The sequence below is a fragment of the Micromonospora sp. NPDC048170 genome, assembly GCF_040652795.1.
Taxonomy (GTDB): Bacteria; Actinomycetota; Actinomycetes; order Mycobacteriales; family Micromonosporaceae; genus Micromonospora.
Window position 1 is genome coordinate 113137 of the sequence record NZ_JBEZMR010000003.1, and the last position, 57671, is coordinate 170807.

Annotated in this window: 47 protein-coding genes (2 of these 47 only partly in view); 24 read left to right on the forward strand and 23 right to left on the reverse strand. The window is 72.5% G+C overall.

What is annotated here, in order from left to right:
- The 8 genes from dnaE to AB0D32_RS07155 form a co-directional block, all read left to right on the forward strand.
- Positions 1-3364, forward strand: partial view of a DNA polymerase III subunit alpha gene (dnaE, locus tag AB0D32_RS07120; RefSeq protein ID WP_357085942.1) — the 3' portion only. The gene continues 179 nt to the left of window position 1, outside the view; only the last 3364 of its 3543 coding nucleotides appear in the window; its start codon lies beyond the left edge, outside the window; its stop codon occupies positions 3362-3364.
- A complete protein-coding gene (locus AB0D32_RS07125; protein ID WP_357085945.1) occupies positions 3361-3681 on the forward strand; it encodes a DUF6300 family protein in 321 nt (106 codons plus the stop codon). Before dnaE ends, AB0D32_RS07125 begins: the two co-directional genes overlap by 4 nt.
- A 156-nt stretch (positions 3682-3837) precedes the next feature.
- A complete protein-coding gene (locus AB0D32_RS07130) occupies positions 3838-5442 on the forward strand; it encodes a phosphotransferase (RefSeq protein ID WP_357085947.1) in 1605 nt (534 codons plus the stop codon).
- Between the two features lie 37 nt (positions 5443-5479).
- A complete protein-coding gene (locus tag AB0D32_RS07135) occupies positions 5480-5977 on the forward strand; it encodes a DinB family protein (protein ID WP_357085949.1) in 498 nt (165 codons plus the stop codon).
- A 107-nt stretch (positions 5978-6084) separates the two neighbouring features.
- Positions 6085-6582, forward strand: coding sequence for a YcxB family protein (locus AB0D32_RS07140; protein ID WP_357085952.1), 498 nt, complete (start codon positions 6085-6087; stop codon positions 6580-6582).
- 123 nt (positions 6583-6705) lie between these two features.
- Entirely contained in the window at positions 6706-7233 is a 528-nt protein-coding gene (locus AB0D32_RS07145) for a hypothetical protein (RefSeq protein WP_357085954.1), read from the forward strand.
- A gap of 50 nt (positions 7234-7283) precedes the next feature.
- On the forward strand, positions 7284-7718 hold the full coding sequence (locus AB0D32_RS07150; protein WP_357085956.1) for a VOC family protein: 435 nt from the start codon (positions 7284-7286) through the stop codon (positions 7716-7718).
- A gap of 176 nt (positions 7719-7894) precedes the next feature.
- Positions 7895-8641, forward strand: a complete 747-nt coding sequence (locus tag AB0D32_RS07155) for a hypothetical protein (RefSeq protein WP_357085959.1) — start codon at positions 7895-7897, stop codon at positions 8639-8641.
- Positions 8642-8736: 95 nt separating this feature from the next.
- On the opposite strand, the gene AB0D32_RS07160 is transcribed toward AB0D32_RS07155, so the two are convergent.
- Complete coding sequence (locus AB0D32_RS07160) at positions 8737-9387, reverse strand: response regulator transcription factor (protein ID WP_357085960.1); 651 nt, start codon at positions 9385-9387, stop codon at positions 8737-8739.
- Complete coding sequence (eccB, locus tag AB0D32_RS07165) at positions 9384-10826, reverse strand: type VII secretion protein EccB (protein ID WP_357085961.1); 1443 nt, start codon at positions 10824-10826, stop codon at positions 9384-9386. Before eccB ends, AB0D32_RS07160 begins: the two co-directional genes overlap by 4 nt.
- Positions 10827-10924: 98 nt before the next feature.
- Between eccB and AB0D32_RS07170 the strand changes: the two genes are divergently transcribed.
- Positions 10925-12031: a type VII secretion protein EccE gene (locus tag AB0D32_RS07170; protein ID WP_357085962.1), complete on the forward strand. Its 1107-nt coding sequence runs from the start codon at positions 10925-10927 to the stop codon at positions 12029-12031.
- Here the strand turns inward: AB0D32_RS07170 and eccD are convergent.
- From eccD to AB0D32_RS07195, 5 genes are read right to left on the reverse strand one after another with little or no spacing between them, the layout of a single operon-like run.
- The gene (gene eccD, locus AB0D32_RS07175) at positions 12028-13398 is read right to left on the reverse strand and encodes a type VII secretion integral membrane protein EccD (RefSeq protein WP_357085965.1); all 1371 of its coding nucleotides are present in this window, start codon (positions 13396-13398) and stop codon (positions 12028-12030) included. The two genes, AB0D32_RS07170 and eccD, sit on opposite strands and share 4 nt — an antisense overlap.
- Positions 13395-13697 (reverse strand): YbaB/EbfC family nucleoid-associated protein, encoded by a 303-nt coding sequence (locus AB0D32_RS07180; RefSeq protein WP_357085968.1) that lies wholly within the window; start codon positions 13695-13697, stop codon positions 13395-13397. The genes eccD and AB0D32_RS07180 overlap by 4 nt, the downstream gene beginning before the upstream one ends.
- Positions 13698-13752: 55 nt before the next feature.
- The gene (locus tag AB0D32_RS07185) at positions 13753-16161 is read right to left on the reverse strand and encodes a WXG100 family type VII secretion target (RefSeq protein WP_357085971.1); all 2409 of its coding nucleotides are present in this window, start codon (positions 16159-16161) and stop codon (positions 13753-13755) included.
- 3 nt (positions 16162-16164) lie between these two features.
- The gene (locus AB0D32_RS07190; protein WP_357085974.1) at positions 16165-17274 is read right to left on the reverse strand and encodes a hypothetical protein; all 1110 of its coding nucleotides are present in this window, start codon (positions 17272-17274) and stop codon (positions 16165-16167) included.
- Positions 17275-17307: 33 nt separating this feature from the next.
- On the reverse strand, positions 17308-18072 hold the full coding sequence (locus tag AB0D32_RS07195) for a WXG100 family type VII secretion target (RefSeq protein ID WP_357085977.1): 765 nt from the start codon (positions 18070-18072) through the stop codon (positions 17308-17310).
- Positions 18073-18274: 202 nt separating this feature from the next.
- On the opposite strand from AB0D32_RS07195, the gene eccCa reads away from it, so the two are divergent.
- From eccCa to AB0D32_RS07230, 7 genes are all read left to right on the forward strand, one after another.
- The gene (eccCa, locus tag AB0D32_RS07200; RefSeq protein ID WP_357085979.1) at positions 18275-22222 is read left to right on the forward strand and encodes a type VII secretion protein EccCa; all 3948 of its coding nucleotides are present in this window, start codon (positions 18275-18277) and stop codon (positions 22220-22222) included.
- A gap of 193 nt (positions 22223-22415) precedes the next feature.
- Positions 22416-22766: a hypothetical protein gene (locus AB0D32_RS07205; protein WP_357085981.1), complete on the forward strand. Its 351-nt coding sequence runs from the start codon at positions 22416-22418 to the stop codon at positions 22764-22766.
- Between the two features lie 26 nt (positions 22767-22792).
- Positions 22793-23095 carry a WXG100 family type VII secretion target gene (locus AB0D32_RS07210; protein ID WP_357085983.1) on the forward strand — a complete coding sequence of 101 codons (303 nt, stop codon included), beginning with the start codon at positions 22793-22795 and terminating at the stop codon, positions 23093-23095.
- 121 nt (positions 23096-23216) lie between these two features.
- Positions 23217-23540: a hypothetical protein gene (locus AB0D32_RS07215; RefSeq protein ID WP_357085986.1), complete on the forward strand. Its 324-nt coding sequence runs from the start codon at positions 23217-23219 to the stop codon at positions 23538-23540.
- A gap of 4 nt (positions 23541-23544) precedes the next feature.
- Positions 23545-24834, forward strand: coding sequence for a WXG100 family type VII secretion target (locus AB0D32_RS07220; protein WP_357085988.1), 1290 nt, complete (start codon positions 23545-23547; stop codon positions 24832-24834).
- Positions 24825-26141 (forward strand): alpha/beta hydrolase, encoded by a 1317-nt coding sequence (locus AB0D32_RS07225; protein ID WP_357085991.1) that lies wholly within the window; start codon positions 24825-24827, stop codon positions 26139-26141. Before AB0D32_RS07220 ends, AB0D32_RS07225 begins: the two co-directional genes overlap by 10 nt.
- Positions 26138-26542: a hypothetical protein gene (locus AB0D32_RS07230; RefSeq protein WP_357085993.1), complete on the forward strand. Its 405-nt coding sequence runs from the start codon at positions 26138-26140 to the stop codon at positions 26540-26542. The genes AB0D32_RS07225 and AB0D32_RS07230 overlap by 4 nt, the downstream gene beginning before the upstream one ends.
- A 26-nt stretch (positions 26543-26568) precedes the next feature.
- On the opposite strand, the gene AB0D32_RS07235 is transcribed toward AB0D32_RS07230, so the two are convergent.
- The 4 genes from AB0D32_RS07235 to AB0D32_RS07250 form a co-directional block, all read right to left on the reverse strand.
- Positions 26569-27819 carry a S8 family serine peptidase gene (locus AB0D32_RS07235; protein ID WP_357085996.1) on the reverse strand — a complete coding sequence of 417 codons (1251 nt, stop codon included), beginning with the start codon at positions 27817-27819 and terminating at the stop codon, positions 26569-26571.
- Positions 27816-29078 carry an ATP-binding protein gene (locus tag AB0D32_RS07240; protein ID WP_357085998.1) on the reverse strand — a complete coding sequence of 421 codons (1263 nt, stop codon included), beginning with the start codon at positions 29076-29078 and terminating at the stop codon, positions 27816-27818. The genes AB0D32_RS07235 and AB0D32_RS07240 overlap by 4 nt, the downstream gene beginning before the upstream one ends.
- A 213-nt stretch (positions 29079-29291) precedes the next feature.
- A complete protein-coding gene (locus AB0D32_RS07245) occupies positions 29292-30491 on the reverse strand; it encodes a Cmx/CmrA family chloramphenicol efflux MFS transporter (protein WP_357086000.1) in 1200 nt (399 codons plus the stop codon).
- A 263-nt stretch (positions 30492-30754) separates the two neighbouring features.
- On the reverse strand, positions 30755-32017 hold the full coding sequence (locus AB0D32_RS07250) for a serine hydrolase domain-containing protein (protein WP_357086003.1): 1263 nt from the start codon (positions 32015-32017) through the stop codon (positions 30755-30757).
- Positions 32018-32232: 215 nt separating this feature from the next.
- Here AB0D32_RS07250 and AB0D32_RS07255 point away from each other — a divergent pair, with 215 nt between their 5' ends.
- The 3 genes from AB0D32_RS07255 (at position 32233) to AB0D32_RS07265 (ending at position 35090) form a co-directional block, all read left to right on the forward strand.
- On the forward strand, positions 32233-32679 hold the full coding sequence (locus AB0D32_RS07255; RefSeq protein ID WP_357086006.1) for a hypothetical protein: 447 nt from the start codon (positions 32233-32235) through the stop codon (positions 32677-32679).
- A gap of 210 nt (positions 32680-32889) precedes the next feature.
- Positions 32890-33465 carry a TetR/AcrR family transcriptional regulator gene (locus AB0D32_RS07260; RefSeq protein ID WP_357086009.1) on the forward strand — a complete coding sequence of 192 codons (576 nt, stop codon included), beginning with the start codon at positions 32890-32892 and terminating at the stop codon, positions 33463-33465.
- Positions 33462-35090, forward strand: a complete 1629-nt coding sequence (locus tag AB0D32_RS07265; RefSeq protein WP_357086013.1) for an isovaleryl-CoA dehydrogenase — start codon at positions 33462-33464, stop codon at positions 35088-35090. The genes AB0D32_RS07260 and AB0D32_RS07265 overlap by 4 nt, the downstream gene beginning before the upstream one ends.
- 44 nt (positions 35091-35134) lie before the next feature.
- Here AB0D32_RS07265 and AB0D32_RS07270 read toward each other — a convergent pair whose 3' ends face one another.
- The 5 genes from AB0D32_RS07270 to AB0D32_RS07290 all read right to left on the reverse strand — a co-directional run bounded on the left by AB0D32_RS07270 (position 35135) and on the right by AB0D32_RS07290 (position 41870).
- Positions 35135-35773, reverse strand: coding sequence for a DUF3105 domain-containing protein (locus tag AB0D32_RS07270; protein WP_357086015.1), 639 nt, complete (start codon positions 35771-35773; stop codon positions 35135-35137).
- Entirely contained in the window at positions 35766-36362 is a 597-nt protein-coding gene (locus AB0D32_RS07275) for a flavoprotein (RefSeq protein ID WP_357086018.1), read from the reverse strand. The genes AB0D32_RS07270 and AB0D32_RS07275 overlap by 8 nt, the downstream gene beginning before the upstream one ends.
- Positions 36359-38563 carry a peptidase domain-containing ABC transporter gene (locus tag AB0D32_RS07280; RefSeq protein WP_357086021.1) on the reverse strand — a complete coding sequence of 735 codons (2205 nt, stop codon included), beginning with the start codon at positions 38561-38563 and terminating at the stop codon, positions 36359-36361. Before AB0D32_RS07280 ends, AB0D32_RS07275 begins: the two co-directional genes overlap by 4 nt.
- A 14-nt stretch (positions 38564-38577) precedes the next feature.
- Entirely contained in the window at positions 38578-41607 is a 3030-nt protein-coding gene (locus AB0D32_RS07285; RefSeq protein WP_357086024.1) for a type 2 lanthipeptide synthetase LanM family protein, read from the reverse strand.
- 83 nt (positions 41608-41690) lie between these two features.
- Complete coding sequence (locus AB0D32_RS07290) at positions 41691-41870, reverse strand: mersacidin/lichenicidin family type 2 lantibiotic (RefSeq protein WP_357086027.1); 180 nt, start codon at positions 41868-41870, stop codon at positions 41691-41693.
- Between the two features lie 364 nt (positions 41871-42234).
- Here AB0D32_RS07290 and AB0D32_RS07295 point away from each other — a divergent pair, with 364 nt between their 5' ends.
- Both AB0D32_RS07295 and AB0D32_RS07300 read left to right on the forward strand, forming a co-directional pair.
- The gene (locus tag AB0D32_RS07295; protein ID WP_357086030.1) at positions 42235-44832 is read left to right on the forward strand and encodes an AAA family ATPase; all 2598 of its coding nucleotides are present in this window, start codon (positions 42235-42237) and stop codon (positions 44830-44832) included.
- 181 nt (positions 44833-45013) lie between these two features.
- Entirely contained in the window at positions 45014-46597 is a 1584-nt protein-coding gene (locus AB0D32_RS07300; protein ID WP_357086034.1) for a DHA2 family efflux MFS transporter permease subunit, read from the forward strand.
- 109 nt (positions 46598-46706) lie between these two features.
- On the opposite strand, the gene AB0D32_RS07305 is transcribed toward AB0D32_RS07300, so the two are convergent.
- The 3 genes from AB0D32_RS07305 to AB0D32_RS07315 form a co-directional block, all read right to left on the reverse strand.
- Entirely contained in the window at positions 46707-48617 is a 1911-nt protein-coding gene (locus AB0D32_RS07305) for an ATP-binding cassette domain-containing protein (protein ID WP_357086533.1), read from the reverse strand.
- Positions 48618-48872: 255 nt separating this feature from the next.
- The gene (locus tag AB0D32_RS07310; RefSeq protein WP_357086037.1) at positions 48873-49772 is read right to left on the reverse strand and encodes a bile acid:sodium symporter family protein; all 900 of its coding nucleotides are present in this window, start codon (positions 49770-49772) and stop codon (positions 48873-48875) included.
- A gap of 162 nt (positions 49773-49934) precedes the next feature.
- A complete protein-coding gene (locus tag AB0D32_RS07315; protein ID WP_357086039.1) occupies positions 49935-50363 on the reverse strand; it encodes a hypothetical protein in 429 nt (142 codons plus the stop codon).
- Between the two features lie 516 nt (positions 50364-50879).
- Here AB0D32_RS07315 and AB0D32_RS07320 point away from each other — a divergent pair.
- Positions 50880-51821, forward strand: coding sequence for a phosphotransferase (locus tag AB0D32_RS07320; RefSeq protein WP_357086042.1), 942 nt, complete (start codon positions 50880-50882; stop codon positions 51819-51821).
- A 221-nt stretch (positions 51822-52042) separates the two neighbouring features.
- Here AB0D32_RS07320 and AB0D32_RS07325 read toward each other — a convergent pair whose 3' ends face one another.
- Both AB0D32_RS07325 and AB0D32_RS07330 read right to left on the reverse strand, forming a co-directional pair.
- Positions 52043-53305: a family 16 glycosylhydrolase gene (locus AB0D32_RS07325; RefSeq protein WP_357086045.1), complete on the reverse strand. Its 1263-nt coding sequence runs from the start codon at positions 53303-53305 to the stop codon at positions 52043-52045.
- Positions 53306-53515: 210 nt separating this feature from the next.
- A complete protein-coding gene (locus AB0D32_RS07330) occupies positions 53516-54292 on the reverse strand; it encodes an IclR family transcriptional regulator (protein WP_357086048.1) in 777 nt (258 codons plus the stop codon).
- A gap of 54 nt (positions 54293-54346) precedes the next feature.
- On the opposite strand from AB0D32_RS07330, the gene eda reads away from it, so the two are divergent.
- Together eda and AB0D32_RS07340 are read left to right on the forward strand one after the other, a co-directional pair.
- Positions 54347-55012, forward strand: coding sequence for a bifunctional 4-hydroxy-2-oxoglutarate aldolase/2-dehydro-3-deoxy-phosphogluconate aldolase (eda, locus tag AB0D32_RS07335; protein ID WP_357086051.1), 666 nt, complete (start codon positions 54347-54349; stop codon positions 55010-55012).
- Positions 55013-55015: 3 nt separating this feature from the next.
- The gene (locus AB0D32_RS07340) at positions 55016-56110 is read left to right on the forward strand and encodes a sugar kinase (RefSeq protein WP_357086053.1); all 1095 of its coding nucleotides are present in this window, start codon (positions 55016-55018) and stop codon (positions 56108-56110) included.
- A gap of 61 nt (positions 56111-56171) precedes the next feature.
- Here the strand turns inward: AB0D32_RS07340 and AB0D32_RS07345 are convergent, their stop codons facing one another.
- A complete protein-coding gene (locus AB0D32_RS07345) occupies positions 56172-57197 on the reverse strand; it encodes an acyl-CoA dehydrogenase family protein (RefSeq protein WP_357086056.1) in 1026 nt (341 codons plus the stop codon).
- On the reverse strand, positions 57194-57671 hold the end of the coding sequence (locus AB0D32_RS07350) for an acyl-CoA dehydrogenase family protein (protein WP_357086058.1). The gene runs 674 nt beyond the window's last position; only the last 478 of its 1152 coding nucleotides appear in the window; the start codon falls outside the window, past its right edge; it ends in the stop codon at positions 57194-57196. The genes AB0D32_RS07345 and AB0D32_RS07350 overlap by 4 nt, the downstream gene beginning before the upstream one ends.

The following is a 57671-nucleotide window of genomic DNA, read 5'->3' on the forward strand; positions in this document are numbered from 1 at the left end:
CAAACCGGTCATCGGCATCGAGGCCTACGTCGCTCCCGCCTCACGTCATCATCGGCAGCCCGTCTACTACAGCGACAACCTCGCGTTGCGCCGGTCCGACGACGAAACCGGCAAGGGCGGTGACGTCTCCGGGCGGGGCCTGTATACGCACATGACGATGTGGGCAGGCGACGCCCAGGGCCTGCGGAACCTGTTTCGACTCCAGTCGCGGGCCTGGTTGGAAGGCCACGTCCAGAAGTACCCGCGGATGGACGACGACCTGCTCGCCGCGCACGGCCAAGGCCTCATCGCCACCACCGGCTGCCCGTCCGGTGAGGTGCAGACCAGGCTGCGCCTCGGCCAGTACGACCAAGCCGTCGAGGCTGCCGCGCGGTACCGCGACATCTTCGGCAGGGACAACTACTTCCTGGAGTTGATGGACCACGGCCTGGCCATCGAGCGCCGGGTCCGCAGCGAACTGCTCAAGCTCGGCAAGGAACTCGACCTCCCGCCGCTGGCCACCAATGACTCGCACTACGTCACTGAGAGCCAGGCCCAGGCACACGACGCGCTGCTGTGCGTCGGCACCGGGAAGCGGCTCGCCGACGTCGACCGTTTCCGGTTCGGCGGCAGCGGCTACTACCTCAAGTCCGCCGGACAGATGCGCGCGTTGTGGGACGGTGAGGTACCGGGTGCCTGCGACAACACGCTGCTGATCGCCGAGCGGATCGGCGACTACGGAGAGGTGTTCGCCCACCGGGACCTGACCCCTCGCTTTCCCGTCCCCGAGGGCGAGAACGAGTCCAGTTGGCTGCGCAAGGAGACCCTGAAGGGGGCATGCCGTCGCTACGGCGAGCACCCGCCGCAGGAGGTGCTGGACCGCATCGACTACGAGTTGTCGGTCATTGGCGCCATGGGCTTTCCCGGCTACTTCCTGGTGGTCGCCGACATCTGCCGGTACGCCCGCGAGCACGGCATCGGCCTGGGTCCCGGCCGCGGCTCGGCCACCGGTTCGATCGTCGCCTACTGCACCGGGATCACCCAGCTCGACCCGATCGAGCACAAGCTGATCTTCGAACGGTTCCTCAACCCCGAGCGCGTCACCATGCCGGACGTCGACCTCGACTTCGACGACCGGCGACGCGACGAAATGATCGACTACGTCTCCCGCAGGTACGGCGAGGACCGGGTCTGCCAGATCGTCACGTTCAGCACCATCAAAGCCAAGGCCGCCGTCAAGGACGCGTGCCGGGTGCTCGGCCTGCCGTACGCCCTGGGGGACCGGATCACCAAGGCGTTCCCGGCGGCGGACGGCGGCAAGGAGATCCCGCTGGCCGCCATGCACGACGAGCACCACCCCCGGCACGGTGAAGCGGCCGAGCTGCGCCAGATGTACGAGCAGGACCCGGACGTCAAACGGGTGATCGACACCGCGGTCGGCCTGGAGGGTCTCACCCGGGGCACCGGCGTCCACGCCGCTGGCGTGATCCTCTCCAGCGAGCCCCTGATCGACGTGATCCCGCTGGTCAAGCCGAAGGCCGGTGGGCCGGTGATCACCGGCTTCCCCTTCACCCAGGCTGAGGACATGGGCCTGTTGAAGATGGACTTCCTCGGCCTGCGCAACCTCACCGTGATCGGCGACGCGATCGTCAACGTCCGCGCCAACAAGGGCATCGAGATCGACATCCTCGACGTCCCGCTCGACGACGCCAGGACCTACGAACTGCTGGCCCGCGGCGACACCCTCGGGGTCTTCCAGTTGGACAGCGGCGGCATGCGGGTCCTGCTGAAGCTCATGCAGCCCACCACATTTACCGACATCGCCGCGGTGAACGCGCTGTACCGACCCGGCCCGATGGAGATGAACGCCCACACCAACTACGCCCTGCGCAAGACCGGCAAGCAGTCGGTCGAACCGATTCATCCCGAACTGGAGAAGGTGCTCGAGCCCATCCTCGGCGACACCTACCACCTGGTCGTCTTCCAGGAACAGGTCATGGCCATCGCACAGCAGCTCGCCGGGTACTCCCTCGGCGCCGCCGACCTGCTGCGCCGCGCCATGGGCAAGAAGAAGAAAGAGGTCCTGGACGCTGAATGGGATCGCTTCTCCGCGGGGATGCGCACGCGTGGCTTCTCCGACAAGGCGATCAAGGCGGTCTGGGACGTGCTGGTCCCGTTCAGCGGCTACGGCTTCAACAAGTCGCACACCGCGGGGTACGGCCTGGTCTCCTACTGGACCGCGTACCTCAAGGCCAACCACCCGCAGGAGTACCTCGCCGCGCTGCTCACCTCGGTCGGCGACGACAAGGACAAGATGGCCGTCTACCTGTCGGACTGTCGGCGCCTGGGGATCAAGGTGCTGCCGCCTGACGTCAACGCCAGCCGGTTGGACTTCGCCGCCGTCGGCTCCGACATCCGGTTCGGCCTGGGCGCCGTACGCAACGTCGGAGCCGGCGTCGTGGACGCCATCATCACCACACGCGAGACCGCGGGCCCGTACACGGACTTCAACGACTTCCTCGCCAAGGTCCCATCCACCGTCTGCAACAAGCGGGTCATCGAGTCGCTGGCGAAGGGGGGCGCGTTCGACAGCCTGGGGCACCACCGCAAAGCCCTGGTCAGCGTGCACGAGCAGGCCGTCGACGCGGTCGTCGACGTCAAGCGCAACGAAGCCCACGGCCAGCACTCGCTGTTCGGCGAGACCGCCCAGAGCGCCACGTTCTCGATCACGATCCCACCGGGAGAGTGGGAGAGGGCCACCCTCCTCGCCTTCGAACGCGAGATGCTCGGCCTGTACGTCTCCAGCCACCCGCTCGACGGCGCCGAGCACGTACTGCGTGCCAACCGCGACACCACCATCGCCGACCTGCTCACCGCTGGCCGGCCGGACCGGGCGACCCGGGTCAGCGGCATCATCTCCGGCCTGCAACGCAAGGTCACCAAGCAGGGCAACCCGTGGGCGATCGTCACCCTCGAAGACCGCGACGCCGCCGTGGAGTGCCTGATCTTCCCCAAGACCTACGCCCTGTACGGAGACACGCTGACCCAGGACCGGGTCGTCTCCGTACGGGGCCGGATCAACGTACGCGACGAGACGACAAGCCTCTACGGCGAGGAGATCACGCTGCTCGACGTCTCCCGGGCGAACAGCGAGCCACCCGTGGTGATCGCCCTCCAGGCGAACCAGGTGAACCCGCGACTTGTGCAAGATCTCAAACACATCCTGACCACCCATCCAGGCCGGGCACCCGTACACGTGCGCCTGGACGGGCACGGCGCCCGAAGCCTGCTGTGGAACCTCAAGCCCTTCCGGGTCGCTCCGGAACCGGCGTTCTACGGGGACGTCAAGGCGCTGCTCGGCCCGGACGCGATCGGACGCGCGTGACCCGCGACTTCCCGTGCCACCGATGCGGCACCGACAACGTCCTGGCCGTCCTGCGCCTTCCCGGCACCTGGACGAACGCGTCAGGGAACCGGTACCCGGTCGTCCATGAGTGTCACCTGTGCGTCCGCTGCGACGCGGACGATCCCCTCGCCGGCCCTGTCGTCGGGTACCTCACCGCCGACGAGGCCAGACAGACGGAGAACGTAGCTCCGCTCGCGCGGGATCTGCTCCGCTGGATCGATCAGGCCCGACCAGCGAAACCGGACGAGGACGCACTTCAAGCCGAGGTCGACGCCTGGTACCGAGGCGAACTGTGACCGGTCGCCTCGGTAACGTCGTCCGGATCGGTGAGTCGTCAACGAGGCATCCCAACTCGCCGACAAGATTCCGACGAAAGAGTGGTGCCTGTGGGCAGTGCGACCGAGGTTGGGATTCGCTGGGTTGAGTCGACTTGGCAGCGTCGGATCACCAGGGTGCGGCGTCTCACGGGTGGTTGGACGTCCACCATGCTTGGCCTGACCGGACACGACGGCGAACAGGCTGTACTTCGGCTGATGACAAAAGAGCCGTGGCGCCGGCACGCTGCCGGACTGCTTTCCAGAGAGGCGGCTGTCCAGCAGCAACTACAAAGGTCATCGATCCCAGTGCCTCGAAGTGTCGCCCTCGACCTGTCCGGGGACACCGCCGGGGCACCGGCACACCTCATGTCCTGGCTGCCCGGACGTCTGTGCCTGACCTCCGCCGCGGACAGCATCCTGGAGGAAATGGCGCAGGTTCTCGTAGGCATCCATCAATTCGCGCCTGGACATGACAGGCCACGGCAGTACCAGTCGTGGGCGGCGCCTGGCAAACGAGTCATGCCGCCGTGGGCGCAGCGGCGACAGCTGTGGAATCAGGCATTCGAACTGCTGGAACAACCCGTGCCGACCTATGCCGGTACGTTCCTGCACCGAGACTTTCATCTGGGAAATCTGCTGTGGTCGCAGGGCCGTATCAGCGGCGTAGTGGACTGGGTCGAGACATCGTGGGGACCGGCGGCCCTGGACGTTGCACATGCCGCGACCTATCTGGCCATGTTGCACGGCGTTGAGGCTGGGGCAAGATTCACGAATGCGTATCGCCGCCGGGCCGATGGCGATCACGACGAGGACGAGTTCCGGTACTGGAACGTCATGGACATCGTCGGCTACCTGCCGGACCCAGCGAAAGTCGTCCAGCCATGGCGCGACTCCGGGCTGGAAATCACTGACGACCTCGCTCGCAGCCGACTCGAACAGCGGCTTGAGCACGTTCTACGAACTCACCGACGACCCGGCCGTGGTCTTGACCATGTGCTTGCTGTTCATCTGGTTCACCCGGGCTTTCCTCGTAGGCTGAATCCCGTACGCGACGGGCAGGAGGCTGAGGTGAGTGAGACGACGGTGGCCGAGGTGGTGGCCGAGCTGGCCGCGCTCGAGGACCCGAAGGCACGCGAGGTGAACGAGAGACACGGCGACGATCACGGTGTGAACCTCAGCAAGCTGCGCGCGCTCGCGAACCGGCTCAAGACGCAGCAGGAACTCGCGTGCCAGCTCTGGGAGACGGATGACACCGCAGCGAGACTGCTGGCGATCCTGATCTGCCGCCCGAAGGCGTTCGAGCGTGACGAGTTGGACGTCATGCTGCGCGAGGCGCGCACACCCAAGGTGCACGACTGGCTCGTGAACTACGTGGTGAAGAAGAACCCGCACTCCGAAGAACTGCGCCTGGCCTGGTACGCCGATCCGGATTCAGTGGTCGCGAGTGCCGGCTGGGCGCTGACCACCGAACGCGTGAGGAAGAAGCCCGAGGGCCTCGACCTCGCAGGGTTGCTCGACGTCATCGAGGCGGAGATGAGAGACGCCCCGGATCGCCTGCAGTGGGCGATGAACGAGTGCCTGGGGCACATCGGGATCGAGCACGCCGAGCACCGCGCCCGCGCAATCGAGATCGGTGAGCGCCTGGAGGTGCTCAAGGACTACCCGACCTCCCCGGGCTGCACCTCTCCGTTCGCGCCCACCTGGATCACCGAGATGGTGCGCCGACAGCACGGCACGTAAGAAGGTGCGTCCGGTGGCGCTCTGGAATGCTTCAGACATGCCTTCCTACCCGTCCACCTTCGCCGACCAGGTCGTCGCACAGCCAGCCCGTGCCCAGTTCGAGGCGTTCCTCGACGAGCACCGCAGCGCGCTCAACGGCTGCCTGGACGGGCTGACAGAGGAACAGGTGCGCCGATCCTTGGTGGCCTCCCGGACCACGCTGTTGGGTCTTGTGAAGCACGCGACCTTCGTCGAGAAGGTCTGGTTCGACCAGGCCGTCACGTGCCGGTCGCGCGCTGAGATCGGCATCCCTGAGACCCCGGACGAGTCGTTCATCCTCGATGACGACGACACGATCGCCACCGTCCAGCACGCACACCGCGAAGCCTGCGAAGCGTCACGCCGGGCGACGTCAGCCCTCGGGCTGGACGACATCCTGCACGGGCACCGGCGGGGCCCGCTTCCGCTGCGGTGGGTGTATCTCCACGTGCTGCGCGAGCTCGCCCAGCACTGCGGGCACGCGGACATTCTCCGAGAGCAGCTCATCAACGAGTAGCGCATGCACGTCTGCTCACGCCGCTGACAACGAGTGGTCCCCGACGATCCGGCCGGCGGGGCGAGCCAGCGCTGCCCGAGGGCGGGTGGGGGCACTATCGTTCTGGCGTGCACATCCGTTTCGACGTCCCCGCCGATCCCGCCTACCCGGGCCGCGTGGCTGCCGCGCTCAGCAGCGTCCGGCTGCGCAGGTACGGCTACATCGGCGCGGTGCTGGCGGCGGTCGGGGCGATCGGTTTCGCCGTCTCGCGGGGGTTCGCGTGGGGCGACCAGGTCTCGTCGCTGTGCATGGCGATGGTCGTGGGTGGCCTGCTGTCGATGCTGTACTCGCCGTGGGTGCGGTTGCGCGCCCGGCGCCGCTCCGGTCGCTACGCCGTCGAGGGCGCCTACGACATCACCGACGACAACATCATGATGCGCAGCGGCTCGGAGTCCGGCGGCATCGCCTGGGACGGGGTCACCCAGGTGAGGGACACTCCCGAGTTCTGGATCCTGTACGTCGGGCGGATGCCGGCGACCGTGATCCCACGCCGCTTGATGTCCGCCGAGGACGCCGAGACGTTGCGAGCCCACATGGCCGAACGCGGGCTGCTCCAGCCTCGGTGAACTCACCTGCTACGCGTCCGGCCGCCATGATCAGGGCCGGGTGGAGGAGTCTGCCGCCGCCCTGGTGTTCCAGCTTCTTCTGCCGTACGTGGCGACGAGCGTGCGCACCCTATGGTGTTGACCATGATCGAGACCGCTGCCCCGGCGACCCGTGATCGGCGCAGCAACAGCGTGGTCGTACTTGCGTGCATCAGCATGGTGCTGTCGCTGATCGCGTGCGGTGTGGCCGGGCTGGTCTTCGGTGGCGAAGAACTGGATCCGCTCCCGGTGCAGTCCGGGCCACAGGTCGCCAGTGGGGCTCAGGTGGAAGCCGTCGCTCACGTGACCCTGCCTCCCGGAACCGTGCTGCTGTCCGCCGCTTACCGCAATGGCCTGGAAACCCTGTTTTCGGCGAAGTTCCGCATGCCCCGTACTGCGTTCGACGCCTTCATCGCCGAGGCGAAGTTCACGACGACTCCCACACCAGGGCTTCGGGCAGTCGACGCGAAACACAACGTCGGCGGCGGCAACCTGTGGGACCCCGAAACCGCCGTGACCGTGTCCGGCATCGTCGAGGAGCAACCCACCGCCGACGGCACGCGCCGATCGGTCCTGTTCATCCTCGACGCGCCTGAAGTGGTCACCGTGTACCTGTACGCCATCCGCGGCTGACCCGATGGCCCAGCGGAGACGGCGGACGGCCCTGCCTCTATGGTGGACGGATGGCACCGGTCAGGCAGGTCCAGGTCACGTTCGACTGCGCAGAGCCTGAGCGCGTCGCTCGGTTCTGGTGCGAGGTGTTGGGGTACGTCGTACCGCCGTCGCTGGAGGAGTCTGCCACTCCGGACGGTTCCGGTCAGACGCCGCCGTCTGAACAGCAGGTCTCAGCGTTCGCCTGCATCGATCCCACAGGTGTGGGGCCGCGACTGTACTTCCAGCGCGTTCCCGAAGGCAAGGTCGCCAAGAACCGGGTGCATCTCGACGTGCGGGTCGGCACCGGGCTCGTGGGTGAGGAGCGCCTGGCCGTACTTGAGGCCGAATGCGCACAACTGGTCGCGCTCGGCGCGGTACGCGTGCGACTACTGCTTGCCGACGAGGAAAACGAGTCGTGCCTCGTGATGCAGGACGTCGAGGGCAACGAGTTCTGTCTCGACTGAGTGGCCGTGAACGCGGCACCTCCGCGGGCTGGTGCAGTTCGCCGTCACGGCGATCGCCGTCGCGCAACGCGTCAACGGTCCTGGTCCAGAGCCAGCCTTCGGTGTCCCGGGTGCGCTCGGCGAAGGCAGCCGACCCGGTCTGACGGCGTGCCACGTCGACAGGCGATGATCATGGCATGAGCCTTCCAGCACCTCTGCGCGAATCTCTGCACGATCCGGCCTTCTGGGCGCGGTACACCTTCGCCGCGGAGGACGGCCCCGGCGCCGATCGACTGGGCGCGCTCGAAGAGTTGCTCGACGAAGACGAAGACGAAGACGACGAGGCCGATGACGACGACGAGGACACGGCGCTCACCGTCACCTTCGACGTTGGCGGCGGCCATCTCATCCTGCTCGACGTCGACACCGAGTTGGGCCTGCACGAACTGGGCATCACCGGGCCCGGGTCAGCCGAGCCCGCAGGGCTGGGCTGGGACGATCTGGCGCACTGGCACCCGTACGCGCTGCGCTGGTCGGAACTCGAGTTGATCTGCCGCGCAGTCGCCGTGCGGGATCCGCTGCTGTCGCACCCCGGGGCGCCGATGGCCCTGCTGTGCCGGTTCGCCGCGGTCTTCGAGGACGACGACGTCCAAGCCGCCGTCGCCAGCCTGGACGCGGCGTACGCCGCACTGCGGCCTTCGGGCTGGGACGGCTACTGGCCCAGGGCCGCCGACTGGCTCGATCGTGCCGACTTCCGCGGCGAGAAGGTGGCGTGGCACCGCGACGAGGCAGGCAACCTGTGGGCCGAGCAGGACGACGACCACGAGGCCGCCTTCTACAGCACACGGGTGACACCGCCGGCGGAGGCGGAGGAGGGGTTCCCGCACGACCTGCTCAGGAATCTGCTGGCCGCCGCCGCGAGGACGGTAGCGACCGGAGCCTGACCGTAGCCCCGGAAACGGGGGACCTCGTGGGCGGCCGGATCGGACGACTCCGGACGCATGCCCGAGCCGCCCAGCCATGAACGGCATCCGGCTCGTCAGTGGTTCTGCGCCGGTGCGACGATGCCCTCCTCGATCGCCAGCCGGGTCAACTCCGGCCGTCGGCGGCGTCCCGTCTTCTCCCGGATCCGGTCCAGGTGGGAGCGCACCGTGCGGACGCTGATCGCCAGCGCCTCCGCGATGTCCTGGTCCCGTTCACCGGCAGCCAGCAGCGACAGCACCTGACGCTCCCGGTCGGACAGCGGCACCCGGTACGACGGCTGCCGGCCACGGGACGAGTCCAGCAGGATCGATGCCAGGGTCGGCGACACGTAGGTGTTGCCGGCGGCGATCTCCCGTACCGCCCGGAGGATCTCGTCGGCGTCAGCGTCCTTGGTCAGGTATCCGCGAGCCCCGGCGGCGATCGCACCGAGCACATCGGACTGGTCGCCGTGCGCGGACACCACCAGCACCCGGTGGCCCATCCCGGCGACCGCGACCACCGCCGCCGCGTCGCGTACGCCGGGCAGCCTCAGGTCGAGGATCACCACCCCGCCCCCGGGCTGCCGGTACGCCGCGAACTCCTCCACCGACCTGGCGGTGGTGCTGACCAGGACGTCCGGCGCGTCCCCGAGCGCGCGGACCAGCGCGGCCCGGTAGAGGGGGTGGTCCTCCACCACCGACACCTCGATCGCCGTCACCCCGGTCACCGCGTCTCCTCCGTGCCGGCGGCCGGTCGAACCGCGACCGGCGCCGCGGGCCGCTGGGCGGCGGCCGGCTCCAGCACCGGGCCCGTGGGGAACAGGGCCAGCACGCTCGGCGGCACCGGAGTGGGCCGGACCGCCCCGTAGCCGAGTGCCTTCAACGCGTCGCCGTCCGGGACCGGATGGCGTACGCCCTGGTCGGTGAGGAGGAAGACGGTGCCGAGAGCGGCCTGCGGTGTCGGCCGCTCGCGTAACACGGCGGCCCGGCCGGCCGGCACGAACACCACGTCGGCCCGGGATCCGCCACCCGCCGCGACCGGCGCCGCCCCCGCCGGCACACCGGTCGAGGAACCCAGTCTGACCACCGCCCGGTCACCGTCCGGCGTCGCGCACACGGCGACCCCTTCGCCGGAGACCTCGACCGGCGGGGCGAGCCGGGCCGGATAGTCGGCGGTCGTACCGGTCGCCGGCCGTGACTGCGCCACGTCGGCCGCGGTCACCCCGATCTCGCGCGCCGCACCACCCGGGTACGCCGCCCGGTTGGCCGGATTGCCGAGCACCAGCGCCGCCTCGGTCTGCCCGATCGCCAGCAGCCCGTCGGCGCGGACCAGGTAGTAGCGAGGCTCGGTGCCGACGTTCGTGGCGGCGAGCACCTGGCCGACCCGGGTGGCCCGGTCACCGACCCGGGGCCCGGCGGAGCCCACCCCGGCCACCGTGATCAGCCGCAGGTCCGGGCCGGCGACCACCGCGTTCAGCCAGGCCGCGCTGACCGGCAGCGGGCGTACCGCGTCGTAGCCGAGGGCCACGGCGGTGGCCGGGTCGGCGATCCGGTGCCGGCGCCCGGCCACCACCGCGTGCCCGGCCCCGTCCGGGCTGGAGACCAACAGGGCCGTCGCCGCGCCCACCTCGGTACCCACGGGCGACACCCCCGCCAGCGCCGTGGTGAGGGGCGGGGTGCCCGCCGGCCGTCCCTCGGCGCTCTGCGCGCAGACGGTGAACGGCGCCGTCAGCAGCCGGTCCCGGGCCGGCAACGACGACGGTGCGCCCGGAATCCCGAGCGGTACGCCACGCGGCGCAGCCGCCAGGGACTTGCTCGACACCCTGCTGGTCGCGGTGCCGTTGCCGCCGGCGAGCAGCCGCGCCGAGGCGTAGTTGAGCATCGGGTGCAGCAACCCGTCGGAGCCCATCACGTACGCCGCGCCGGTGTCCTTCTCGATCACCACCTGGCCGGGCTTGCGCCAGTCGGTGTTCGCGCCGGGCCGCAGGAACCCGTACACCCCGAAGCCGGCGGTGACCAGCAGGGCCGCCGCGGCGCCGAGCGCACACCCGATGACCAGGCGGCGGCTCGGCGACACCGGATGGTTGGCGTCACCGACCTGTAGCGCCGAGACGAGGCGGCGGCGCAGGAACTGGTACGCCTGTAGTTGGTCCCGCTGTGTCCACATCAGTTCATCCCCGCCATGGTGCGGTGCACACCCGGTGCACTAGAACTACGGATGCAAGGTACGGATCGACGACGAGTTCGAGCCCAGGGAGCCGCGCCATGCCACCAGCCGCACCCGCCACCGCGCCGCCGTTCGGTTCCGCGCGGCACCGGAACGTGCCACCGATGCCCGTACCGCCGGTGGGACGGCGTCACCGGCTCGGGCTCGGCGCCGGCCGGTTGGTGCTCTGGCAGTCCGCGGTGCTGGGCGCGGTGGCCGCCGGTGGCCCCTTCGACGCGGTCGGCGGCGCCGCCACCGGGGCGGCCGCGGTCGTGGTGCTCGGTACCGGGGTGCGGTGGCGCGGCCGGTGGCTCTCCGACTGGGTGCTCGTCCGGCACCGCTTCCAGCACCGCGCCCGACGTGCGTTGCCGGCGCTGCCCACCCTGCGGATCCGCACCGACGCGGACCGGGCGGGCAACCGGGTCGGGCTTGCCGGCGACGGCAACTCGTGGACCGCGCTGCTGCGCGCCGAACCCGACGGCGACCTCGACGACCTGCTGCGCCGGCTGGTGGCCCGCTACGACGACCCCGACCTGCCGCTGGCCGGCGCGCAACTGGTTGACTGGCGCTCCCCGGGCACCGACAACGCGGCCCGGTGGATCGCCATCCGGCTCGACCCCGCGACGGCCGCCCGGGCGGTGCGGGCCCGCGGCGGCGGCCAGCCCGGCGCGGTACGTGCCGCCGGCACCGCCGCGCTGCGGCTCGCCGCCGACCTGCGCGCCGCCGGGCACCAGGTCACCGCGCTCAACGGCGGTCAACTGCGCGACGCGTGGGCCAGCGTGCTCGGCGTCGATCCGCGACGCGGCGACGAACCGGGCACCGAGACGTGGCAGCACTGGTCGTTGGGTCTGCTGCACCAGGTCTGCTACCGACCACGCCGGGCTGTCCGGGACCTGGCCGGGGCGGCGACGCTGCTCCGCCGGCACGCCGCCGCACCGGCCCTGGTCAGCGCGGTGTCGGTGCGGTGGGACCGGCAGCGGGGCGGCGGCACCCGCAGCACGGTGCTGATCCGGGTCGGAGTGCCCGCCGGGCCGGCCCGGGAGGCGGTCGCCGACGCGGCCCGGCAGGCCACCGCCGGATTCGACGGGAAACTGGTGCCACTGGACGGGGCACATGCCGAGGCGGCGTGGGAGACGCTGCCGCTGGCAGGCCTGCCGGTGGGTTAGCCGCCCCATGCGCGTACCGCGCCGTAGACGTCGAGCACCGCGCCCGCCACCGGCACCAGACCGACCAGCGCCAGGAACTCGACCACGTCGAGCAGCCGACCCCAGTACGGCGACGGTGCGTTGGCGGCGGCGCGGACCGCGTACGTCGCGCAGACCACCCCGGTGACCAGGAGCAGCGCGGCGAAGAACAGCCGCGTCCCGGGGCCGCCCGCCAGTCCCGCCCGGGCCGCCAGGCCGAGCACCGACCCGGCGCCGGCGACCAGCAGCGACGCCCGCTGGCCGAGGCCGACGTAGGCGCGGGCGCGCAGCAACAGCCCGACGCCGGCCAGCCCGGCCAGCGCCCACGCCCAGCGACCACCCGTCAGCAGGAGTATCCCCGCGCAGCAGGCCACGATGACCGCCAGGCCACACAACAGACCGGTCAGGATCCGCTCGGCGGCCTCGGTGTCGCCGACCACCTCGGGCCCGAGGGTGGGCCGCTCGTCCCGGCGGAACGCCTCCACGTCGGTCGGTACGCCCGGCAGCGGCAGCCGGCCGAGCCGCAGCGCGAGCATGGGCAGCGCCGGGCTGGCCACCACGGCCGCGCAGCAGGTGACCGCCGCGACCGAGGCGGGCGAGGCGGCGGTGAGCAGGTCGGCGAGCGCGCCGAGAGTGCCGACGGCGGCGGCCACGGCGGCGGCGGCGAACCGCTGTTCCGCCACCACCACGGCGGCCAGCGCCGTGTAGAGGGTGGCCGCGGCGCCAGCCAGGGCCAGCCGGCCGGCGGTGAGTCCCGCCGCGTCCAGGCCACCGGTGACCGACAACCCGCCGACCACCGCGGCCGGGACGCCACCGGCGGCCACCGCGGCGCCGAGACCCCGGTCGCCGTACGCCCGCGACAGCGCCCCGCCGGAGACCAGCAGCGCCAGGGCCAGGACGCCGGCGAGCAGCGCGATGCCCGGAGCGGCCAGCCCGCTGTAGCCGACCGCTACCGCTACCGCGGTGAAGGCCAGCGCGGCGACGGCACCGCCGACCTTCCGCGACGCCGCCGCCCGCCACACGCCGGGCCGGTCCGCGGCGGCGCTCGCGATGGCGTCCACCACGTCGTCGAAGAGCATCGGGGTGGCCCGCCGGTCGACCGTGCCCAGGTAGAGCACTTCGCCGTCGCGCACCCCGGCGCCGCTGACCGTGACCGCGCCGTCCAGCGGCGGGCCACCGAAACGGCGCAGTTCCCAGCCCACCCCGCCGGCCCGGTCGGCGTTCGTGGCCAGCAGCCGGACCAGTTGCGGAAGCAACTCCGCCACGGTGCTCTGGACTGGCAACGACACGTCGAGGCGGGCATGGGGCGCCACCACGGTGACCCGCCGGGGAGCGACCGCAGTGGTCACTGCTGAGCCTCGCCGAGCAGCGGGGCGTATCTCGCCTCACTGGCCGACGCGAGCTTGGCCAGGCCGTCGTTCACCGCCTCCAGCACGAGTTGGCCGAGGGTGTGCGCGTCATACCGGCGCAGCACCTGCGGGTCGATGGTCACGTCGGTGAACCGGCCGTCGCCCTTGAGCTTGACGGTCACGTCGCCGTTCCCGGCGTACCCGGTCAGCTCCAGCGTCGCCACCGAGCGTTGGATGTCCTCGATCCGCTGCTGCTGCTCGCGCACCTGGGCGAGTAGATCCTCGATCGCCGGTTCCATCTGTCGTTTCCCTTCCGGTCTCCGCTGCCCGCCGGTGCCGCGCCCGCCATCCGGGCTACGGCCGCCGCCCCTGCACGTCGAATTGGATCGACTCACGGGTATGCGTGGCAAGGTTTCCGAGATACACGTACTGCGCGGCCGTGGTGTACGCGTCGATGTAGTCGGCCCGGCCCGGGTCGGACCGAGCCCACCGTACGGCCTCCTCGGCGGCGGCACCGTGCACCGCCCCGACCGGCACGGCCGGCGCCGACCCGCCGGTACGCAGCTCGAAACTGGCGAGGTCGCCGGCCGCCGTGTAGACGGTCCCGTTGCCGGTCAACTGCGGATGGTGGAACACGTCGGCGGGCAGGCCCTGCGGAGGCACCGGAGTCGGCGCCTGCATGGCACCGGTGACGGCGTCGGCGGCCTGCCCGAAGGCGAACCCGGCGAACGAACCGACTTCCGGCAGCTTGCCGACGCCGAATCCGACCACGTCCTTCACCGCGTTGGTGATCGCCACCTGCCGGGCGTACGCCTCCTGCGCGGTGCGGGTGGCCTGCTCGGCGTCCTGCACGCTGGCGTACCAGATCGCGTTGGCGGCTGCGGCGTTGGTCAGGCCGTCCACGTTGCCGGCGTACCGGCCGGCCTGCTCCATCGGGACCGTGCCGGCGTCGGCCTGCCGCAGCAGGTACTCCTGGTACAGGTCGGCGGCCGCGTTGATCTCGTCGCGACCGTCCTGGGTGACCTGGCCGAGCATCAGCATGTGCCGGGCGTCGGTGCTGCCCAGCCGCTGCGCCGCCGAGTTGGTGTCGAGCCCGTCGAGCGGCTGGGCGTACAGGTCCATGTTCGGCACGGTGGCCCGGGCGATCGCCTCGGCGAAGTGCGGGTTTTCCCGCATCGCCGCCAACGTCTGCGGGTACGACGCCGGGTCGGTCATGCTCTGGGTGAGGTTCACGTACGCACCGCGGGCCAGGTCGTGCTCGGCGGGGTCGGCGGTTGCGGCACCGATCCAGTCGACGACCCGGCCCGCGGTGCTGCCGTCGTCCGCCCAGCCGAAGCCGGCCAGTCGGCGCAGTGTCTCGCCGTCGCCGGCCAGCGCCGCGTCGGCGACGTGGTTGCGGGTGGACACGTCGAGCAGCGTGGTCAACGTCGTGTCCACCCGCGGCTTGTCCCAGAGCACCGCGTCGTCGGTCGACACGAAGTATCCGGGCTGGTCGGGGTTGTGCCGGGAGAGGTCGTCGAGTCGTTGGGTGACGTCGGCGATCTCGCCGACCCGACGGGTCACCGCGGCCGAGTAGTCGGCCCCGGCGACCAGGTTCCGGTCGGCCGCGCCGGTCAGCTGGGACAGCGCCTCCCACTGGGCGTAGCGGGGCACGTCGAGCCGGTTGGTGTAGACCGTCTCACCGATCACGCCGGTCAGCGGCGCGCGGCCCGGCGTCGACGGCAGCTCCTGGGTGAAGCCGTACGAGTTGGTGCCGATGTTGGTCTCGGTGGCCGCCCGGGCGTGCACCAGGTCGCGGATCGCGGCGGGCAGGTCGGCCGGGTCCCGCGACAGGGTCAGGATGCCGTTGCCGACGGTCCGCAGCATCTCCTGCCGGTCGGCGGGGGCGAAGCCCGGGGCGGTCTCCCCGAACAGGCCGAACAGGCTGGTGTGGTAGCGGTGCTCGGTGGCGTTGAGGTAGCCCGGCAGGTCGAACACCCGCTCGCCGAGCGTGGCATGGAACGCGGTGAGGAAGGCCTTGTCCGCGGCGGACGGCGGCTGCGCGGCCCGGGCCCGGTCGGTGATCACGGCGAGCTGCGCCATGGCCTGGCGGAACTGCGTCGGCGAGGCGTCCCCGGCGAGCGCGGCCCGCACCGTTTCCCCGGCGGCACGCCCGTCGGCCCCGGCCGCGGCGGCCGACCCGGCGGCGCCCGCGGCGGACGATCCGCCGAGTTCGGTGGCGACCTGCGCCAACACGACACCCAGCCGGTCGTACGCGCCGCGCATCGCGGTCACCGCCTGCTCCCCGACGCTGCGGGCCTGGTCGAGCAGTACGGAGATCTGGCTGATCGGCACCGCCCGGGCGGCGGCCACCAGGAGTTGGGCGTTCGCCCGGAACCGGGCGATGACCACGTCGCCGGTGCCCGCCGCGACCTGCAACCCGCCGGCCGCGCGCTCCAGCGCCGCCGCGTGCCGGCGCAGTCGTGCCTCGGTGCCGTCCAGCCCGGTGGTGACCCGGCCGGAGGCGGAGCCGAACGCCTCGTACGCGGAGCCGTGCCAGTGCGCGCCGAGCCCGCTGCGGCGGCGGACCAGGTCGCTGGAGACGCCCGCGGCCCGGTCGGCGACCGCGAGGTAGGACTGGGCCGTGGCCCGCAGCCCGGCCGGGTCGCCGGTGATCTGCCGGCGGTACTCGGCGAGCACCATGGCGTACCGGTCGAGCAGCCAGGACAGCACGCCGGACAGGTCCGTGGTGCTCCGGGCCAGGACGGGGAGGGCGCCGGTCACCGGTCAGTCCACCTTGACCGAGCCGTCGGCACCGACGCTGATGTCGGCGTCGACGGTCTCCCCGCCGGAGCTGGCGGTGACCTCGATGTCGAACGCGCGCCCGGTGTCCACGGGCACCTCGACGGTCACCGACAGGTCACCCTTGCTGGCCGTGACCGTCACGTCGCCGTCGCCACCGGATCCGCCAGGGGCGGGTGCGGGCACGTCAGCCGGCGCGGTCGGAGGGATCGGCAGGGTCTGCACCGGGCCGGTGGGCGTCACCGTCACCGGCGCCCCGCCGGAGGGGAGCGAGGACTGTCCGGGCTGGACCGCGACCCACTGGTCGGTGCCGAGCGCCGAGGGGGTGTAGCTGTTCATCGACCCGCCGGCCGGGTAGCCCGCGCCGGTGAACGACGGCATGCCGTAGCCGCCCGTGCCGTAGCCGCCGCCCAGGGCCGCCTGCCCGGCCCCGGTGGCGACGCCGGCCATCGGCGGTGGCGCCAGCACCGGGTTGCCCGCGCTCCCGGCCGGCAGCGCCGGGGCGGGCGACGAGCCGCCGTCGTTGTTCTTCGAGAACAACTGCTCGACCTGGCCGACGATGGTGGCCAGGCCGGTCAGGATCTGGCCGAGGTTGGTCACCCCGATGGCGGTGAGGATGCCGCCGATGCCGGTGAGGAAGGCCTTGAGGATCCCGGTGGTGCTGACCGCCAGCGCCCGCCCCGCCGCCCGGGTGTACGGGTTGGACATCAGCGCGGCGACCGTCGGGTTGACCGCGCCGACCACCGCCCGGTACGCCGCCTGCGCGGTGGTCAGTTGCGCGGCGGCGCCCTCCAGCTCGCGGATGCCGGCGTACACGGTTTCGATGATCTTCTGGAAGCTGGCGAAGGAACTGTTCAGCTTCTGCACCACGGACTCGCTCGCCGACCCGGCGGACCACACCTCACGGAGCTGCTCGCGGGCCCGTTCCAGGTCGGCGAGGAGGGTGACCAGCCGGGCCACCCGCGTGGTCAACGCCGCGGCGTGGGCGACGATCGCCGACGGGTCACCGCCCACGATCGAGGGCAGCGCGACGGTGCCGGGCCCGCGTCCGCCGGCGGCGGCATCCATCGCGCCCGAGTTGGGGATGTCAAACACGGCGCACCTCTCTCGGCGTCACGTCGTCGGGATTCACCACAGCGATGTCGCGTCCGTCATCGGCCGGTAGACCCGGACGCGGCCGAACTCCGCCGCCGATCCGACCGCGCCGTGGTTGTAGAGCTGGCCGTTCGCACCGGCGACACCGATCACCGGGCCACCGTCACCGGTGAACGGCTGCACGACCACCACGTCGCCGGGGTGCACCAGGCCGGAGACGTCCCGCCCGCTGCCCGAGTACACCCCCAGCAGGCCGACCCGTTCCTGGTTGGCGGGGCTGCGGTCGAGCCAGTCGGCGAAGTCCCGCGCGTCGCGGAAGGTCACCTCGGTCAGCGGACGGGCGGAGAGCTCGCCGAGACCGGCCCTGCTCAGGTAGTCCAGTACGTTGCCGACCGACCCGGGCTCACCCGCCGCACCCGCGCTGTCGTTGACCGCATAACCGGCGAGGGCGGCGCCGGGCTCCGCGCCGGTCGACGCACCGGTGCCGGCGGGCGATCCGCCCAGCGCGGCGGCAACGGCCCGGTCGGCCTCGTCGTAGTCGTTGGCGCTGCGGTGCACCAGGTCGTTGACCTCCTGGAGCAGTTGCAGCAGCGTCCGCATGGTGCCGACGACCTGCCCCTGCATCGCGACGTTCGCCGAGGCGACCGGCGAGCCGAGCTTCGCGAACGACGTCGGCGCCAGGGTCAACCGCTCCAGCTCCACCACCGTGCTGTACGCCTGAAGCAGGATGCCGACGACATTGCCGACCACTCCGCGTACGGCATCGGGCCGCACGTTGTAAGACGAGCCTGTCGTCATCGTTGGCACCTTCCCGCCAGATCGCCCGGCCCGCGCCACACCGGGCCGGGCAGCTCCACCGCCCCGAGGCGGCTTCCGGATGGTTGCGGGTCATCGTAGGTTGGTGCGCGCGAGCCCTTGAACGGCAAAACTACCCACGACCTGCCCCGTCAAAGTGACCACGGGTTACCCCGATCCCATCGGGCCGAGGAGGCACCGCCGGATGTCTGTCGACACCCTCCGTCGCCGGGCCATGCTGCCCGAACCACCGCGCGGTGAGATCATGCTGCAGGCTCCGCCCGCCCTGCCCCGGGGCGGCGGCCAGGGCGGCATGCAACTGATGTTCATGCTGCCGATGATGCTCGGTATGGGCGCCATGTCGTTCGTCTACATCGGACGATCCGGCGGGGCGATGACCTGGATCTTCGGCGCGCTGTACATCAGCGCCATGGTCGGCATGCTGGTGATGAGCCTGTCCCGCGGTGGCGCCTCGAAGAAGGCGCAGATCAACGACGAACGACGCGACTACCTGCGCTATCTCAGCGGCCTGCGTGGGCAGGTCCGTGAGGTGGCCGTCCGCCAACGGGAGGCGGCCCTGGCGGCGCTGCCCGACCCGGCCGACCTGTGGTCGGTCGCCGGCACCGACCGGCTCTGGGAGCGGGCCCGCACCGATCCCGACTTCGGCCGGGTCCGCGTCGGCACCGGGCCGCAACGGCTGGCCACGGCGCTGCGCGCGCCGCAGACCGCCCCGCTGGAGGACCTCGACCCGGTGTCGTCCACCTCGCTGCGTCACTTCATCCGCACCTACGCCACCGTCGCGGAGCTGCCGGTGGCGGTGTCCCTACGCTCGTTCCAGCGGGTCACGCTGACCGGCGACCGCCCCGAGATCCTGGACCTCGCCCGAGCCCTCCTGGCCCACCTGGCCACCTTCCACTCCCCGGACAACCTGCGCGTCGCCGCCTGCGTCGGACCGGACCGGCAGGATGCCTGGGACTGGTTGAAGTGGCTGCCCCACGCGGTGCACCCGGGCCGGGCCGACGCCAGCGGGCCGACCCGGCTGGCCGCGCCCACCCTCACCGAGCTGGCCGCGTTGCTCACCGATGATCCGGCCGCCCCGGCGGCCCGCGGCCCGTTCAAGCCCGGGGCCCGCCCCGAGGCGCCGCACCTGCTGATCCTGCTCGACGGTGCCGGCACGCTGCCCGACGCCGGCCTGGACCCACCCGGCGGGCTGGCCGGCACCACCGTCCTCGAGATCGGCGGCGGGCCCGGCGGCGCCGGCGCCCTCGACCTGATGATCTCCGAGGGGCGCCTCGGCATGCGCACCCAGGACGGCGTCGCGCTGGTCGGCGTACCGGACCGGCTCAGCGTCGCCGGTGCCGAGGTGGTCGCCCGGCAGCTCACCGCGTTGCAAACCGGCACACCGGTGGCCAGCGAACAGCCGTTGTCCACCACCTTCGGCCTGGCCGACCTGCTCGGTATCGGCGACCCGCGCCGGCTGGACCCGGCGGTCACCTGGCGGCCCCGGTCGGCCCGGGACCGGCTGCGCATCCCGATCGGGGTCGACCCCGACGGGCGCCCGGTCGACCTGGACCTCAAGGAGTCGGCCGAGGGCGGCATGGGCCCGCACGGGCTGGTCATCGGCGCCACCGGCTCCGGCAAGAGCGAGCTGCTGCGGACCCTGGTCACCGGCCTCGCCGCCACGCACTCCTCGGAGACGCTCAATCTCGCACTGATCGACTTCAAGGGCGGCGCCACCTTCGCCGGCATGACCGACCTGCCGCACACCTGCGCCGTGATCACCAACCTCGCGGCCGACCTGACCCTGGTCGACCGGATGGCCGACGCGCTCCGCGGCGAGCTGGTCCGCCGCCAGGAGCTGCTGCGCGCCGCCGGCAACTACGCCTCCGTACGTGACTACGAACGGGCCCGGACCGACGGCACGGCACTGCAACCGATGCCCTCGCTGCTGGTGATCATCGACGAGTTCAGCGAACTGCTGTCCAGCCGGCCCGAGTTCATCGACCTGTTCGTGATGATCGGCCGACTCGGGCGCAGCCTCGGCGTGCACCTGATGCTCGCCTCGCAACGGCTGGAGGAGGGCCGGCTACGCGGTCTCGACAGCCACCTCAGCTACCGCATCGGGCTGCGCACGTTCTCCGCCGCCGAGAGCCGGGCGGTGCTCGGGGTGTCCGACGCGTACGAGCTGCCGTCGGTGCCCGGCTCGGCGTACCTGAAGTGGGACACCACCACCCTGCAACGGTTCAAGGCCGCGTACGTCTCCGGCGAACTGCCGCCCGAGCAGACGACGGCCGTGGCCGAGGGGATCCCGTACGGGCGGCGGGTCCTGCCGTTCGGGCTCGCCCCGCTGGCACCGGCCGACCCGGTGGACGCCCCGGCCCCGGCGAGCGGCCCCGGCGCCACGGCGACCAACGGCGAGACGGTGCTGAGCGCGATGATCGGCCGGCTGCTCGGCAACGGGCCCGCCGCGCACCAGATCTGGCTGCCGCCGTTGGCCGAACCGCCCGCCCTCGACCAACTGCTGCCACCGCTGGGTGTCGACCCGCAGCGCGGCCTGAGCCCGCTCGGCTGGGCCGGCAACGGCCAGCTCACCGTGCCCCTGGGCATCGTGGACAAGCCGTTCGAGCAGCGTCGGGACCTGCTGTGGACACAACTGTCGGGGGCGGCCGGGCACGCGCTCGTGCTCGGCGCGCCGCAGAGCGGCAAGAGCACCCTGCTGCGCACCCTCGTGACCACGCTGGCGCTCACCCACACCCCGACCGAGGTGCAGTTCTTCCTGCTCGACTTCGGCGGTGGCGGCCTGGCCAGCCTGTCCGGCCTCCCCCACGTCAGCGGCTACGCCAACCGGATGGACGCCGAACGGGTCCGCCGGATCGTCGCCGAGCTGACCGGCCTGCTGGCCGAGCGGGAGCGGTCGTTCGCCGCGCACGGCATCGACTCGATCGCCGACTTCCGCCGCCGCCCCCCGCCCAGCCCGGACGGGCGGGCCTTCGGGGACGTGTTCCTGGTCGTCGACGGCTGGATGACCCTGCGCCAGGAGTTCGAGCCGCTGGACGAGTCGGTCACCACCCTCGCCGCCCGCGGCCTCGGGTTCGGCCTGCACGTCGTCCTCTCGGCCAACCGGGCGATGGAGATCCGGCCGGCGCTGCGCGACCTGATCGGCACCCACGTCGAGCTGCGCCTGGGCGACCCGGCCGACTCGGCGTACGACCGGCGGGCCGCGGCCAGCGTGCCGAAGGGCGCACCGGGGCGCGGGCTCACCGCCGACAAGCTGCACTTCCTCGGCGGACTGCCCCGCATCGACGGCCGCACCTCGGTCGCCGACCTGCCGGACGGCGCGAGCGACCTGGTCAAGCAGGTGGACGCGAGCTGGCGTGGTCCCCGCGCGCCCCAGGTGCGGCTGCTGCCCCGGCTGGTGCCGGCCGCCACGCTGCCCGGCCCGGTCCCCGGCGACCGGCGGATCCCGATCGGGCTGGCCGAGGCGGACCTGGGGCCGGCCTTCCTGGACTTCGACGCCGACCCGCACTTCATCGCCTTCGGCGACGTGGAGTCCGGCAAGACGGGCCTGCTGCGGGTGATGGCCCAGCAGATCGTGGCCCGGTACCCGGTGGCCGACGCCGCCGTCATCGTCGCCGACTACCGGCGCGGGCTGGTGGACGCCATCTCCGGCCCGCACCTGCTCGGCTACGCCGGCAGCGAGCCGGTGCTCGCCCAGCTCGTCGCCGAGGCCGCCGAAGGGCTGCGGCGGCGGTTGCCCGGCCCGGAGCTGACCGCCGCCCAGCTGCGCGACCGGAGCTGGTGGAGCGGCCCCGAGCTGTTCGTCTTCGTCGACGACTACGACCTGGTGGTGTCACCCAGCCGCAACCCGCTCGCGCCCCTGCTGGACTTCCTGCCCCAGGCCAAGGACGTCGGCCTGCACCTGGTGGTCACCCGCCGCTCCGGTGGCGCAAGCCGCAGCCTGTTCGAGCCGGTCGTGCAGCGGCTGCGCGACCTGGGGACCCCCGGCCTGCTGCTCTCCGGCTCCCGTGACGAGGGCGCGTTGCTGGCCGACGTCAAGCCCAGCAAGCAGCCGTCCGGACGCGGGCAGTTGGTGGACCGGCGCACCGGGGTCTCGCTGGTGCAGGTCGCCTGGGCCGAGACCGATCCGGGCTGACCCGGGCGAGCCCTGTTCCCGGGCCGGTCGGCACGGGCTGCCGTCGCCCGTCACGGAAGCCGTGTGGGTAATAGTGCCGTGTCCGCGACGGGTACTTGTGCCGTACTAACGATGGGTGACGACTGCATAGCATCCCCAGCGTGTACGGCGCCGCGAGTCGGCGCGCGACTCCGCCAAGAGGAGGTGACCCGACGTGGCCAGTCCCGGATACCAGAGCGATGCCGCCGCGATGACGCGAGCGGTCAGCGGGTTCGACGAAGCCGCCACCAACGCGGCTCGGACCATGTCCCAACTGGAGAGCGAACTCGTATCGGTACTGAGCCGGTACGCCGGTAACCAGGCCACCGCGTTCTGGCAGCTGCAGGGCCGGCTGCAGGAGAGCATGCGGATCGCCTCACGGGAACTGCAGACCATGTCCGGTCTGGTCAACGAGAGCTTCCGCAACTACAACACCGGTGACGTGGCGGCGGCCGACTCCCTGCGGGGCCTCAGCGGCGCCGTGGGCGAGGGCGGCGCCGTGCTCAGCCGGTTGGCCGGTGCCTGAACCTGCCCGGAAAGGGGTGATGTGAGATGTCCGCCGATGTGATCAACGTCGAATTCGCCGCGCTGCGTGCCGCCGCCGACTCGTTGCAGGTCAAGGCCCAGGCGCTGAACGGCCACATGGACCAGTTGCAGAGCAGCCTGGCCCCGATCAAGCAGACCTGGTACGCCTCCGGCAGCACCGCCGGTCAGTCCGCGGAGCAGTCCGAGACGCGGCTGCGGGCGGCACTGGCCGACATCATCGCGGTGATCGGTCAGTTCTCCAGCAAGGTGCACGAGGCGCACGACACCCAGTTGGCGCTGGAGAACAGGAACACCAGCTTCTTCGCCTGAGCTGGGCGATCGGCGGCGGCGTGGAGTGAGGGCGGAACCCGCCCCCACTCGACGCCGCCGCCCCCGCTGGCCGCCGGTCGGCGCTGTTCTCAGCCGAGCTCCGAGACAGGAGAGCGCGACGATGTCCCAGGAGGAGTCGTTCCGGGTCCACCTCGAATCGCTGCTGGCCTTCGCCCGCGAGTTGGAGGACCAACTGGAGGCGATGCGCAGGCCGACGGACGGCCTCGGCCAGTTGCGCATCCGCCCGGTGCTGCTCGGCGAGTTCGGCGAGGCGGTGTCGCTGGTCGATCGGCACCGGGCCGCCGCCGAGCAGATGCATGAACTGCTGCACACCGTGCGGGAGGCGATCGCCTTCGCCAACGACGTGACCCGCATGATCGCGGACGGGTACGCCGACCACGACATCGGCGTCGCCACGTCCTTCCGGGCCCACGGAAGGGACTGACACGATGCCGCGTGGACGCGGTCGGGCGCGTACCGACTTCAGCCAGTACAGCCATCAGCAACTCGCGCAGATGCTGCACGCCGGCAGGCCGGAATCGGCAGCCGAGGCGGCGGAGAGCTGGGGCGCCGCCGGCACCGCGCTGCACGAGCGCGCCGGCGACATCGAACGCCAGCTCCGCGAGTTCGAGCAGTGGTGGGACGGCGGCGCCGCCCGGCAGTACCAGACGATGATCAACGACCTGACCTCGGGCATCCGGCAGGTGGCCAACACCGCGTTCTCGGTACGGGACCTGGCCCACTCGTCCGCCGAGGCGCTCAGTACGGCCCAGAAGGCGATGCCCGCCCCGGTCGCGGTACCCGACCTCGCCCCCTCCGTCATCGCCGCCGCGACGACGCCGCTGGTCGTGCCGGCGGGCACGCCGTCCACCACGATCGACGCGCTCCGCCAGCAGCAGGCCGAGGCGGTGACCGAGGTCCGGGCCCAGCAGCAGGCGCAGGCGGCCTCGAACGCGGCCCACCAGCAGGCGGTGCAGGTGATGTCGACCCTCGCCACCGAGTACGTCACCACCGAGGACTCGATGCCGGTCACCCCGAACGCCGCCTCCCGGCCTGCCACGGGCACGCCGATCGAGGAGCCGGCGCCGGTCACGCCAGTCCCGCCGCCGGTTCCGCAGCCCGGTGGAGGCCCGCCGTCCGTACCGGCCGAGACACCTCCGAACGGGGCTCCGGGCGACCCGAGCCAGGTACCGCCGGCGGTTCAGCCCCGGCCGCTGTTCGGCACGATGTTCACCGCCGGGTTGGCCGCGGCCGCCGCCGCGCTCGGCGGGCGGTTCGCCACGGTGCCGCCTCGACTGGGGGGCAAGCCGAAGGCGGAGAACAAGAACACCGCCCCGGTGGCGACGGCCAACGACAGGGACGCCGGCGGCGGCGCCCGGATTTCCGCTGGCGGTGTGGGTGGCGGCGGAGGCGGGGGCGGGGGAGGAGGCGGCGGCGTCGACCTGTCGCCGGTGGCGAACCAGTCCCTGGCCGGTCAGGCCGGCGGCCCGGCGGCGAGCGGGCTTGCCGGAGCCGCGGGGACCGCCGCCGGGGTGGCGGCGGCGAAGGGCATGGCCGGCGGCTTCATGCCGGCGATGCCGTTCGCCCCGATGGGCGGGGGCGACGCGGCGGGCGGCCGGCGTATCCCGCCCTGGCTGGTCGAGACCGAGGACGTGTGGGGCGAGCAGTCGGTGGTGACGCCGGCGGTGATCGGCGAGGAGTCCGAGTCGGACCAGCCGGGCAGCCGGTCATGGAGGTGACCACCGCCGGATTCCGGGCCGTTCCGGGCGCGCTGGACACGGCGGCGACCGAGCTCACCGGCAGCGCCGACCGGTTGAACGCCATTCGCGGGCAGCTCAGCACGCCGACCGTCGACGGCAACGCGTTCGGGTTGGTGCCGCAGTCCCAACGGGCCATGCAGGCGCACGGCAGCAGCCTGCACCTCAGCGGCGTCGAGCTGGAGTCGGCGGCGACGCAGACCCGGCGGCTGGCCACCGGGGTGACCGCCGCGGTGACCAACTACCGGCGGGGCGACACCCAGGTCAGCCAGGCGTTCCGGCAGCTACTGGGTGGTCTGGCCGGTGCCACGCCGGCCGCCGCCGGGGTCTCCGCGCCCGCCGGCACCGCCCCGTTCGGCGCCCGGATCGCGGCCAACCGTTCGGCGGTCACCGCCGAGCTGGCCGCCGAACGCCAGCGCCTCGCCGGCTATCAGGCCCAGCTCACCGGGGACCAGGCCGTCGACCACCGGCTGCGCGAGACCATCACCAGGTCGCAGGCGCGCATCGAGTTGTACGAGAGCATCATCGCCGAGAATCGCAAGATCCTGTCGCTCGACCCGTCCGGTGACGGATCGATGGTCGAGTTGGTCGGCGACATCGACGCCGGCACCCGCAACGTCGCGGTGTTCGTCCCGGGCACCACCTCCGAGCTGGCCAACTTCGAGCGGTACCACGACGGTGCGGTCGGCTTCGTCGACGCGGCCCCCCGCCGGGACCTGGCCATGGTCGTCTGGATGGACGGTGACCTGCCGTCCAACCTGTTCCCGCAGGCGCCGTCGGCCAGGTACGCCGACGAACTCGGGCCCAGGCTCGCCGACTTCTCCGGCCAACTGCGTGCCGAGATCGCCGGCTCCGCCGCGGCCGGCAACGACGTGCAGGTGACCTTCGCCGGCCACTCGTACGGCGGCGCGGTGGTCGGCACCGCCGAGCAGCACGGGTTGGACGCCGACCGGGTCCTGCACATCGAGTCGGCGGGCATGGGGCACGACGTGGACGGGCCGGAAGACCTGCGTCCCGCCCAGCCCGACGTGCAGCGCTACTCGATGACCGCGCCGGGCGATCCGATCGCCTGGGTCCGGGACATCAACATCGGCAACTGGGGGCACGGGGCCGACCCCGACGAGTTCCCGGGTGTGATCCGGCTGGAGACCGGCAACTACGCCGACGGTCGACCGCTGGAGGGTGCTTCCGCGCATTCCGACGTGCTGACCTACCACAGTGACGCGTGGTGGAACATCTATCAGGTGTTCACCGGTGGTCCGCTGGTGACGGTACCGTCGGTGCCGTGACCGAGCCGATCGCCTTCGCGCCACTGGCCGCCGTGGCCGGGCCGTTGAGAGCCGTGCTGGACGGGATCGCGGTGCGGTTCGGCGCCGACGTCCGGATCAGCCGCGACGAGCAGCTCGACTGCGACCCGTTCCGGCCGGCCGGGGTGCCGAGCGAGTCGGTGCGCTGGGAGTACAACCTGCGGGTTCCCGCCCTGCCCGGTGCCGCCGAGATCCTGCTGACCGAGGTGGTGCCGGAGCTGAGCGCGGACGGTTGGCGGGCCACCGACCGCAGCGGCGAGGCCGAGGTGGCCTACCAGTTCCAGCGGGACGGGACGAACCTCGGCGTACACATCTCCCGCGACGGCACCGGCGACGTGGTGGTGGGCGGCTCAAGCCGCTGCGTACCGACCGAGGGGCCGTAGCGGCAGCGCGCCACGGGTGGGGCCGGTCAGCTGCCGGGCCGCCAGCCGCGGTCCCGGCCTCGCCGCGCCACGGCCGTACCGATGCCGAGCAGCAGCGCCGCCACGAGCCCCGCCGACGCCAGCGGCAGCACCCACGGGTGCACCTGGGGGCCGGGGTCCGGACGGGCCGCGGCGACCGGCTGCGCACTCGCGCCCACGGCTCCCGGCGGATCCTCGACCCCCTCGGCGGCCACCGCCCGGTACGGGTCCACCATGCCCCAGCCGAGCTGCGGGTGGTGCCCGTCGAACGCGGTCCGGTGCGCGGTCGACTCGATCCGCCGCACCACCTCGGCGGTCCTGAGCTCCGGCCGGTACGCCCGCAGCAGCGCGGCCGTGCCCGCCACGAACGCCGCCGCGTAGGCCGGATCGTCGACCGTGGGTGAGTGTCCCAGTCGGCCGCCGGCTCCGGCGGAGAGGCTCAGCAGTTGCTTTCCCGGCGCGGCCACGCCGATGTGGTCCCCGGATTCGGTGGAGGTCACCGCCCCGTCCGGCCCGAACGCGCCGACCGCCAGTACCCCGGGCAGCGCGGTCGGGTAGCTGGTCGCCCCCCTGGCCGGCGGGCCGGAGGCGGCCGGCGACACCACCACGATGTCGGCCGCGATCGCCCGCGCGGTGGCGGCCCGCAACTGGGCGGTGTTCCTGGTGGCCGGTATCACCACGTAGATCACCCGGGCCCGGGCGGCGACCGCGACGTCGATGGCGGCGGCGAGCCGGCCGGGATCGACGGCCCCGTCACCCTGGCTGGTGGTCTGGGTGTAGCGGACCGGGAGCACGGAAACGCCGGGCGCCAGACCGGCGAAGGTCGTCTCGTCGTGCGGCCGGGCGGCGATCAGGCCGGCGGCGAAGGTGCCCCGGCCGTCACAGTCGTCGGTGGCCCCGTCCCGGTTGAGCAGGACGTCCCGGCCGTCCTCGACCTGACCGGGGCGGAACTGTGCGTTACGGGCGTCGACGCCGGTGCCGAGCACCGCGACCCGCACCCCGGAACCGGTGCTCAGTGGCCACACCCGGCGCGGCCCGAGCAGGTCCGTCGCCCACGGGTTGCCGGCGGTGTGCACCCCCGCCGGCCGGGTGCAGCCGGCCGGGGCGGCGGTCACCGGCAGCGCCCAGACCAGTGCGCCGACGACGCCCGCCAGCGCGCTTACGACGCTCGCCAGCGCGCCGCAAGCGAGTCGCCGCCCTGCCGGAGCCGATCGGGCCGCCGCGCCGGTGCCACGCCTGGGCCGGCCCGACCGGATCATGCCGGCACCCGCAGGGTCACCCTGGTGCCGCGGCCGGGCCAGGACTCCACGGTCGCCTTGCCGCCGACCTCGCGCAACCGGGCCATGATCGACTCCCGGATGCCGAACCCGGGTCGGCCGAGGACGTCGAAGCCGCAGCCGTGGTCACGGACCACCACGACCAGGGCGCTGCTCTCCTCGTCGGCGCGGACCACCGCGTCACCGATTCCGGCGTGCTTGGCCACGTTGCCCAGAGCCTCCCGCACCCCACCGATGACCGCGTCCCGGTACGGGCCGGACATCCGGCTGCCGGCGCCGGCAGCCACCGCCAACTCCACCCGCAGCCCGCGCCCCGCGAGCTCCTCGACCAGTCTGGCCAACCCACTGGCGAGCGGGTTGTCGTTGCCGGCACCGGGCTCGTCGAGCGCCTGACGCAGCCGGGCGGCCTGGGCCCGGGCGGTGGCCCGCACCTCGGCGAGCTGCACCGCGGGCGAGGTGTCATCCGCCGAGCTGTGCAGGGCGATCGCCTCCATGGTCTGCAACACCGTGTCGTGCAGCGACCGCAGCCACCGGATCCGCTCGGCCTCCCGGCCAGCCCGGATCCCGTACGACATGGCCAGGTGCAGACTCAGCCCACAGACCACGAGCGCCGCCAGCGTGACCACCACCGCCAGCCCGAGCCACCCGGCCCTCCCGGCGAGCGTCGCGCTGTCGGCGGCGGCGCCGAACGCGCCCATGGCCAGCTGTGCCGGCATCGACAGCAGCACCGCGAGCACGCCACCGAGCAGGCCGTACGCGCCGGTCACCAGGACCACGCCACCGGCCAGGTAGGCCCAGAAGACATCGGTGTGCGGCGCCACCGCACTCGCCCCCACGTTCACCGCGTACGCCACGGCGAGGTCGACCAGCACGGCCCCGCGTACCCGTTCGAGGTCCACGGTCGGCCGCCGACAGACCGTGACGATCGCCGCGACGTTGGCGGCCAGCAGCAGGGCCGCAACCGGCAGCAGAGCCACCAGCGCCACCGGGTCGCCGCGCACCACGAGCAGGCCCAGTGCGACCGGCAGGACGCACACCCGGTATGCCAGCGCACCGAGCAGCAGACAGCGCGAGGTCTGCCGGTGCAGCGCGGCACCGATGCTGCCGCCGACCGGATCGAGACCCTGTGCGGAGGGCGCCGACATCCACATCGGACGGCGCTGCGGTGACGCGACCCCCGCCACGGCGCGGGTCAGCAGCGCGAACGTCACGCCCGGCACGGCGGCCCTGTCGACTGTCACGGACCCTCCCGCGCTGCGCCGACCAATGCCCACGCGTCAGCTCCTTGTCCACATCACGGACCGCGCGTCGCGACTGGCCCACACGAGGATCGTGGCCAGTTTTCCCGACATTTGACCTTTGAGGCAAGAGCTGACCGCCATTGACCCGGATCGACGCCGGAAGTGCAGAGCGTGGTGCGACGGCGTTCGACGAGCCTTCGCGCCCATCGATGCTCAGCGGGGCGTCCGCACGCGTCGGCGTACCGCCTCGTTGCCTCCACCAGCCGCGATCACACCCCTGAAGGGGAGTGCCACGAGCAGCGCGACCGCGACGAGGAGACCGCTTCCCCAGAATGGCCCGACGTTTCCGAGTGCGGTGTTGAGCGTGGTCGCGGCGACGACCGGTCCGGCGGCGGCGCCGACGTTGAGTGCGGCGGTCGCGTACGAGCCGCCCATGGTGGGTGCCCCCGCCGCCTCGTACAGGACCCGCGCGATCAGCGTGCTGCCCAGTGCGAACGACAGTGCCCCCTGGACGAACACGAGGACGAGCAGAGCGGCCGGTTTCCCGGCCAGCACCGCCAGGGCGAGCCAGCCGACGAGCAGCAGCGGGCCTCCGGCCGCGACGACCAGGCCGGGACGCTGGTCGGACAGCCGTCCGGCGACGGTGACACCGACGAACGAACCGACACCGAAGATCACCAGTACGACGGAGACCCACAACCCGCCCAGCCCGGCGGTGTCGGTCACGACGGGAGCGAGGAAGGTGAAGCTTCCGAAGGTCGCCGCGTTCACCAGTGCGCCGAGTAGCATGACCAGGATCAGCCGCGGACGCCTGAGCTGGGCGAGCTCCGAGCGCAGGGCCGGCCCCCCGGTCTCGTCCTCCTGCGCGGGGCGCGCCGGGATTCCTCTGAGGATGCCGATGGCCGCGGGCAGACAGAGAACGGCGACGGCCCAGAACGTGGCCCGCCACCCGAGCATCGCGCCGAGTGCCGCCCCTCCCGGAACCCCGGCGACCGTGGCCGCCGTCGTGCCCGACAGCAGCACGGCGAGCGCGCGTCCCCGCCGGCCGGGGGCGACCAGCCTGGCGGCGACCGTCAGCGCCACGGCGAGGAATCCCGCGTTCGCGAGCGCGGCGACCAGCCGGGTCACGAACAGGACCAGGAAGCTCGAGGTGGCAGCGCCCACGAGGTGAGCGGCCAGGAACACGAGGACGAACCCGAGGAGGCTGGACCGCCCGGGCCAGTTGCGGGCGAGCCCGGCCATGAGGGGGGCGCCGACGACCATTCCGATCGCGAAGGCCGAGGTGAGCAGGCCCGCTGCCCCGACGGTCACGTCGAGGTCCGAGGCGATGGCCGGCAGGAGACCGGCGAGCATGAATTCCGAGGTGCCCATGGCGAACACGGCCACGGCAAGCAGGTACAGCGGGCGAGGCATCGAGTGGCTCCGAGGTGAGGAGAAGAAACGAGAAGAGACGTCTCGTCACCGCGGTCAGCGCCCACGAACGAACGCGTCCGGCCGCAGGTTGCGGCGGGACGGCGGAAGCTGGGAACTCAGTGGTTCAGGGGGCTGACGGCGTGACCGAAAGCCCTCACCCTGGATGCCTCGGGGCTCGACATGGCCCGCACGTTACCCCAGCGGCGCCGGGCGACACGCGTCGGTTTCGCGCGCGTCGCCCCGGGGGGATCGAGCGACGCCGGTCAGAAGTAGCCGGGGAAGAGGTCGGTCGTCGGCCAACTCGTCACCTTGCCGATCTCGGCGTTGATCCGTGGGCTCAGCACGTTGAAGTCGAGGCTGCCGGCCTCCTCGCGCCGGTTGAACAGGGCGGCGTAGGTGAAGCCGTTCTGTAGCCGGGCGAGATAGGTGTAGGTGCCGGGCAGCGAGCCGTCGTGCCAGGTGTTGAGGTTGCCGGTGACCTGCCGTACCCACCAACCGGCCCCGTACCAGGAACCGCTCTCGGTGACCCCGGTCTCCGGCTTGGCGAACATCCCGGCGATCGAGGTCGCGTTCAGCACCGGGCCGGCGGCGTCGAACACCCGCGCGAAGCGCACCAGGTCGACCGCCGAGGCGAGCCAGCCGCCGCCGGGCCCGCGGTTGGCCATGCTGAATCCGCCGTACGGGGTGGGCACCACCGTGCCCGACGCGTCGGTGACGGTGCGGCTGGTGTACTGCGAGTCGTAGACCACCTCGGTCGGGGCGGCCTCCGCGCGCAGGGTGCGGCCGAGCCGCATCCGGGTGATGCCGACGGGGGCCAGGAGCTTCTGCTTGACGTACGACTCGTAGCTGGTTCCGGAGACCTTCTCGACGATCCGGCCGAGCAGCAGGTAGCCGTAGTTGCTGTAGGCGTACCGGGTGCCGGGGGCGAAGTCGAGCGGGCGGCTGGAGGCGTACCGGATGATGTGGTCCTGGCTGATCGGCAGCGGCACGCCGAGCGAGCCCGAGATCGTGTGGTCCAGGTACAGGTAGTCGCCGGAGAGGTCCCGGTCCCAGCCGCCGGTGTGGTGCAGCAGCCGCCGGACCGTGACGTTCGCCAGCCGGGGGTCGGTGGCGATCGACAGGCCGAGCAACGGGGCAACCGGTGCGTCCAGGTTCAGTACGCCGTCCTGGGCCAGCCGCAGGACGGCGGTGGCGGTGACGTGCTTGCTCAGGCTGGCGATCCGGAACAGCGAGGTGGGGGAGACCGCCGGGACGGTGGTGCCGCCGGTGGCGTAGCGGTAGCCGCGGGCGAGCACCAGTCGGCCGTTCTTGGTGATCGCGAGCTGCGCGCAGGAGATGCCGCGTTCGGTGACGTAGGTCTTCAGGACGTTGTCGAAACCGGCGAGCGCCGCGGGCGCGACCCCGGAGGTCTCCACCGTCGCGGCCGTCGCTGTCGGGACGGCCGACGCCCGGGCGGCGCCCGCGCCGAGCGCGATGGCGGGAAACAGTCCCGCTCCTGCGGTGATGATCCGTCGCCTGTTGAGCATCTTCACTCCGGTCGTCGTCGGGCCCGATGGCGGGCGAAACAGTCCCGAACCACCACGCCCGGTGGCAGCGGCGGTGGAGTCTACTGTGGTCCGGGATTCGCGGCGGTGACCGAACCTGCGACCGGAGCCGCCGGGCGTGCCCAGGCCGGCACGGTTGCCGGGCCGTGCAATCATGATCGCCATCGGTCGAAAGTCGACTGTGGAACGGGGGATTGGTGACCTTGAAGAGAATTCTCTCGATGCTGATGGCGTTGGTGACCGGCGCGACGGTCCTGACGGTCGGCGCACCCGCCGCCCAGGCGGCCGGCTCCTGCTCGGGCACGATCATCTACAGCCAGGTGCAGTCGTCGGGCTACGGCGAACTGGTGATCTACTACAACAGCAGCAACGGGGGCACCAACAGCGCGTGCTTCTACCACCGTGGCGCGGCGTACGGGAAGTCGGCGCCCACCTTCGTGCAGATCTACCGCTGCGCGGAGCGTTCGGGTGAGGGCGCGCACTGCACCCGCTCGGGCAGCGCCGACACCGATTCGGGTGACTTCAGCTACCACGCCGGCCCGGTCGGCGTCACCGGCACGGCGAACTACTGCGTCGAGGCGGTCGGCTACATCGGTTGGGCCGGCCAGCGCCACCAGATCTTCAGCCGGCGTCAGGGCTGCTGACCCGCTCACATCCTGACCTGCCTGCGGATCGACGGCTCCGTGGATGAAAGGCCACCTCCCGAATCAGGGAGGTGGCCTTTCTGTTGGTGAGAGCGGGATCGCCTCGTGGGGCTGACCGCCAAGCCCTGACGGGCCCGTACGGCGGCACCCTTGTCGCCAAGGACTGAATGATGGTTCAATCCTTGCGTGGTCTACCGGAGCACCGATCGCGTGAGGGCTCGGCTGAGCGCGTCCCGGGAACGGATCGTCGCCGCCGCGCTGGAGATCACGGCCGCGCACGGGTACGCCGGCTGTTCGGTCGCCGCCGTCGCCGAGCGGGCCGGGATGGCGACCGGCAGCGTCTACCGGCACTTCCCCACGAAGGCCGACCTGGTCGCCGAGGTGTTCCGCACGGCCTCGCAGCGCGAGGTGGACGCGGTGGCGCGTGCGGCGGCGCTGGAGACCACCGTCGCCGAGCGGGTGTCCGCCGTCGTCGAGACGTTCTCCGGCCGGGCACTGCGGTCCCCACGACTGGCGTACGCCCTGCTCGCCGAGCCGGCCGACCCGGCGGTCGACGCCGAGCGGCTCGTCTTCCGCCGTGCGTACGCCGAACTGATCGCCGGCTACGTCGCCGAGGGGGTGGCGAACGGCGAGCTTCCCCCGCAGGATCCCGAGCTGACCGCCACCGCGTTGGTCGGCGCCCTGGCCGAGGCCATGGTCGGCCCCCTGTCCGCCGGGGTCGCCGGCCCGGACACCATCGCCCACCTGACCACGTTCCTCCACCGCGCGTTGGGAGTGTCGCCGTGACGACGCACGAGGTCTTCAACCAGGTTCCCCCGCTGGCCGGGCACGACGCGGCCGACGACCCGGCGCTGCTCGACGGGCTCGAACGTGAGGGCGCCGGCTGGGCCACCGCCGAGCTGCACGAGCTGGGCCGGCTGGGCGGCGCCGAGCAGGCGATCGACCACGGCCGGCTGGCCAACGAGCACCCGCCGGTCCTGCGCACCCACGACCGGCACGGCAACCGCGTCGACGAGGTGGAGTTCCACCCGGCCTGGCACGAGCTGATGCGGGTCGCGGTCACGCACGGCCTGCACGCCGCACCGTGGGCGGACGACCGGCCGGGCGCACACGTGGCGCGGGCGGCGAAGTTCTACACCTGGCGCCCCGACGCCGGCCACGGCTGCCCGATCTCCATGACGTACGCGGCGGTGCCGGCGCTGCGGCACGCCCCGGAACTGGCCGCGACGTACGAGCCGCTGCTCACCGCCACCACGTACGACTTCGGGCTGCGCCCGCCCCTGGCCAAGCGGGGACTGCTGGCCGGCATGTCGATGACGGAGAAGCAGGGCGGCTCGGACGTCCGCGCCAACACCACCACCGCCCGCCCCGAGCCGGACGGCACCTACCGGCTCCTCGGGCACAAGTGGTTCACCTCGGCGCCCATGTGCGACGTCTTCCTCACCCTCGCCCAGGCGCCGGGCGGGCTCACCTGCTTCCTCGTCCCGCGCGTCCTGCCCGACGGCACGGCCAACCCGATGCGGCTGATGCGCCTCAAGGACAAGCTCGGCAACCGGTCCAACGCCTCGGCCGAGGTCGAGTACGAGCACGCGGTCGCCTGGCGGGTCGGGGACGAGGGCCGTGGCGTACGCACCATCATCGACATGGTCAACCTCACCCGCCTCGACTGCGTCATCGGCGCGGCGGCCGGGATGCGCCAGGGCGTGATCACCGCCGCCCACCACGCCGCCCACCGGCAGGCGTTCGGCCGGTACCTCGTCGACCAGCCGCTGATGCGCAACGTGCTCGCCGACCTCGCGGTCGAGTCCGAGGCCGCCACCGTGCTCATGATGCGGCTCGCCGGAGCGACCGACCGGTCCGCGCGCGGCGATGCCGGCGAGACCGCGTTCAAGCGCCTCGCCCTCGCCGTCGGCAAGTACTGGGTCTGCAAGCGCTGGCCGGGCCACGCCGCCGAGGCCCTCGAATGCCTGGGCGGCAACGGCTACGTCGAGGAGTCGGGCATGCCGAGGCTGTTCCGCGAGTCCCCGCTGAACTCGATCTGGGAGGGCTCCGGCAATGTCGCCGCGCTGGACGTGCTGCGCGCCCTCACCCGGGAACCCGAGGTCATGCAGGCGTTCCAGGCCGAGGTGACCGCCGCCGCCGGCGCCGACGCGCGCCTCGACGCCGCCGTACGCCAGGTGCGCGCCGACCTGTCCGACCACGACGACCTCGAACTGCGGGCCCGCCGCGTCGTCGAACGGCTCGCCCTGGTCCTCCAGGGCTCGCTGCTGGTGCGGCACGGGCACCCCGCCGTCGCCGACGCCTTCTGCGCCTCCCGGCTCGGCGGCGACCACGGCCAGGCGTACGGCACGCTGCCCCGCGGTGCCGACCTCACCGCGATCATCGCCCGCGCCGTACCCAAGGTGGGCTGACCGGAGGCGGCGGGCGCGCCGGGCCCCGCGCGGGACAGCCGCGGTCACGCCCCCTCCGGTTCTGGCGAGTCGGTCGGCGGGTGGGCGGCGAGGAAACGCTCGATGACGGCGCCGCTGACCGATCCGCACAGCAGGCGGTAGCCGGCCGTGGCGCCCCAGCGGCTGATGCCGACGCGGCGCCCCGGCGGGAAGCGGCCGTAGGACCTGTCCCACGGCGCGGCGACGAACTTGGCGGTCCGCTCGTCGGCGCCGAGCCTCGCGGCCAGGCCGCGCAGGGCCTCCACCTGGGGCGCCGGCAGGTCGTCCGAGTACCAGACCACCGTGTAGCCGTGCTCCAGGTTGTGCACCAGCACCTCCACCGGGGGCCGGTCACCGGCCAGGTAGAACCGGCGCATCGGCGCGGGCAGCTCGTAGTGCGGCCCGGACGACGGCGGCACCGTCAGGTAGGCGACGCGCGTCCCCCGCCCGACGTGGACCCCCTTGCCCGACACCGGGTCGGTCAGCTCCGGATCGCAGCCGGCCGCTGTCTCGGCCACCCCGAACGACGCGATCGGCGCGGGCGGCGCCAGCCGCTGCCGTACGACCGGCACCGCCACCCAGCCGGTCAGACCGACGCCCAGCAGCGCCATCAGGCCCGCCACCCACCGCGACGCCCGCGCCTCGCGCCCGATGACGTCAGCCATCGGAGGCCACCTTGCCCACGTCCGGCCCGGATCCCGCCGAGGACAGGTGACCCACCGCCCACTCCAGCACCGTCTCGATGCCGGGCACGCCGATGCCCGTGGCGGTGCCGGAGCTGAGCGCGATGACCCGTGAGGGCGGCACGACGCCGTACCCGTCCGCGCGCAACTGCGCGACGTTGCGCTGCACGGCGGGCTTCTCCCACATCCGCACGTTCATCGCGGGTACGAACACCACGGGTGCGGCGGAGGCCAGCACGCACGCCGTGACCAGGTTGTCGGCCATGCCCAGCGCCGCCTTGGCCAGGGTGTTGGCGGTGGCAGGCAGCACGAGCACCAGCTGCGCCCACTCGGTCAGGTCCAGGTGGGGGACCCCGGGCTGCCCCCGGGGCTCCTCGACGGTCACCGGATACCCGGTGACCGCCGCCAGGGCCGTGGGGGTCACGAACGTCGCGGCGGCCCCGGTCATCACCACCCTCACCTCGAGACCGAGCGCGTGCCTCATCGCCAGCAGCGACTGCGGCAGCGACATGGCGCCGCTCGATCCGCAGGCGGCGACGAGGACCCGCTCGAACGGCAACGTGACACTCATCGGTGGCTCCCTCCGGCGACGGCCGGCTCGTGCTCCGCCGGCGCGTCGGCCTGTACGTCTGTCGGGGTGTCGAGCTGTGCGCGGACCATGTCCGCGTACCTGCCGCCGAGCGCCAGCAACTCGTCGTGGCCGCCGCGCTCGGCGACCGTGCCCCCGTCGAGCACGAGGATCTCGTCGGCGTGGCGCACCGTGCTCAGCCGGTGCGCGATGATGATCTGGGTGCAGCGCAGTGCCGCGACCGCCTGGCTCACCCTGCGTTCCGTGGCCACGTCGAGGTGGCTCGTCGCCTCGTCCAGCAGCAGGATCACCGGCTCGCCGGCGAGTGCCCGGGCGATGGAGAGGCGTTGCCGCTGCCCGCCCGAGAGCGCCTGGCCGCGCTCGGCGACCCGGGTGTCGTACCGCATCGGCATGGCCTCGATGTCGGCGTCGATGGCGGCCAGCCGGGCGACCCGCCGCACGTCCGCCAGAGGCAGGTCCGGGCGGGCGAGGGCGATGTTGCGCCGGATCGAGTCCCGGAACAGGTAGCTCTCCTGGAACACCACGCCGAACTGGCGACGCAGGGCGTCCGGGCCGATGCGCTCCAGCGGCACCCCGTCGAAGTGGATCTGACCGCCGGTCGGCCGGTAGAGCCCGGTCAGCAGCATCGCCAGGGTGCTCTTGCCGCTGCCCGAGGCACCCACGACCGCCACCGTCCGGCCGGGCTCGACGGTGAACGAGACGTCCCGCAGCACGTCCGGGCCCGTGCCGTCGTACCGGAAGCTGAGCCCGCGCACCTCGACCCGCCCGCGCAGCGTCGGCGACAGCAGTTGCGACGCGTCCTCGATCTCGGGACGGGCGGAGAAGACGTCGCGCAGCCGCTGCACGGTCGAGGCGACCGACTGGAGTACCTGTGCGCTGGCGACCAGCGAACCCAGCGGGGCGATCGCGGCCAGCGCCAGCATCTGCAGGCCCATCGCGTCACCCAGACTCATGCCGTCGGCGAAGATCCGGTACATGCCCAGCCACAGCAGGGCCAGCGGCCCGACGAGCCGTACGGTCGCTGCCACGTTGTCGACGGTCGCCGACAGCCGGCTGCGCGCCCGATCCACCGCGAGCGCCGCCGAGTAGCGGCCCAGCCAATGGTCGTACACGTGCTTCTCGGCGCCCATCGACTTGATGGTGGCGATGCCCGACAGCGCCTCGATGAGCACGCTCTCCGCCTCCGCCTGCACGGTGAGCTGTCGGTGGTTCAGGTGCAGCAGGCGCCGGTTGACCGCCGCGACCGCGCACACCTGGACCAGGCCGATGCCCAGCGCCACCGTGGCGAACCCGACGTCGGCGACGAACAGCACCGCGAAGTACCCGACCACCAGCGCGCCGTCGATCACGGCGGTCAGCACCTGGGTCGTCACGATCTCCCGCAGCAGCACGCTGCTCGCCAGCCGCTGCATCAGGTCCCCGCTGGAGCGCTGCTGGAAGAAGCGGAACGGCAGGCTCATCAGGTGGGCGAAGAGCCGGGTCATCAACTCCCGGTCCACCCGCGACTGGAGGTTCACCAGCAGCATCGAACGCAGGTGCGCCAGGCCGAACTGGGTCAGGGCCAGCGCCAGCACGGCCAGGCCGAGGTAGGGCAGCAGCCCGGTCTCGCGCGCCGGCAGGATCGCGTCGAGGGCGGTCGACATGGCCAGCGGCAGGGCGAGCCCGAGCAGTTGCAGGACCACGGAGACGGACAGCACCGTCCACAGCGCGGGCAGGAAGGCGCGCGCCATCCGGTAGCCGCGGCGCAGCCACGGCGTACGGGGGCCCGCGACGCTCCTGGCCGGGCCGGCTGTGGTCGTACGGCCGGTGAACACCAGCACGGTGCCGGTGAGGAACTCGGCCGCCTCGGCGAACGGGACCGTCCGGCGGCCCAGGGCGGGGTCCACCATCGAGAACCCGTGCCGGGTGCGGCGCTCCACGACGACGAAGTGCGAGCCCTCCCAGTGTGCGATCAGTGGCATCGGCAGCGACGCGAGGTCCTCCGGGGCCGCCCGGTAGGCGTTCGCGCGCAGCCCCATCTCGCCGGCCGCGTCCAGCAGGGCCAGTGCGCTGACCCCGTCGCGGCCCACGCCGAGGTGCTCGCGGCACCCGGCGAGCGTGGCGCGGACGCCGGCGTGGCGCAGGACCATCGCGAGGCAGGCGGCGCCGCAGTCGGCGTCGGTCATCTGCAGGACGACGGGCACCCTGCCGCGTCGCCTCACGGGGTGCCCGCCAGGGTCAGCAGCGACGGCACGCGCTCCGGCTCCGCCAGCCGCATCAGCTGGTACCCGATCCCGGCCAGCCCGGTCATCAGCTCCGGCGAGTCGAGCCCGGCCGGGTTGGCGCAGCGCCACCCGTGGGCGGCCACGTCGCGCAGCACGCCGTCGACGACCGCGCCGACCGCCGCCGGGTCCGCCCCGGCGAGCAGCGGCAAATCGAGGTTGCCGAGATCGCCGTGGCACAGGGAGTGGTTGCGCCCGAAGCCGTGCGTGAACGTCGTGCGCAGCGCCACCCCGATCTCGGCGTCGAGGCCGTCGAGCAGCGGCAGCGGGCGGCGGGACAGCGCCTGCCGGATCCGCACCCGCGACAGCCCGATCCCGGGCGCCCCGTGGCACCAGGCGTTGCTGAGCAGGCCCGGCCGGCGCAGGTCCGCCCAGTTGCCCGAGGCCGGGTCGAACAGCGAGCGGTCGAACTCCAGCGCGGCCCGTCCGGCCTCGGCGTAGCGCTCCTCGCCGGTGACGCTCCACAGCTCGAACAGCGCCGCCGCCACCCCGGCGGCGCCGTGGGACAGCCCGCCCAGCCCGAGGGCCGGGCCCGTCGCGAGCAGGCGGTCGCCGAGGCGGCACGCCAGGTCGACCGTGCGCTGCGGGTCCGCGCCGCAGGCCAGCACGGCGAGCACCGCGCCGGCCAGCCCGTTGACCACGTCGGCGTCGTCGGCGCCGTCGGCGAGGGCCTCCAGCCGGCCGAGTGCCAGATGCAGGCCGCGACGGACAGCCGGGTCGTCGCCCCACAGGGCGGCCAGGTGACCGTACGCGTAGCACAGGCCGCCCCAGCCGTTGAAGGCGCCGACGGCGGTCGTGGGGAACCCGTCGGTGCGTAGCCGGTCGCCCAGCCGCCGTGCGATCCCGGCGGCCAGGTCGGTGAAGTCCTCGTGCCCGGTGGTCTCGCCCAGGTAGCCGTAGAAGAGGGCCAGGCCCGACAGGCCGTCGTAGAGACCGGCTCCCATCGGCGCCGGCGCCCAGCGGGCACCCACGGTGGGACCGAACGTGAACCAGGTCCCGCCGTGAGCCGTCGCCGCGAGCCGCTCGCCGATCTCGGCGGCGTGCGCCAGCAGTGGCCGGAACGCGGACGGCTCGGCCGGCGCCGGCCCGGGACGCCAGCGCACCTCGGCGTGCGGGGCGTCGGGCATCTCGACCAGCGACGCGAACGTGGCGCGGATGAGCCAGACCTGCCGCTCCCGGTCGGCCTCGCCCAGGCCGGCGATGCGGCGCAGCGCCTCGTCCAGCGCCGAGCGGGCCAGCGCGCCGGGAAGTTGCCGGGCCTGGCTCGTCCACAGCTCTCGGGAGCCGACCCTGGAGGTGAACAGCGGCGTGTCCCCGGCGGCCAGGTCGGCGCGCTCGGCGGCGATCGTGGTGGCGAGGACCGGCAGTTCCTCCACGCCGACCCAGAGCCAGTCCAGCAGCCGGTCCCGGTCGAGGGCGTCGCGCAGGTGGTCGGTGTGCAGCAGCGCCTCCTGGAGCCGGGCGTAGGTGCGCGTCGGGCGCAGGACCACCCGGATCTCGTCGCCGGCGAAGGCGCGTACCCGGTCGGCCAGCACTCCGGCGTGGCGGTGCAGCAGGTCGTACGTGCGGCGGAAGCCGGCGACGACGTCGGTCTCGTGTGCGCGCAGGTCGGCGGGACGGACGCCCTCGGGAACGTCGGGCTTCCCGTGCCCGATGTGCACGCCCGGGACGTGCAGCTGCATCTCGTCGGTGCCCGCGCCGAGCCATTCGGCGCAGTTGCACGGCGCGGCCTCGCCCACCGGTTGCTCGGCCGAGGGCAGCAGGCCGACGGCGAGCACGGAGGCGGTGACGGCCTCCCCGGCGGCGGCGTCACGTGAACCGCGGGTCAGCGCCGGGGTGAACAGGGTCTCCAGGTCGACGAGCACCGGCGTGTCGCCGGCACCCACCACGTTGCGGGGGTGGCAGTCGCTGGCGCCCAGCGTGTGCAGCAGGGCGAGCAGGCTTCCGTAGCGGCGGGCGTAGCCGGCGACGGACGTCGGTCCGGCGGCGGCGACGAACTCGGACCAGCCGTAGCCGTCGCGCGTCACCACCGTCATGGTGCGCAGGCCCAGCTCGGGGTCCCGCCGGTTGAGCCAGCCCAGCAACTGCTGGAACCGGGCGTCCACGCCGAGGTCGCGGGGCTTGTAGACCACGCGCGAGCCGTCGTCGAAGCTGACCAGGCACACCCGGCGACCGCCCCGGTGGGCGTCACCGGCGGGCGTGAGCCCGGTGAGCCGCGCGCGCGGATCCACGCCGAGGGCCGGCGCGATCACGGCCCAGTCGGCGTGCAGCCGCCGCAGGAACTCGATGGTGGACGACCGCCAGGCGTCGACGACGTCCAGGAGTTGGCGGGCCAGGACGGGATACTCGGTGAGGAAGCCCGACGCGGCCGAGGGCTGCGCCATCCGGGCGAAGAAGGCGGCGAACCGCTGCGCCGGCGTCTGCCCGGTCAGCTCGCCGCGTACGCGGGCGACGTTCAGCTCCAGCACGCTCGCGCGGCTGAGCAGCCTGACCAGCTCGTCGAGCAGGTCGGCGATGCCGAGCGTGTCGGCGGTACGCGGATCGAGAGGCGCGGTGGGGCCGGCCAGTTCCGCCGCTGCCTCGCGGACCTGACGGCGGGCGTCGGCGAGGATCGGGGCGGCGATGACCAGCGCGTCGTCGAGCGGCCGTCCCGGCAGCCGTTCGGGGCGCCAGTCGTCGGGGCCCGGCCCGGCGTACAGGCGCTGCAACCGTCGCGACCACTCCGGGGGGTGCGCGATGCGTGCCGCGATCCGCGCGGCGGGCTCGTCGAGCAGGGACAGCAGGACGTCCTCGTCGCACGCGTCGGCGGCGAGGCGGCGTTGCCAGGCTCCGGCGGTGGCGAAGGCCTGCGAGTCGCGCCACCGGGAGAGCCGCCAGCGCGCGCGGTCGGAGACGGGGTACGAGCCGGCCCCGTCGACCGGGACACGCTCGGTGAGCGAGAGGGCGGGTAGGAACCCAACAGTCATCGCCGATCCTCGGGTGAGGGCGGTGGGCCGGAGCCCGGCAGGTGGCCGGGCTCCGGCGCCGTCGCCGTGATGGACAGGTCTCGTCAGCAGGGCGACATGCAGTGGCAGCACTTCTCGGTGTGCCCGTCGATCGGCGGCATGCCGCCGGCGACCGTCTCCAGCTCCTCGCGGCTCAGCTCGACCAGCCCGGCGGGGTGGTCGAGGGACGCCTCGCCCCGGTAGTACTCGTCCTTCCAGGCGCGGACGACGTCGGTGATCGACATCTGGTTCCTCCTTGGTCGCGACCGGCGGCCGGTGCCGCGGTCCGTCCATCTGAGACTCGTCGGGCGCACGGTCCGGGGCGTGAGTAGCGGGTACTCCATCGCAGTCGCGAAACAGTCACCGCCGGGTTCGCGCCACGACGCGGGCGACGGTGTCTGAAACCTGACGCCGCGAGGTGGCGTCATCACTGAAAAATAGCTACATGCGCAGGTCAGCATGCGTACACGGGTGCCGCCGGGGCTACTCAGGGCCGGCAGAACTTCGGTACTCAACGTTCGCGGGTGCCCTACCGTCATCCCCGCCGACAACCTCGCGCGCCGCTGACAGCGTCTGTCACGGCAGACCGTCTTGTGGGGGAGGGAACCGTTGTCCACACCATGGCCACTCGTCGGGCGGCGGCGTGAGCTCGACCGGCTGACCGACAGCCTGACCAGCGGCGTCACCCGGTGCACCCTCGTCACGGGGGAAGCCGGGATCGGCAAGAGCCGGCTGGCCACGGAGGTGCTGGGCGAGGCGGAGCGGCGTGGCTTCCTGGCGCTGTGGGTGACGGCGACGCCGGGCTGGCAGAGCGTGCCCTTCGGCGTGCTCGCCCAGCTCGTCGCCCAGCCGGTGGGGCCCTCGGTCGCCGAGGCCTTCCGCGACGTCGCCACCAGGCTGCGCGCCATCGCCGGGGCCCGGCCGGTCCTCGTCGTCATCGACGACGTGAACTGGCTCGACGACGCCTCGTCGGCGCTGCTCGAACGGCTCGTGGCCGGCGAGGCGGTGCGGGTCGTCGCCAGCGCCCGCAGCGAGGCGGTCGCCAGCCCGGCCGTCACCGCCCTGCGTCGCCTCGGCCCCGTCGAGCGCGTGGAGCTGGCGGCGATGAGCCAGGAGGAGACAGCCGAACTCGTCCGGGCGATGCTGGGCGGGCCGACCGACGGCCTGACTCTCGCCGCCATCTGGCAGGCCGTACGCGGCAACCCCCTGTTCCTGCGCGAGATGCTGCGCGGCGGGCGGCAGACCGGCGCCCTCGCCCAGCGACGCGGCGTGTGGACCTGGCGCGGAACCCCGCTGGAGCACCCGCACCTGAACGACCTCATCGCCGAGACGCTCAGCCTGCTCGGTCCCGACGAGATCGAAGCGTTGCAGTACGTCGCACACGGCGAGCCCGCGCCGCTGCCTGTCATCGAGCGACTCGTCCCGGCGCAGGTCGCCGAGCGGCTGGAGGAGCGGGGGCTCATCGAACTGACCACCGGGGAGCAGCGCGGCCTGGTCCGGGTGGCACATCCGCTCTACGCCGAGGCGGCCCGCGCGAGCACCGGTGCGCTGCGCACCCGCCGCATCCTGCGGGAGCTGGCGGACGCCCTGGAAGCCACCTCGACGGCGCAGCACGAGGACCACCTGCGCGTGGTGTCGTGGCGGTGCGAGGCCGACCTCGCCGTCGACGAGGCGGACCTGCTGGCCGCCTCCGAGTCGGCGCTGCTGCGGCGCGGGGCACGCCTCGCCGAACGGCTCGCCCGTCGGGTCGCCTCGCCACGCGGCGCCCGCCAGCTCGGCCGCGCACTCGTCGCGCAGGGGCGCGGCGAGGAGGCCGACGAACACCTGCGCAGGGCGTACGAGACGCTCGACGACCCCCGCGACCGCGCCGAGACGGCGGCGCTGCGGGCGGTGAACCTGTTCTGGGGGCTACGCCGCCCCGAGGCCGCGAGCGGCGTGCTCGCCGACGCGGCGGCGACCCTGCCCGCCGCCGTCCACGACGGGCTGCTGACCGCGGTCGCCGCGATGGCCGTCTTCGACGGCCGGACAGCCGAGGGACGCGACACCGTCACCCGTCTCGGCCAGCATCCGCCGCGCGATCCGCTGCTGGGCATGGCCGGCACCCCGCTCCTGCCCTACCTGCTGGTCTTCACCGGAGAACCGGGCCGGGCCGCGGCGATGTTCGACGGTGACGAGGTCACCTTCCCGCAGGCCTGGCCCACCATGCGCGCCGCCACCCAGGCCCTGCACGTGCAGGCGCTGGTGATGTCCGGAAACCTGACCCAGGCGACGGAGTCGGCGGAGGCCTACTACCTGGACGCGGTCGACCGCGGCTCGTCCGACGGCGTCGCCCTGCTCGCCCTGATGGTCGGCAACTGCCGCTACCACCGGGGGCGGCTGCGCGACGCGCTGCGCTGGCTGCGTGAGGCCCGCGCCCTCGTCGACGGGCGGACGCTGTTCCCCATCCGTGGCTACGTCCTGTCGGTGGGCGCGTGGTTCGCCGCGCAGACCGGTGAGTCGCGCGACGTCCGGGAGGTCCGCGACGAACTGGGTGGGCCGCTTCCCGCGCACAGCCGACCCGCCGACTTCTGGGGCCTGGCCCAGGCCTGGACGCACGTCTCCGCCGGGCGGCTCGCCGTCGCGGCCGGGCAGCTCACCGCGCTGGCCGCCCGGGCCCGCGAGAACGGCGTGCTCACCATCGCCGCGCAGGCCCTGCACCTGCTGTCCCGGGTGGCGCCGTCCGCCTCGGCCGCCGCGGAGCTGCGACAGGTCGCCGACGCCTGCGACAGCCCGCTCTTCCAGCTCCACGCCGACCTGGCCGCCGCGCTGGCCCGGTCGGACCCCGACGCGCTGGAGCGGCTGGCGGGGGCGTTCGACGAACGGGGATACGCCTCCCTGGAGCTGGAGGCGACGGTCGCCGCCGGGACGGCCCGGCGCGGGCGTGGTGAACATCGCGCCGCCAACGCCCACGCCGCGCGCGCCGAGAAGCTGCGGCGGCACTGCGACGGGTACTGGCCGGCGTGGTGCGGGCTGGTCGAATCCGCGCCGAGCCCACTGACCGGCCGGGAACGCGAGATCTGCGAACTGGCCGCCACCGGGCTGGACAACAGCGCGATCGCCCACCGGCTGCGCCTGTCGGTACGCACCGTGGAGAACCACCTCCAGCGCTCCTACCACAAGCTCGGCGTGCGCAGCCGCCTCGAACTCGCCGGCTCGTTCACCGGATGACCGGGGACCTCGGCCCGACCCCGATCGGCGTACGGCATCATGGCGTTTCCCACACTCTGCCGGTCGGAAATCCGAACGCGGATCGTCGGCGCCGGTCGTTAGTCTTCCTGCGGACACTGCTCGGTACGTGAAAGGTCCGGGCGCGGCGCAGCGCCGGCCAACGGGGAATTCAGGAGATTTCGTGACACAGCAATCCATCGCGACCTCGGACAGGCTCGACGCCTCGGTCCTGAAGGTCGCCGGGGTCGTCGTCATCGGCGCGATCATGTCGATCCTCGACGTGACGGTCGTCAGCGTCGCCCTGCCGACCTTCCAGCGCGACTTCAATGCCTCGTACGCCGAGGTCGCCTGGACGATGACCGCCTACACGCTCGCGCTGGCCACGGTGATCCCGCTCAGCGGCTGGGCCGCCGACCGGTTCGGCACCAAGCGGCTCTACATGATCGCGTTGGCCCTGTTCACGATCGGCTCGGGGCTGTGCGCCACCGCCGACACGATCGGGCAGTTGATCGGCTACCGCGTGCTCCAGGGCCTCGGCGGCGGCATGCTCATGCCGCTGGGCATGACGATCATGACCCGGGCGGCCGGGCCGCACCGGATCGGCCGGCTGATGGCCGTCCTCGGCATCCCGATGCTGCTCGGTCCCATCGGGGGCCCGATCCTCGGCGGCTGGCTGATCGATGTCGCGAGCTGGCACTGGATCTTCCTGATCAACCTGCCGATCGGCGTCGTGGCGCTCGTCTACGCAGCCATGGCGCTGCCGAAGGACAATCCCGAGCCCTCCGAGTCGTTCGACTTCCTCGGCATGCTGATGCTCTCGCCGGGGCTCGCCCTCTTCCTCTACGGCGTCTCCTCGCTGCCCGAGACCGGCACGTTCACCGATGCCGAGGTGTGGGCGCCCATGCTCGTCGGCGGCGCGCTCCTCGTCGCCTTCGTCGTCTACTCCTTCCGGCCCCGGCACCCCCTGCTCGACCTGCGGCTGTTCGCCAACCGCAACCTCACCATCGCGACCGTGACCATGTTCGTGTTCATCATCGCGTTCATGGGCGCCGGCCTGCTGTTCCCGAGTTACTTCCTACAGATCCGCGGCGAGACGACGCTGGCCGCCGGCCTGCTGATGGCACCGCAGGGCATCGGCGCGATGGTGACCATGCCGGTGGCCGGGATGCTGGCCGACCGGATGCCCGTCGGCCGCACCGTGCCGTTCGCGCTGGCACTCATCGCCCTCGGCTTCTTCACCTTCACCCAGATCGACCCGCACACGTCGTACGTGCTGCTCTGCGGGTCGCTGTTCGTCATGGGCCTGGGCATGGGCGGCACCATGATGCCGATCATGACCTCGGCGCTGAAGACCCTGAGCGCCCACGAGGTGGCCCGCGGCTCCACCCTGGTCAACATCATTCAGCAGATCGGCGGATCCGTCGGCGCCGCGATGATGTCGGTGATCCTCACCAACGAGCTGAACGGCTCCCGACTGATCCCCGGGGCGACCGACCCCAACGGTGAGCCGATGACCGAGGCCGGCCTCGCCATCGCCGTCCAGCAGCAACCGGAGTTGGCCCAGCAGTTCCCGGTCGAGCCGTCGCTCATCGAGCGTGGCCTCGACTTCGCCGCCAACTCGTTCGCCACCACGTTCTGGGTCGCGTTCGCGCTGGTGCTGGCCACGTTCATCCCGGCGGCGTTCCTGCCCCGCCGGCGCGAGCCGTCGCACCTGCTCGACGACCAGCAGTCGGGGCAGGCGAAGGCTCCCGTCATCATCCACTAGCCGCGCCGGTCGGGCCACCGGGAGCGCACCCGGCGGTCCGACCGTCCGGCGGAGCCTCGCGGGGCGGGCCGATCGTCCGCGGCCCCGTGCCGCTGAGCGGTGGCGACTGTCAGGGCGCGGCGGGTGGGCGCTGCCGGGGCGCGGGCCCGCCGTCGCCGTGCGAGTCGTCGTAGCCGGCGGCCTGGAGGGCGAACAACTCGGCGTACCGGCCGCCGGAGGCGACGAGTTCGGCGTGGCTGCCGGCCTCGACCAGCGCGCCGTCGTGCAGGACGAAGATCCGGTCGGCGTGCCGGACGTTGGCCAGCCGGTGGGTGATGAGGATGGTGGTCGCCCGACCCTGCCGGTCCCGGATGGCCTGGAACAGGGCATCCTCGGCGCGCGGGTCGAGGGCCGAGGACGGCTCGTCCATGACCAGCAGGTCGGCGTCGCGGAGGAAGCCCCGGGCGGCGGTGATGCGCTGCCACTGGCCGCCGGAGAGGTCCTGGCCCTTCGCGAACGTCCGGTCGAGCAGTGTCTCGTACCCGTGCGGCAACTCCTGGATCATGTCGTGGGCGGCGGCGCGGGCGGCGGCGGCCTCGATCCGGTCCCGCCGGGCCTCGCTCTCGACGTCGCCGACGGCGATGTTCGTCGCGGCGGTGAACGGCCACTTGTGGTATTCCTGCGTGACCACCGCGATGCGGGCCCGCAACCCGTCCAGGTCCCACTCCGGCAGGGGACGGCCGTTCCAGCAGATGACGCCGTCGCTGGGAGCGCGAAGGGTGGCGATCATCGCGGCGAGGGTCGTCTTGCCGGAACCGTTCTCGCCCACGAAGGCCACCGTCTGCCCCGCCGTGATCGTCAACGTCACGCCGTCGACGGCGGGCGCGTCCCGGTCGGGGTAGCGCAGGCTGACCTCCCGCACGGCCAGTTCGCGCAGGGGGCCGGGCGCGGCGTCCGTGGCGCTCGTGGCCTGGTCGGGCAGGTAGGCGGCGGCGCGGTTCATGAACCCGGTGTAGTCGCTGAAGTGCTGGCCCTCGGTGTAGACGCGGTCCATCTGGAAGGTGACGATGCCCAGCGAACGTTGCGCGGACTGCACCGCGACCACGCAGGTCGCCGCCGCCGCGAGCGGAATCTGGCCGTCGATGAGTAGCAGCCCGAGCAGGAGGTAGACCACGGCGGTGGCGATGCCCCCGATCATCGCCCCGACCGTGGTGGTCGTGGTGACCCGCCGGGCCAGCGCCAGCTCGATGTCGGTCTCCACCTGCATCACCCGGTCGTACTGGTCCAGCAGGAAGCGGCGCAGCCCGTAGGAGCGCAGCTCCGGCGCCGAGGCCCGCTCGGCCATCAGCCGGTGCAGCAGCCACAACCGCCGTCGCCGCACCGAGCCGGCCGTGTAGGTCCGGTACCGCAGATGCCCGGCCCGCAGCGACGCCCAGGCCTTGGGCAGCGTCGCGACCAGCAGCGCCAGCAGCAGCAGCGGGTGGATGACGACGACGGCGACCGCCACGGCGAGCAGGCCGGCCAGCCCGGCGAGCAGGTTCATCGACGACTCCACGAGGTCGACCGTCGACTCGGTGCCCCGCGAGGCCCGCTCCATGTCGTCGGCGAACGCGTCGGCGTCGAACGCCTCCAGCCGTACCGCCGTGGAGACCTCGAACAGGCCGCGCTCCACCTCCCGGCTCACCCGCGGCGTGAGCCCGTTCTGCGCGTACCCGGTGGCGATGCCCATGCCGGCGCGCAGCGCGGTCGCCCCCGCCAGCACGGCGAGCGCGGGCATCGCGGCGACCACCTTCTCCGCGGTCGGGCCCCCGGCGAACAGCTCCACGAGCACCCGCTGGGTGGCCAGCAGCCCGAAGGCTGCCATGACCCCGCCGCCGAGCGTCGCCGCGGCCACCACCGAGGTGCGGAGCCGGTCGGCCCGCCAACTGGTCCGGACCGCCGTCCAGACCAGCCGCGGCAGTTCGGCGAACACGGCGAACAGGCCCGCCTCCGCCCGCGCCTGCATTCCGGTCTCCCAGAACATGGTCCGTAGCTCCGGCAGGACCGGCTCCGCGGGTTCCGGTGCCGGCTGCTCCGACGTGGTGCCCCGTTCGGCTCGGGTGGTGGCTCCGGTCACGGGAGTGTCTCCTCGCTGCGCGGTGACGTGGTCGCCGGTCGCGCCAGGAGGAGTGGAGGGCGACGGCGGGAGCCGCCCCGCCGCCACCTCGTCAACCCGTAGCGTTCGACCAACTACCAATGGTCACCGTCGGCGGCCTGCCGGTCCATCCCCCGTCAGGCAGGGAAGACGGTGCGCCGCTCAGGCCGCCCTGGTCGGCTGGTGCGCCGGCTCGGTCGAGGCGCTGCCGCGGCGTGCGGCGAAGAAGCCGAAGGCGGCGGCGGTGAAGAACATCAGGATGCCGTAGATCGCGGGCGGCATGCCGATGTCGGTGTTGTCGAGCAGGGCCGGGCTGAGCGCGATCGTGATGGCCAGGGTGGCGTTGTGGACGCCGATCTCGAACGACGACGCGACGGAGTCCCGGTGCCCGACGCGCAGCAGGCGCGGCGCCGCGTACCCGATGGCCAGGCTGAGCAGGTTGAACAGCAGGGCGACGAGACCGACCGCGCCGATGGTGGCGGCGAGTTCGTCCTTGACGCCGATCACCGCGCCGACGATCACGACGACGAGGACCACGATGGAGAGGATCTTCACCGGTCGCTGCATGCGCGCGGCGAACGCGGGACGCCGCTGGCGGACGACCATGCCGACCGCGATCGGGATGAGCACCAGGGCGAAGACCTGGAGCACCTTGTCGAACTGGAGGCCGAGCGAGCTGTCGGAGCCCATGAACGCGGCGACGGAGAGGTTGACGATCAGCGGCAGCGTGAACAGGGCGAGCACCGAGTTGATGGCGGTCAGGGTGACGTTGAGCGCGACGTTGCCCTTGAACAGGTGGCTGTAGAGGCTGGCGGTGCTGCCACCGGGGGAGGCGGCGAGCAGCATCATTCCGACCGCCAGCTCCGGACGCAGGTCGGCGGCGAGCACCAGGCCCAGGCAGACGGCCGGCAGGACCAGCATCTGGCAGACCAGGGAGACGATCACGGCCCGGGGATAGGCGACGACGCGACGGAAGTCGGCCACGGTGAGGGTGAGGCCGAGGCCGAGCATGACGATGCCCAACGCGACCGGGAAGAGGACGAGTGACAGACCGGTACTCATGGTGGTGCGCCTCCTGATCGCGGTACGCCAGGGATCACCGGATCGTCACACCGCACCGGTGCGCTCGCATCTTGCAACGTGCGGGGACCTTCGTCAATGGGCTCTTCCATCGGCCGTGCCACGCCGCGGGCCCTGGGCGACGGGCCGACGCCGTGACGCGGGTCAGAAGGGCCACTGACCGTGCGCCCCCGCCTCGATGAGCGGGATCATGGCGAACGCGGCGTCGGACAGTCCGCCGAACGTGTGCCGGTTGCCGGCCGCCGGTGCGTGCCCGACCCGGTATCCGGCCAGGTTCCAGGTACGCAGCCAGCGCACGAAGCGCCCGAACCAGTCGGGGTCGGCGACGGCCACGGTGGCGACCAGCTCCCGGAACCGGGCGTCCCGGTCGGCGGCGCCCTCGTAGAAGGTGTTCTCGCCGACCACGTTCGACACGCCCAGCAGGAACAGCTCGGCCTGTGGCTCGCGGGCGAAGCCGGGAGCGCCCTCGGCGGTGACGGGCGGGGTGCCGATCCCGCTCCGGCGCGGCATCAGGTTGAACTTGGCCATCGCGTCCCCCGCGTCGGTGGAGCGGAAGGCGCGACCGCACCGCACACCCGAGATCGGAGCCGGCGACGGACGGCCTCTTCACCGGGGTGTGGGCACCCCTCCAGGATGTAACCGTCGCCTTCGCACCGGGAGGTGCGGGCACGACCGTAGCGGTGGCGGCGATCAGCGGACAACGGAGTTTGCCGGCTCCTGGCCACGGCGGCCGGAAACGGGCGACGCCGCGTACCCGGGATCAAGGTCGGACACAGCTTCGCGGATTTCCACCACGGGTCAGGCTGAAAGCCAGGAAGTAGCTGTCCCCGTCGCACCGGGTACGCGGCGTGACGCACCTCCCGAGATCAGAAGCGGCAACGGAGACCGGCCCTTGCGGGCCTAGGTGACCTGGGCTGCTGATCGACACCGCCCTTCGGCGGCGGGATTCGCACCCGCGTCTCCCCGTTGGAAGCGGAAGTAGCCGTTGCCTGCGCACCGGGAGGTGCCCGACGAAGGTAAGCGACCACACGTACGCCGGCAAGTCACTTGGATCGGTTGGATGTCTTACTGTCCTGATTGACTGGGCCGATGCGGATCGAAGAACTCCATGGCATCGCAGCAGCGCTGGGTAGCAAGGTTCTGGCGACATCCGTGTTGGCGGGCGGCTTCTCTCACGAGACATGCCTGCTCACGCTTGCTGACGGTCGGGTCGTTGCCCGGTTCGGAGGAACGGACCCGGAGGTTGAGGCCGGGGTTATGGCCGCCGCCCGTCGGCATGTGCCAGTTCCGGACGTCTTGCTGGTCATGCCCGGTGGAGACGAGAGGGTGCGGCCGGCGATGGTTATCGAGTATGTGGACGGCGTTGCTCTGAGCGGGGTGCTCGCTGTGGGTGGTCTTGGTCGGGTGGAAGCGGGTGAGCTGGGGGCTGAGGTCGGAAGGGTCGTCGCGGGGGTCGCTGTTGTGGCGTTCGACCGACGAGGCTTCTTCGTTGACGGGGACCTCATTGTCAAGGAGGAAAACCCGTGGTCGCAGCAACTGGTTGAGATTGCCGAGGGTTGTATGGCTGCGGTTCCCGAGGGCCGGCTCGATGGCGAGACGCGTCGAGCCTGGGTGAAGTTGTGCGCGGCTAACGCATCGGCGCTGGAAGGCGTTGACGGTCACACCCGGCTGGTGCATGCCGACATCAACCCGAAGAATATTTTGGTCTCTCGAGTGGGCGGCGGTTGGCGGGTGGATGCGCTGCTCGACTGGGAGTTCAGCTATTCCGGTTGCCCGTATGGCGATGCCGCGAACATGGCTAGGTTCGGCGCTGACTATCCCGCCGGTTTCCTGGATGGCTTCCGTGCGGGATTCGCTGAGCACCAGCCCGCGGACCTGGCCCTGGTCGAGAACTGGGCTTATGTGGGGCGGGTTCTGGATATGTTCGCGTTGAGTGACCTGGTGACTCGCCCTGTGGGACATGCCGTTGCTGATCAGGCGGCCGAGCAGGTTCGGCGTTGGGTTGGGCATGGCGTGCCGGACAGGGTGTGACGTGTGTAGCAGGCGGTCAGCCGCGCGGCGCAGCCGAGACCAACGTCTGTGCGGCGCCGGCCATGTCTGTTACTCCGACGGCAGGCCACGGACCGGGACACCCCGGCGGGCCCGATCCGCCGGCACGTACCGGCGGGGCCGGCCGACGCTGTTGCCCCGACCGGCCCCGTCGTCGAGCGGGCCGGTCGACGAGCTGCCGCCGCCCGCGTCAGGCTCCGCGGTCAGGCGCGGGACCACTTCTGGTTGGCGTCACCGGTGCAGTCCCACAGTTGGAGCTTGCCCCCGTTGCCGATGTTCCGGTCCCGCACGTCGACGCAGCGGTTGGCGCTGAGGTTGACCAGGTCGCCCGCCGCGTTGAGGGTGAAGCGTTGCACCGGGTTGCCGTTGCAGGTGACGAGGTTGACCTCGGTACCGTTCGCCGTGCCGGCCCAGGCCGGGTCCATGCACTTGCCCATCGCCCGGACCGTCCCGTCGGAGGCGAACGTCCAGGCCTGCGCGGCGGTGGTGTTGCAGTCCCAGATCTGGAGCCTGGCCCCGTCGACCGGGTTGGCGCTGGGGATGTCGACGCACCGACCGCTCAGTGCGCCCCGGATCCGGGTGGTGCCGGTCGGCGGATCGCCGCCGGAGGTGTAGCCCGAGACGCGCACGTAGTCCACGAGCATCTGCTGAGGGAACTGCGTGGAGGCGTCGGGATAGCCCGGCCAGTTTCCGCCCACCGCCACGTTGAGGATCATGAAGAACGGATGGTCGAACACCCAGCGGTTGCCGCCGAGCCGACCCGGGTCGACCCGGTGGAACTCGACGCCGTCGAGGTACCAGATGATGGAGTTCGGTTCCCAGTCCACCCGGTAGGTGTGGAAGGCGTCGGCGAGCGGCTGGCCGATGGTGCGGCTGCCGGTGATGCCCCCGCCACCCGAGTAGCCCGGGCCGTGGATGGTGCCGTAGACGGTGTTCGGCTCTCTGCCGATGTTCTCCATGATGTCGATCTCGCCCGCGTTCGGCCAGCCCACGCTGCTCATGTCGTTGCCGAGCATCCAGAACGCCGGCCAGATGCCCTGACCGCGCGGGATCTTGATGCGGGCCTCGAAGCGGCCGTACGCCTGGGTGAACGTCGCCGCCGTGAGCAGCCGGGCTGACGTGTACTCGCACCGACCGTAGTGGCACTGGTAGTTGGCGGGGTTCTCCCGGCGGGCGGTGATGACCAGGTTGCCCTGGCCGTCGTGCACGGCGTTGCTCGTGCTGTTGGTGTAGTACTGCCTCTCGTTGTTGCCCCAACCGCCGCCACCGATGTCGAAGCGCCACCTGCTCTGGTCGACGGGCGTGCCGGCCGCCGCGTTGAACTCGTCCTGCCAGGTGATTCCCCCGATGGCGGCCTCGGCCGGTGTGGACCGGACCGGCAGAACGAGGGCCACTGTGGCACCGATGATCGCGGTCGCGGCGAGGGCGAGCGCCCATGGCCGTTGGCGGGTTCGGACTCTGAACACGTTGGACCTCCTTCGACTGTGCCGGCGCGAGGTCCCCCACGGCCTGATGTCGACGTCCTCAATAGCAAGAGAGCGCTCTCACGATGAAGTGTGTCGATGTGGTGACCCATTTGTCAAGAACATTGCCAGTTGACTGCTCCGGGCGGGCCGCGACGGGCCGCCGCGCCAAGCCGGCGTCCCGACGTGGGTGGACGGTGGTGGCGGCGCCGGTCAGGCGGTGGAGAGCAGGCCCCGCGCGGCCTGCACCTGGTCGACGGCCCGGCGGAGGGCGGCCACGATCCGGTCCTCGCCGGCGGCGCCCAGCCGGGCCACCGGAACCGAGAGGCTGATCGCGTCGGTCGCCGGCGATCCCAGGGGTACGGCCGTCGCGAAGCAGACGATGCCCTCGGTGTTCTCCTCGCGGTCCACCGCGTAGCCGCGCTCCCGGGCGGCGGCGAGCTCGGCGCGCAGCGCGTCGGGGTCGGTGACGGTGTGCGGGGTGAGCGCGGACAGCGGCCAGGTCAGCAACTCGTCGAGCGCCTCGTCCGGGCGCTCGGCGAGCAGCGCCTTGCCCAGGGCGGTGGCGTGTGCCGGCAGTTGCCGGCCGATCGCGCTGTAGAGCCGCAGCGGGTGAACCGACTCACGTTTGGCGAGGTAGACGATGTGCGCGCCGTCCAGGCGGCCGAGGTGGACGGTCTCGCCGAACTGCCGCGACAGGTCGTCGAGCACCCCGCCCAGCAGGCCCACGGTGTCGTCGCTGGTGAGGTACGCGGCACCGACCTGGAGCGCGCGGACCCCGAGCCCGAACCGGGTGCCCGTGGGGTCGCTCTCCACCCAGCCGCGCTGGGCCATGGTGCGCAGGATGCCGTGCAGGCTGCTCTTCGGGATGTCCAGCGCGCGGGCCAGGTCGACCAGGGAGCGCCGCTGCGGCGAGGCGGCCAGCGCCTCGAGCACCTCCAGCGTCCGGGTGGAGGACTTCACGGGTTGGAACCCGCCGGGCAGCGTCATGGGCGCCACTCTAGCGGGCTTGACAGCCCAGGCGGCAGCGCTAGGGTCACATATGTGACTGGCGTACAGAATGATGAACAGAAGAAGGCGGTCGTCGCGGCCGTCGGCGCGGCCCGGATCCTGCCGGTCGTCGTGCTCGACGCCGCCCGCGACGCCGCCCCGCTGGCCGACGCGCTCCTCCGGGGCGGGCTGCACTCGGCCGAGGTGACCTTCCGCACCGACGCCGCGGCCGAGTCGATCCGCGTCATGTCCGAGCGGCCCGACCTGCTCGTCGGCGCCGGCACCGTCCTGACGCCCGCCCAGGTCGACCTGGCGGTGCAGGCCGGCGCCCGGTTCGTCGTCACCCCCGGGTTCTCCCCGGCCGTCGTCCGGCGCTGCCAGGAGCTGGGGGTGCCCGTCTTCCCCGGCGTCGCCACCGGCACCGAGATCCAGATGGCCCTCGACGCCGGGCTCGACACGGTCAAGTTCTTCCCCGCCGAGCAGCTCGGCGGCGTCGGGATGATCAAGGCGCTCGCCGCGCCGTACCGCTCGGTGCGGTTCATTCCGACCGGCGGGGTCAACACCGGCAACCTCTCCGACTACCTGGCCCTGCCCGCCGTGCTGGCGGTCGGCGGCACCTGGATGGTCGCCCCCGACCTGATCGCCGCCGGGCGTTGGGACGAGGTCGCCGCCCGCACCGCCGCGGCCGTCGACGCCGCCCGACCCACCCTGGAGGCCTGAACCATGCTGTCCATCCGTCCGGCCGGCGAGTGCCGGTACGACCTGGTCTCCCTGGGCGAGATCATGCTGCGGCTCGACCCGGGCGAGGGCCGGGTGCGTACGGCCCGTACCTTCCGGGCCTGGGAGGGCGGCGGCGAGTACAACGTGGCACGCGGCCTGCGCCGCTGCTTCGGGCTGCGGACCGCCGTGGTCACCGCGTTCGCCGACAACGAGGTGGGCCGGCTGCTGGAGGACCTCGTGCTCCAGGGCGGGGTGGACACGTCGCTGATCACCTGGCTGCCCTACGACGGGGTCGGCCGCGCCGCCCGCAACGGCCTCAACTTCACCGAGCGCGGCTTCGGCGTCCGGGGCGCCGTCGGCACCTCCGACCGCGGCCACAGCGCCGCCAGCCAGCTCCGGCCCGACCAGGTCGACTGGGACCACCTGTTCGGCACGCTGGGGGTGCGGTGGCTGCACACCGGCGGCATCTACGCGGCCCTGTCCGAGACCACCCCCGAGACGATGGAGGCGGCGATGGCCGCCGCCGCCCGGCACGGCACCGTCGTCTCGTACGACCTCAACTACCGGCCCAGCCTCTGGAAGGCGGTCGGCGGGCAGGACCGCGCGCGGGAGGTCAACCGCCGGCTCGCCCGCTACGTCGACGTGATGATCGGCAACGAGGAGGACTTCACCGCCTCGCTGGGCTTCGAGGTGCCCGGCACCGACGCCTCGCTGTCCCAGCTGGAGGTGGCCAACTTCCAGCGGATGATCGAGGCGGCCACCAAGGAGTACGACAACTTCAAGGTCGTCGCCACCACCCTGCGTACGGTGCGCACCGCCACCGTCAACGACTGGGGTGCGATCGCCTGGGCCGACGGGCGGTTCGTCGAGGCGACCCACCGGCCCGGCCTGGAGATCATGGACCGGGTCGGCGGCGGTGACAGCTTCGCCTCCGGCCTGATCTACGGCCTGCTGGAGAAGGGCGACCTGGCCACGGCCGTCGAGTACGGCGCGGCGCACGGCGCGCTGGCGATGACCACCCCCGGCGACACCTCGATGGCGAGCCTGCGGGAGGTCGAGGCGCTCGTGCGGGGCGCCGGCGCGCGCGTCCAGCGCTGACGCCCTCGCTTGTAGGGAAGGGCACCTTCCTGTCGCTTTCTGTACAGGAAGGTGCCCTTCCTCACATCGTGGCGCGGGTGATCAGCGCCCAGACCCCGTCGGCGCCGTCGGCGTCGAGGGCGGCCCGGGTCAGCAGGTCGTCCCAGTGCTGGACCGAGCCGAACTCGGAGCGCCACGCGAGCACCGGCCGGGTGAGTCCGTGCAGCTCGTGTTCGAGCGTGGTGCCGATGGCGCCGTGCACCTGGTGGGCGTTGCGGACCACCACCGACGCCGCATGGCCGGCGCAGGACCGGGCCACCGCGACCGCGAAGGCCAGGCCGTCGCCGTCGCCCTCCGCCGCGCGGAGCACCGCCGCGTCGGTGGCGACCCGCGCCAGGGACGACTCGGCGGCGATGTCCGTCACGAGGCCCTGCACGGCCTGGAAGGCCGCCACCGGACGCCCGAACTGCGTCCGGGCGGTGGTGTGTGCGACGCAGAGCTCCAGGATCTGCTCCATCGCGCCACACATCTGCACCGCCCGGGCGAGCGCCCCCCGCAGCAGCAGCCGGTCGGTGACGTCCGCGTCGACCGGAACCCCGTCGAGCCCGGCGAGGTCGACCGCGACGGTGTCGCGGGGCTCGCCCGCGATGCTGTCCGCCCCGGTCACCGCGACCGCCGTGGCGGGCACGTCGGCGACCCGCCAGCCGTCCCCGTCGGGATACAGCACGACGATCCGGGCGGCGGCCCGGGCCCACGGCACCGCCCGGGCCCGCCCGTCGGCGTCCAGCACGCAGGCGGTACGCAGGGCCCCGTCAGCCGGCAGCCCCGCCCGCTCCAGCAGCCAGCCGGCGAGCAGGTCGTGCTCGGCCAGCGGCAGCGGCACCGCGTGCCGGGCCGCCGCGGCCAGCAACGCCGCCGCCTCCGGCCAGCCGGCGCCCGCACCGTGCGGTTCGGTGCCGGTGAGCCGGGTCAGGCCCAGCGACTCCAGCAGGCCCCACAGCTCGACGTCCAGCGTCGCGGCCACCTCGGTCCGTGCCGGGCGGTGCGCCGCGAACACCGAGTCCAGCATGTCGACGAGGGCGGGGTCGACCCGCTCCGGCCCGGTCATCGCCGCATCCCCAGCCCCCGCGCGACGACGCCGCGCAGGATCTCGTTGGTGCCGCCCCGCAGCGTGAATCCGGGGCGCTGGAGCAGGCCGGCGGCGAGCAGGTCGGTGAACCGCTCCGACAGTTCCGCCCGGTCGCCGGAGAGCTGGTCGGCGTACTCGGCGATGTCGCCCTCGGTCGTCGTGCCCAGCAGCTTGACCAGCGCGGCGGCGGTGTCGGCCGGCTCGCCGCGTTCCAGGGCGCCGGAGACCGCCAGCGACATCTGGTGCAGACCGGCGAGTCGGGCCACGTGCCGCCCGGTGTCGGTGTGCCGGGGCAGGAGGCCCTGGCGCACTCCCGCCACCGTCTCGGTGAGCAGCGGCACCGTGGAGAGGAACCGTTCGGGTCCGCTGCGTTCGTAGCCCAGCTCGGAGTTGACCTGCCGCCAGCCGGCGCCGACCTCGCCGAGGACCATGTCGTCCGGGACGAGGACGTCG

Excerpts from the sequence above, each read along its gene's own strand:
- AB0D32_RS07170 (WP_357085962.1), top strand. The coding sequence starts at position 10,925 with ATGCCACCAGCCGCACCCGCCACCGCGCCGCCGTTCGGTTCCGCGCGG.
- AB0D32_RS07155 (WP_357085959.1), top strand. The coding sequence starts at position 7,895 with ATGAGCCTTCCAGCACCTCTGCGCGAATCTCTGCACGATCCGGCCTTC.
- AB0D32_RS07135 (WP_357085949.1), top strand. The coding sequence starts at position 5,480 with ATGCCTTCCTACCCGTCCACCTTCGCCGACCAGGTCGTCGCACAGCCA.
- AB0D32_RS07250 (WP_357086003.1), bottom strand. The coding sequence starts at position 32,017 with ATGCTCAACAGGCGACGGATCATCACCGCAGGAGCGGGACTGTTTCCC.
- AB0D32_RS07345 (WP_357086056.1), bottom strand. The coding sequence starts at position 57,197 with ATGACCGGGCCGGAGCGGGTCGACCCCGCCCTCGTCGACATGCTGGAC.
- AB0D32_RS07220 (WP_357085988.1), top strand. The coding sequence starts at position 23,545 with ATGCCGCGTGGACGCGGTCGGGCGCGTACCGACTTCAGCCAGTACAGC.
- AB0D32_RS07225 (WP_357085991.1), top strand. The coding sequence starts at position 24,825 with ATGGAGGTGACCACCGCCGGATTCCGGGCCGTTCCGGGCGCGCTGGAC.
- AB0D32_RS07275 (WP_357086018.1), bottom strand. The coding sequence starts at position 36,362 with ATGAGTGTCACGTTGCCGTTCGAGCGGGTCCTCGTCGCCGCCTGCGGA.
- AB0D32_RS07310 (WP_357086037.1), bottom strand. The coding sequence starts at position 49,772 with ATGAGTACCGGTCTGTCACTCGTCCTCTTCCCGGTCGCGTTGGGCATC.
- AB0D32_RS07290 (WP_357086027.1), bottom strand. The coding sequence starts at position 41,870 with ATGTCGATCACCGACGTCGTCCGCGCCTGGAAGGACGAGTACTACCGG.
- AB0D32_RS07235 (WP_357085996.1), bottom strand. The coding sequence starts at position 27,819 with ATGATCCGGTCGGGCCGGCCCAGGCGTGGCACCGGCGCGGCGGCCCGA.
- AB0D32_RS07195 (WP_357085977.1), bottom strand. The coding sequence starts at position 18,072 with ATGACGACAGGCTCGTCTTACAACGTGCGGCCCGATGCCGTACGCGGA.
- AB0D32_RS07210 (WP_357085983.1), top strand. The coding sequence starts at position 22,793 with ATGTCCGCCGATGTGATCAACGTCGAATTCGCCGCGCTGCGTGCCGCC.
- AB0D32_RS07150 (WP_357085956.1), top strand. The coding sequence starts at position 7,284 with ATGGCACCGGTCAGGCAGGTCCAGGTCACGTTCGACTGCGCAGAGCCT.
- AB0D32_RS07340 (WP_357086053.1), top strand. The coding sequence starts at position 55,016 with ATGCTGTCCATCCGTCCGGCCGGCGAGTGCCGGTACGACCTGGTCTCC.
- eccCa (WP_357085979.1), top strand. The coding sequence starts at position 18,275 with ATGTCTGTCGACACCCTCCGTCGCCGGGCCATGCTGCCCGAACCACCG.
- AB0D32_RS07270 (WP_357086015.1), bottom strand. The coding sequence starts at position 35,773 with ATGGCTGACGTCATCGGGCGCGAGGCGCGGGCGTCGCGGTGGGTGGCG.
- AB0D32_RS07285 (WP_357086024.1), bottom strand. The coding sequence starts at position 41,607 with ATGACTGTTGGGTTCCTACCCGCCCTCTCGCTCACCGAGCGTGTCCCG.
- AB0D32_RS07145 (WP_357085954.1), top strand. The coding sequence starts at position 6,706 with ATGATCGAGACCGCTGCCCCGGCGACCCGTGATCGGCGCAGCAACAGC.
- AB0D32_RS07330 (WP_357086048.1), bottom strand. The coding sequence starts at position 54,292 with ATGACGCTGCCCGGCGGGTTCCAACCCGTGAAGTCCTCCACCCGGACG.
- eccB (WP_357085961.1), bottom strand. The coding sequence starts at position 10,826 with ATGTGGACACAGCGGGACCAACTACAGGCGTACCAGTTCCTGCGCCGC.
- AB0D32_RS07180 (WP_357085968.1), bottom strand. The coding sequence starts at position 13,697 with ATGGAACCGGCGATCGAGGATCTACTCGCCCAGGTGCGCGAGCAGCAG.
- AB0D32_RS07320 (WP_357086042.1), top strand. The coding sequence starts at position 50,880 with ATGCGGATCGAAGAACTCCATGGCATCGCAGCAGCGCTGGGTAGCAAG.
- AB0D32_RS07215 (WP_357085986.1), top strand. The coding sequence starts at position 23,217 with ATGTCCCAGGAGGAGTCGTTCCGGGTCCACCTCGAATCGCTGCTGGCC.
- AB0D32_RS07245 (WP_357086000.1), bottom strand. The coding sequence starts at position 30,491 with ATGCCTCGCCCGCTGTACCTGCTTGCCGTGGCCGTGTTCGCCATGGGC.